Source organism: Bacillus coreaensis (assembly GCF_050586445.1).
GTDB lineage: Bacteria > Bacillota > Bacilli > Bacillales > Cytobacillaceae > Robertmurraya_A > Robertmurraya_A coreaensis.
The window spans coordinates 1-54,115 of sequence record NZ_JBOCCY010000025.1 but is presented as its reverse complement, the minus strand read 5'-3'; the positions used below and the strand labels follow the sequence as shown (position 1 = coordinate 54,115).

The window sequence follows — 54,115 nt, the reverse complement described above, 5'->3', positions numbered from 1 at the left end:
CATGTATTAGGCACGCCGCCAGCGTTCGTCCTGAGCCAGGATCAAACTCTCCAATAAAGAGTAAGATTAGCTCTTAAAGTTAAAACGTTGGCTAGTGTATTTTCAACACTAATCATTTTTTTTGTTGACGTATGATTTGTTTAGTTTTCAAAGAACAATTTATTAGCTCGTCGCTCTTGGGCGACTTTTTAATATTACCAGAAGCAACTGTGAGAGTCAATAACTTTTTTAAATTATTTTCTCAGAAGGTTAACTCCTTTTGCGGCAACAGATAATAATATATCATCATATCGAGCTGAATGCAACATGTTTTTTAATAAAAAAGTAGCGTACAAGAATAATTCATATCCTTGTACGCTACTTAGATCGTTAACGATGTCTCATCGCTGGGAATAACAATACATCTCTAATAGAAGGTGCATTAGCTAGGAGCATAACGAGTCTATCAATTCCGATTCCTAAACCACCTGTAGGAGGCATACCATACTCAAGAGCTTCAATAAAGTCATCGTCCATCATATGAGCTTCATCATTACCTTCTTCACGCTCTTTTAATTGTGCTTCAAAACGTTCACGTTGATCAATCGGATCGTTCAGCTCAGTGAAAGCATTCGCGTGTTCACGAGCCACAATGAATAATTCAAATCGATCCGTAAAGCGAGGGTCTTGATCATTTTTCTTAGCAAGAGGGGATATTTCAACCGGATGACCATATATAAATGTCGGTTGAATTAACTTTTCTTCTACTTTTTGCTCAAAGAACTCGTTAACAATATGGCCATAAAGCATAGTATCTTTAATTTCTACTCCATGTTCCTTCGCTAAAGCTCTTGCTTCTTCTACACTCATTTCTCTCCAGAAATCAGCACCTGTATATTCCTTAATTGCATCTACCATATGAAGTCTCTTCCATTCTGGCTTAAGGTTTACTTCATATTCACCGTATTGAATAGTAGTTGTCCCTAATACTTCTTGAGCAATATGAGCAATTAGATTTTCTGTAAGGCTCATAATATCTTGATAATCAGCATAAGCTTCATACAGTTCAATCATTGTAAATTCAGGATTGTGACGAGTAGATACTCCTTCGTTACGGAACACACGTCCAATTTCATAAACTTTCTCTAAGCCACCGACAATCAGACGCTTTAAATGAAGTTCGATGGCAATACGCATATATAATTCCATATCTAATGCATTATGGTGTGTTATGAATGGACGAGCAGATGCCCCACCTGCGATTGCATGCATCATAGGCGTCTCTACTTCTAGGTACCCCTTAGAATCCAGGTATCTTCTCATAGATTGTATGATCAAACTACGAGTAATGAATGTGTGTCTGCTTTCTTGACTCATAATAAGATCAACATAACGTTGGCGGTAGCGCTGTTCAATATCCTTCAGACCGTGGAATTTATCAGGAAGCGGACGTAATGACTTTGTTAAAAGCTGAAAGTCTTCTACTTTTACAGATAGCTCTCCAACTTGTGTCTTAAACAATGTTCCAGTTACACCAACAATATCTCCTAAATCAGCAAGATTAAAGATTTCATATTGCTCTTCACCTACAGCATCTTGACGAACATATATTTGCAGTTGTCCCTTTAGGTCTTGGATATGTGCAAAGCCAGCTTTACCTTTGCCTCGCTTTGTCATGATACGTCCAGCAATAGTTACCGCAATATTTTTATTTACCAGCTCTTCTTTTTCCATTTCTCCGTACTGATTAATAAGCTCTTGGGAGAAGCCAGAACGTTCAAATCTCTTTCCGAATGGATCGAGACCCTTTTCTTGAAGGGAAGCTAGTTTTTCTCTTCTGACTTGTAATTGGTCATTAAGTTCCTCATGACTCATTTTTTATCAACTCCATTTTCCTTCTTGTATCTATCAAACATCAATTGCTTGAATTTATGTAATAACACCATCTTATAAGCATACTATATTATTTTACACAAAGTGAGAAAAACAGACATTAAAAAAGTAAAATAAAATAAAAACTGCCAGCATTAACTGGCAGTTTACATAATCAAACGTATTATATTGAATGTTCGCTTAGAAGTCAAATCTTAACCTACTTGAGATTCCATCGCTTCTTTTTCTTCTTCTATAACTAAAGCTGTTAATAAAGTAACAAGGTCAGCACGAGTATTGCATTCATTAATACCATTACGCACCTTCGCATTTCCTCTAATTCCTTTTAAATACCAAGCTGCATGCTTACGCATTTCACGAACAGCTACATATTCTCCTTTAAGAGCAATAAGACGATCTAAGTGAAGTATGCACACATCAATTTTTTCACGAACGGTTGGCTCACCCATGAGCTCCCCTGATTCAAGGTATTTAACCGTACGGTAGATCATCCAAGGATTCCCTAGAGCTGCACGACCGATCATAACTCCATCACAGCCAGTTTCTTCTAGCATACGCTTTGCATCTTGAGGAGTCGTTACATCTCCATTACCGATTAATGGAATACCGATTGATTGCTTAACCTCACGAATAATATCCCAGTTTGCTTTTCCTTCGTACATTTGGACCCGAGTCCGACCGTGTAAAGAAACTGCCTTACCACCAGCTCGTTCAACGGCCTGGGCATTCTTAACAGCGTAAATATGATCTTCATCCCAGCCCATACGCATTTTTACAGTAACCGGCTTTTTCACAACATCCGTAACCGCAGAAACCATCTCGTAAATTTTATTAGGATCTAAAAGCCACTTTGCACCTGCATCGCATTTTGTGATTTTCGGAACCGGACATCCCATATTAATATCAATAATATCCGCATTAGTATTTTCATCAACGAACTTGGCAGCTTGGACTAATGTCTCTTTTTCTCCACCAAAGATTTGCAAGCTCAATGGCTTCTCTCTTTCATCGATGTAAAGCATATTCATTGTTTTTTCGTTTTTTAAGATAATTCCTTTATCACTAACCATCTCAGCACAAACTAGACCTGCACCAAACTCTTTAACAGTTAGACGAAAAGCAGAGTTACATACTCCGGCCATTGGAGCTAACACTACTTGATTTTTCATTTCCATATTACCAATTTTAAGCATGTTACCCCTCCGTCTTAATAATATATTTATTCATCCACCTCTTGTGGCATTAAATCCTTTACAGAAACTTTTAGTGCTTGAGCCGCTGTTTCCACTAAATGATCTGAAGGCATTCGATTTCCTCGTTCTATTTCGCCCAATACAGAAACAGAAACACCGATTTCCTTAGCAAACCCTTCTTGTGTAAAACCTTTTAGTTTTCGAAAAGCGCGAATACGTCTTCCCCATTTTTCTGCTTCCATATTCGTACCCCTTCTTTTTCAGCGTTCATATTGAAATAGTCCTCTATCGACTTATCCTGATTTGGTATCATGATGGAAGAATCTATCTCAAGTAATGGCGCAAGAACAAACGCGCGTTCCTGCATTCTTGGATGTGGAACAATTAGGTTCTCTGCTTCAATATTTTCTTGATTGTAGAGCAAAATGTCAAGGTCTATTATTCTTGGGCCCCACTTGAATTCCCTTTTTCTCCCTAAATCTTTTTCAATACGAAGGCAGATTTCTAATAATTCATCCGGCGTAAGTGTGGTTCTAACCGAGATTACCATATTTAAAAAGTCATCTTGTTCCGTATATCCAACCGGAACCGTATCATAAATAGAGGAGCATTTTACCAAATGAATTTCTTTTTCCACTTTTAAATAATGAATGGCATTTACTAGGTTTTTATATCGATCTCCCATATTTGTACCTAAGGAAATATAGGCCAAGTTATTCATTTGATCTACTCCTCATTATTTCAACTGCGACTGATTCATAATGTCCTTGAATCGGTGGATCAGGCTTGATTACCTTTACCGTTACAGCATGGGCTTTAGGAAATTCCCTTAAAACGCGTGAAGCAATTTCCTCAGCAACTGATTCTACTAGCTTAAATGGTTTACCTTCCACAATATCTTTACACAGTTGGAAGAGCTCACCATAGTTAATGGATTCATTCAAGTTGTCACTTTGGCCCGCCTTCTTTAAATCTACTTCAACAACAAGATCAACCATAAATCTCTGACCCAATCGATTCTCTTCTGGGAATACACCATGAAAACCATAAAATTGCATACGGTTAACGTAAATTTTATCCATCATATTCTCCTTTTCCCATCATCGCATCCATCATTTTTGCCATTCGACTAATTTCCTTCACATCGTGAACTCTGACGATTTGGCATCCCTGTTGAATACCGTAACATACGGTTGCTCCTGTTCCTTCCATTCGTTCATGTACAGGTAAGTCTAATACTGCACCTATCATTGATTTTCGAGACGTTCCGAGAAGAACAGGGTAACCGATAGCTACAAGCCTATGTAGATGTCTCATCATTTCCAAGTTTAACTTTACATTCTTCGCAAAACCAATGCCGGGATCTAATATAATTTGTTCGTCACTCACACCAGCATCCTTCACTAGAGTTATGCTTTCATATAAATCATTCATAACATCCCTGAAAAAAGACTGATAGTTCCGATCCTCCCGGTTATGCATGAGAATGATAGGTGCCTTTGTTTCAGCTGCTACTTGTTTCATATTCGCGTCAGCCTTAGCACCCCATACATCATTAATAATATGAGCTCCAGCAGCCAGTGCCTCTCTAGCAACATCTGCTTTGTATGTATCGATGGATATAGGAACATCAACTGCTTTTGATATTGCTTTAATAATAGGAACCACACGTTCAATCTCTTCCTCTGAAGGTATAAATCTCGCCCCAGGCCTTGTGGACTCCCCACCGATATCAATGATATCAACTCCTTCTTCCACCATCTCAATCGCTCGTTTGACCGCTTCATCAATTCTATTAAAGCTTCCACCATCAGAAAATGAATCAGGGGTAGCATTTAAAATTCCCATGATGATTGTTTTCTTCTCGAAATCTAATGTATATGGTCCAGCAGTAATCAATTGGTCCGCCTCCTAATTCCTTTGTTGAATTATTTCTCTTCTACTCCAAAGTCTATTTGAACACAAACGATACTCTTTGTGCAGCTCCTGAAAAAACTCACCCTTTACACCAGGAAATACAAGTGAATCTAATTTAGAAATAGCGACAATCTCTTGAATCGAGTTTGTAACAAATATCTCAGTTGCTTTATTCAGTACGTCTGGTTTATAAAAACCTTCCTTAACCTGTACAACCTTTTTTCTAGCAAGCTCTATAATAAATGATCGGGTGATTCCATTTAATATTCCTGTACCAAGGTCAGGGGTAAACAATTGGTTATCTATTACCCAGAAAATATTTGAGACGATTCCTTCTGCTATAAAACCATCCTCCGTTAGAAAAATCCCTTCCACATCTGTCCGATTTCCTATTTCTTTTTTTGCCAATAGATTATTCATATAGTGGTGAGACTTCAAACGTAAGGGGCCTTCTGGAGTATTTCGACTGAGCTTTAGAAACTGAACTTCCTTCTCTATCGGTCCACCGGCTTTGGAAAGAGGCTTTACAAACATCATTACATTGGCATGTTCATACGGCTCTACTGGTAAACCGACCGCTCCGACCCCTGCTGATACATTTAGTCGAATATAAGCATTGGATAACTGGTTCTTTTCCAATAGAAGCTTGAGCGCTTGAATCACTTCGTCTTTATTTAGGATTTTTTGAATTCCAATCATCGCTAGACTGCTATTTAGTCGTTCAAGATGATCCTCTATTAAAAAGGGATGATCTTCATATACACGAAATGTTTCAAATAATCCCATGCCATAAAGGAACCCATGATCAAAAGGAGAGATTCTTGCCTCCTCCTCCTTAATCATTTCTCCATTCATATACAAATACATCAATATCCCTCATTCTTTGGAGACAATTCCATTTTGTAATACGAAACAAAATTCTGAAGCAATTGTTTCCCTGCCATTGTCATAATAGACTCTGGGTGGAATTGAACCCCCTCTACCGGAAGATCCTTATGCCTGATTGCCATGATTTCTCCTTCTTTCGTCCAAGCAGATATTTCAAAGCATTCTGGCAGCGTCTCTCTCTTTACAATTAAAGAGTGGTATCTTGTTGCGGGAAAAGGGTTTGGTAATCCTTCAAAGATTGTTTTTCCATCATGATACATTAGAGAGGTCTTACCATGCATTAACCGCTCTGCTTGCACGACATCTCCCCCGAATACTTGAGCGATCGACTGATGACCTAGGCATACTCCAAAAACGGGAATCTTTCCTGCAAATTCCTCTATTGCTCGTAATGATATCCCTGCTTCATTCGGACTACATGGGCCAGGTGAAACCATAAGAAAGTTTGGACCTAACTCTTGAATGTCTTGAATACTTATGGCGTCATTTCGCTTAACTTCCAAAGTCTCACCAAGTTCACCTAAGTACTGAACAAGATTAAAAGTAAATGAGTCATAATTATCTATCATTAAAATCACTGGAATTCACCTTTTTCTGCCAATTCTTTTGCTCTCCATAGAGCCATTGCCTTTTTCAAAGATTCTTTGTATTCATGTTTAGGATTGGAATCTATGACGATTCCTGCTCCCGCTTGTACAAAAGCTTGTCCTTCCTTTACTAGCATGGTTCGAATGACAATATTAATTTCCATGTCATCATTAAAACCAATCCAACCCATGGAACCTGTATAAATTCCGCGTTGAACCGGCTCGAGCTCTTCAATAATTTCCATTGTTCGGACCTTAGGGGCTCCTGTAATCGTACCACCAGGAAAGGCTGCATCAATTAAATCAAAAGATGTTTGATCCGGTCGTATGACACCTCTAACATTCGAGACAATATGCATCACATGCGAATATCTTTCAATAACCATAAATTCGTTTACTTCAACCGTTCCGTACTCACAAACTCTTCCTAAATCATTTCGTTCTAAATCAACGAGCATCACATGCTCTGCTCTCTCTTTTTCATTTTCAATGAGTTCCTTTGCAAGTCTGAGATCTTCTTCTTCATTCTCTCCTCGAGAACGAGTCCCAGCAATCGGCCTTGTACTAACCTCTTTTCCATGCTTTTTAACAAGGAGCTCGGGAGACCCACCTACAATCTGAAACTCAGGGGTATGTAAATAACTCATATAAGGTGAAGGATTCAATTGTCTAAGCTGGTCGTATACATTCACCGCTGGAATAGATATTGCTTTTGCTTGACGGACAGATAAATTCACTTGAAAGATGTCGCCTTGAGCAATGTACTCCTGAATTCTTTCTACCGCTTTCATAAACTGCTCGTCGCTCATGGAAACATGAAGATCATCATTATGAGGAGTAATTCTTTCTTGTTCAAACTTCAAGAGTGCGCTTGTCCACTTTGACTCCCACTCATCGAGATCATCTGGACTTTCATATCCCTTCTCTTGAATCTGCAAGAGCCAGAGTGTTTCCTTTTCATGGTCAAACACAAACCATTCATTAAAGAGGAAAAAATAAACCTCAGGCATGTCCAAATCATCCGATGAAAATCTAGGCAGTTTCTCTATATAGCGCACATAATCATAGCTGATATAACCTATAAGGCCTCCTTGAAAATCCGGAAGCCCTTCCTGATGCTCAAGCGTATATTGAGCAAGATACTCTTTCATTAAATGAAGAGGATTCCCTTGTAGTTCCTGTTTATTATCCTTTTCAACAATCGTTAGTTTGTTGTTTTTCCCAATAAAGATTGTTTCTGGTCCAAAAGCGGCAATATTGTATCGTCCACCTCGGCCACTTTCTAACAACACATGGTGTTGATATGACCCAGAAAGCTCTCTGTACTTCTGGTAAAACCTTTCTTTATCAAAAGGTATCTGTTTGCTAGTTAATGTTAGTATTTTCAAAAAAGGTTCTCCCCTTTAAAAAAGTGAAAATAAAAGTGCCTTGTCTTATTTTACTATTTGCATAAATAAAAACAACAGCCCTAGGGACTGTTGCTTAGATTTGATTAATCTTCGAATTGATATAATGGAGTACTTAGGTAACGCTCACCGTTACTTGGAATAATTGCCAGCACTTTCTTACCTGCTCCAAGCTCTTTTGCTACCTTCAATGCAGCACAGATAGCTGCACCCGAAGAGATTCCTCCAAGAATTCCTTCTTCCTTTGCTGCACGACGTGCATATTCGAAAGCTTGGTCATTAGAGATTTGAATCACTTCGTCGTATACCTTTGTATCAAGAATATCAGGGACAAAACCTGCACCGATCCCTTGAATTTTGTGTGGACCTGGCTTACCACCTGATAATACAGGTGAATCAACTGGTTCAACCGCAAAAATTTTAACATTGTCAAAAGTTTGCTTAAGAACTTGACCAGCTCCTGTAATCGTTCCACCCGTTCCGATCCCTGAAACGAATGCATCAAGACCTTCACTCATTTGCTCAACAATTTCCTTACCTGTCGTTCTTCTGTGAACTTCAGGGTTAGATAGGTTTTTAAATTGTTGTGGCATAAAGTAGCCATTTTCTTTTGCAAGTTCTTCCGCTTTACGAATAGCTCCGCCCATTCCTTCTGGACCAGGTGTTAAAACAAGCTCTGCTCCGTATGCACGAAGGAGGTTACGTCTTTCCATACTCATCGTTTCAGGCATAACTAAAATAGCTCTGTATCCTTTTGCTGCAGCAACCATGGCAAGACCAATTCCCGTGTTACCACTCGTTGGCTCAACAATCGTATCTCCAGCCTTAAGTTCTCCACTCTCCTCAGCTGACTCAATCATCGCAAGAGCAATACGGTCTTTTACTGAGCTTCCTGGATTCATATATTCAAGCTTTAAGTATACATCTGCGCTACCTTCTTCAACAAGGCGATTAAGCTTCACAATCGGCGTTTGCCCGACTAGTTCTGAAATAGAGTTTGCTACACGTGCCATCAACAACCACTCCTTATTCCGACTATTTTTATTGGTTTAATTTAATTTATATCATAAATTTGCCATGTGTCAATCTTTTTACACAAAACTTCACTGATTTTTCAAGTAAAAAATCGTTCTAATGAACTATCCTAGTTCTGTTCGTAAAACCAATCAACCTTAGCTTCTTCCCAAAAGTCACGCGCCGTTGCAGTTACATCCATTTGCTCTAAGGCTATTTGTCTCCGAATACTGTCTTTGACATCCTTATACTCGAACGTTCTCCCTTTTATCTGATCGTGAAGCATAACAATGGAAAAACCATTATCTGTTTTAATCGGACCTGTCCACTCATTTTCCTTCAACTTCTTGACAGCTGCTAAGTAGTCGCGGGCATACTGGTCCATTTCTTCACTAACATAACCAATATCGCCCCCTTGATTTGCACTGAATTCATCAATGGAACGTTCCCTTGCTAATGCCTCAAAACTTGTACCCTGTTCAAGTTCCTCTAGCGCCTTTTTTGCTTCTTCTTCCGTCTCTACAATAATATGAGAAAGGTGGTAAGCGGTTGGAATTTCGTACAGGCTAGAATTTTCCTCATAAAACTTTTTTAAATCCTCTTCTTCCACTACCACGTCTTTTGTCAGAAGCTCATCAAGCATGATGCTATATTGAATTTGCTGTCTCCATTTTTCTTCATCTAGGTTCTCATTAGATCCTGACCCGTACATGGTTTTCACCAAAAGAAGCTCTCTATCTACTGCTTTTTTTGAAATGGAGATGTCATATTTTTCAGCTAAATGAGCAATTGCTTTTTGATCAATCATCTCACTTAATATATCACGTCCATAACGCTCTTCCATTTCCCCAAGCCATTCCTGTCTAGTTATTGTCTCATTCCCTATCGTTGCCACTACCTCTTTACTACCACCGTTATCCCGTGATAAGAAAAAAATAATGGTTGCACAATTTAGCAAGAGAAGGCCGACAACTAAAGACTTTAAATACCTTTTATCCACCATTTCTCCCCCAGGTTTTAATTAAAATTTCGCCTGTTCCTTTAGGACTTCTAATTCTTCTTTCGTAAACTGATATTTTTCATTACAGAAGTGGCATTGCGCTTCCGCTTGGCCATCTGTCACAATCATATCTTCTATTTCCTCTTTACCTAGAGAGATAATTCCATTCGAGAATTTCTCCTTTGAACATGTGCAAGAAAAAGTAACAGGTAAGGTTTCAAGGATTTTTACGTTTTCTTTACCTAGTAGCTCATTTAGTATTTGCTCAGGAGTGAGGCCCTTTTCAATCATCTTAGAGATCGGTTCAATGGTTTTTAAGCGAGCTTCTATTTCTGCAATCGTTTTATCTTCTGTTCCAGGCATTAACTGGATAATAAATCCACCTGCAGCAAGAATACTATTATCAGGATTGACTAAGACACCCACTCCAACAGATGAAGGAACTTGTTCTGAAGTGACAAAGTAATAAGTAAAGTCCTCACCCAGTTCTCCTGAGATAAGAGGTACTTGGCCTGTAAAGTTCTCACGTAGCCCAATATCTTTAACAACTGATAAAAAACCATCTGTTCCCACTGCTCTTCGAACATCCAGCTTTCCATGTTCATTCAAATCAAAATGAGTTTGAGGATTGGTTACATATCCGCGTACTTCCCCTTTTGCATTTGTATCAATTAAAATCGGACCAAGTGGACCCCCACCATTTATTCTAATAGTGATTTTTTCTTCCCCTTTTAACATAGCACCCATCATTACCCCTGCAGTCATAGCTCTCCCTAAGGCAGCTGATGCCGTAGGCCATGTATAATGGCGTCTTTGTGCCTCTCCTACTGTTTCTGTACTCCTAGCTGCGTAAGCACGAACTTGCCCGTCATAGGCAAGAGCTTTTATTAAATAGTCACCCATTTGTTTACCCCTTTCAGTCATACAAAGCTGTTATCTTACTTTATCGTTTCCAAATTTCTTTTATAAATTATTTGAAGACCTTTTAATGTTAAAAATGGGTCTACAATATCAATAATATTGGATTCCTGTGCAATGAGGTTGGATAATCCCCCTGTAGCAATAACGGTAGGCTTTGCTCTACTTTGATCCTTCATACGTTTGACAATTCCCTCCACCTGACCTACATAGCCATATAGAATCCCCGCTTGCATGGCCGCAACCGTATTTTTCCCTACCACCCCATCTGGACGAGCAATTTCTATCCTTGGAAGCTTGGCAGCCCTAGTATATAGAGCTTCTGTTGAAATATTAATACCAGGAGCAATGGCTCCTCCCATATATTGCTTATGTTCATCTATGTAACAATAGGTTGTTGCCGTACCAAAATCAACGATGATCAATGGACTTCCATACTCATGAATAGCAGCTACTGCATTAACTATCCGGTCTGCTCCAACTTCTCTTGGGTTTTCATACTTTATATTTAACCCCGTTTTGATTCCTGGTCCAACAACTAAGGGCTTTATATGGAAATACTTTTGGCACATACGTTCTAAAGAGAACATGATAGGCGGTACAACGGAAGAGATAATGATTCCGTCTATATCCGAAAAAGAAAGATTGGCATGCGTAAATAGATTCTTAATAATCATTCCAAACTCATCTTCTGTTTTTGAACGGTTTGTTTCTATTCTCCAATGATGTTTTAATTCCTCTCGATCATATACACCTAACACAATATTGGTATTACCCACGTCAAATACAAATATCAAACGTCTCACCACTTTATTAAAATTTCTTATCCTTTAGTTTCATTCTGCCAACATCATACCATAACTATCCAACGCAAGCATAGAAAAGAGGCACTCAGTAGATGAGTACCTCTTAAGATTTATTATTCTTTTTTACTTCTTAAATCAGGTAGTGTACTTTCATTTGAAGATGCCTCATCTATTGACGATTCTTCTTCTTTCTTACCGCCGATGTTCACTTTCACATCATCTACCACTGATGTTGTAGGGTTTGCATCAACACCATCCTCACTAGATGGTCGATCAGGAAGTGATCCTTTTTCAACTAGGTGCTTAATTTGCTCAGCATCTAGAGTTTCTACTTCAAGAAGTGTATTTGCTATCAAATCAAGTTTATCTCGGTTTTCAGTGAGAAGCTTTTTCGCTTTAGCGTAACACTCTTTAATAATGGTTTGGATCTCAAGATCGATATCATATGCAATCTTATCTGAATAGTTTTGTTCATTATGAATGTCTCGCCCTAAGAACACTTGACCACCAGAAGTTTGACCAAATTGTAATGGACCTAACTTCTCACTCATTCCGAACTCTGTAACCATTCGGCGAGCAATTCCTGTTGCACGTTGGAAGTCGTTATGAGCGCCTGTACTTACTTCACCGAAGACAATTTCCTCAGCAACACGTCCTCCTAGTAAGCCAACAATTTTATCAAGTAACTCAGGTTTCGTCATGAAGTAACGATCTTCTTTTGGAAGCATTACCGCATATCCACCTGCTTGCCCACGAGGGACAATCGTTACCTTATGCACCATTTCAGCTTCCTCTAACACCACACCAATAACGGTATGGCCCGCTTCATGGAAAGCAACAATATTGCGTTCTTTCTTAGATATGACACGGCTCTTTTTCGCAGGTCCCGCAATAACACGGTCTGTCGCTTCATCAATATCTGTCATATCAACTTTTTTCTTATTTCGACGAGCTGCAACTAATGCTGCTTCATTCAATAAGTTCTCGAGATCTGCTCCAGAGAACCCTGGAGTACGAGCTGCAATCGCTTTTAAGTTAACTGATTCATCAAGTGGCTTGTTACGCGCATGTACTTTCAACACTGCCTCACGACCAACAACATCTGGACGATCCACAGTTATTTGACGGTCAAAGCGCCCTGGACGTAGTAACGCAGGATCTAAAATATCTGGTCGATTTGTAGCGGCAACGATAATAATTCCTTCGTTTGCTCCGAATCCATCCATTTCAACAAGCAATTGGTTTAACGTTTGTTCACGCTCATCGTGTCCACCACCAAGCCCAGCACCACGCTGACGTCCAACTGCATCAATTTCATCAATAAAGATAATACAAGGTGCATTCTTCTTTGCATTTTCGAATAAGTCACGTACACGCGATGCCCCTACCCCAACAAACATCTCAACAAAGTCTGAACCACTAATGGAGAAGAATGGAACACCTGCTTCACCAGCAGCCGCACGGGCTAATAGTGTTTTACCGGTACCTGGAGGTCCTACCAAAAGTACTCCTTTTGGAATACGCGCACCTAGTTCTGCAAATTTACGAGGATCTTTTAAAAATTCAACGACTTCAACGAGCTCTTGCTTCTCCTCATCAGCGCCAGCTACATCTTTGAAACGAACCTTCTTCTTGTCGTCATTGTAAAGCTTCGCCTTGCTCTTTCCAAAATTCATGACACGGCTTCCACCGCCTTGTGCCTGATTCAAAAGGAAGAAGAACAAAATAAAGATAATGACAAACGGAATAATAGAAGTAAAGAAAGTTACCCAACCACTTGTTTCCTTCGCAGGAAGCACATCTACAGTAGGATCAGCCTGCTCAATCCTTTGTAATAGACTTTCACTGTTCCATACGTAAGTAATAAATGTTTTTCCTTCTTCTGCACCTTCAAGTGTCCCACGAACTTCATAAACTCCTCTTTCAGGCTGAACTGAGATGGACTCCACCTGTTTAGCTTCAAGATGGTCTACGAATTTACTATAAGATATATTTTCGGTCGGTTCATTATTACCATTAAAAAAGCTAACCACACCAATAATCACTAGAAAAATTAATAAATAAAAGATGGTATTACGAAAAATCCGATTCATCCCTTACCTCCTCCCACGGGTAAACAAACTATAGTAAATAGTAACATAGAAAATTGTTCCAGTATATGAATATGCCTATTTAATATGCATACTATACTAATTCTTTTGTCGTACGCTTACTCGTTATTTGTTGTGTAAACTTCCGGCTTCAAAACCCCAATATAAGGTAAATTACGGTATTTCTCCGCATAATCGAGACCATAACCTACAACAAACTCATCAGGAACGATGAATCCAACATAATCTGCCGCTATATCAGCCTTACGTCCAGTAGGTTTATCTAATAATGTGACAATATTAATCGACTTTGCTTTGCGGTAACGGAAAAGCTCAACAAGATAGCTAAGTGTTAACCCACTATCAATAATGTCTTCGATTATTAATATATCTCTACCCTCTACTGAAGTATCTAAATCCTTCAAAATCTTCACTTCACCAGAAGATACCGTTGAATTTCCGTAACTTGACACATCCATAAAATCCATTTCAAGGTATGTATCCATTCGTTTTAAAAGATCTGACATAAAAGGCATCGCACCCTTAAGTACGCCAATTGCTAATGGGAACTTATCACTATAATCATGTGATAGTTTTGCCCCTAACTCCTTGATTTTCTCCTGAATTTCTTCTTCAGAAAATAAAACTTTTTCAATGTCATTTTTCATCATGATTTGTTTGTGCCCCCTAGAAGATCATTGCTTGTTATATTGTAATAGTATGTATTTCTTTTCATCAACTTGAACGAAAGAAGATATATCTGATTTCTTTATGCCAGGAATCCAAATGATATGATCATTTGAGTCTGTAACAATAGGCCACCTATTTCTCTCTTTAATGGGTAGCTTCAGATCAATAAAGATATCTTTAATCTTTTTTGTTCCTTTCATCCCTTTCACTCTCATTCGATCTCCCTCTCTCCTTGTTCTGACCTTCAGCGGAAGATTGCTGTAGGTTAAAGGAAGTAGAAGTTGATTAATGTTAGTATATTCTATTTCTTTATCAAGATATTCCCAAGTCATGAAATCCCCTGTTGGTAATACTGTTTTTCCAACCTTTAATTCAATTTCAAAGGTTACATCCTTTGGTAGGGTATGTTGAAATTGAAATTGTAACTCTCCATATGAACGAGTTACCTTTAATTTTTCAGGTAAATCAATCACACCGGAGGGCTGAGGATTGTTGATAAGAGAAAAGATCTGTTCAATATGAATAGCAGAAAGGGAAGCTGGTTGTTGCTTATAAAGATAGTTTAATATTAGTTTAATCACTCTTCTTTGTAAAGGCATTGGCATTGAGCATAGGGTTTGAATGTCAACAACATTTTTTTCTTCACTTTGAAAACTTATGACCTTTGTTAATTGCTGGTTTGCCAAGTCTTCCAAAAAGCACTCTGTCTCTTCCATTTCCTCACTAAACCTTTGAAAATGCTCATGTACCCTAGGGTTTTCAGCTTTCAAAAAAGGAAGGATGGTGTGGCGAAATCGATTTCTACTATATCTGTCACTTTCATTACTAGGGTCTCTTCTTGGATCTAACAAATGTCTTTGGCAGTATTCTTCTATTTCTTGTTTAGAGGCGCAAAGAAAAGGTCTTAGAAGGGTCCCTCTATCAAATGGTCTTGAAAAAGGGATACCGACTCTAGCTTTTCCTGAACTTCCTCTTGTTAACCTCATAATTACCGTTTCCATTTGGTCATCCCCGTGATGTCCGAGCATCAAATAGCGAAGGTTTTCCCTTCTCATCGTTTCTTGAAAAAAAGAGTATCTGCATTCTCTAGCAGCTACCTGGGAGCTCAACCCTGTTTCTTCCATGTACAATGGTACATTTATAGAACGAACCGTTATAGGAATGTTCCTTTCTTCACAAAAGGACTGTACAAACCTTGCTTCACGCTCGGACTCACCTCCTCTAAACATATGATTGACATGTGCAACAAAAAGTTTTAATTGGTAACGCTCTTGACGCCTCCATAGGAAATGCAGAAGTGCAAGGGAATCTGGGCCTCCCGATACACCAACTAAAATGCTGGCTCCCATTAAGTTTATTTGTTTTCGAGTTAGAAAAGCTTCTACTTTTTGTTCAAGCATGAGATTCTTCCTTACTTCATTGTCTTATCATTAGCTTACCATGTTCTATACATTCCTTCAAAAACTAAGGGATTTATTTATTATTTTTTTATAACTGCCCATAAATATAAAGGAAATAAAGAAAGGACAGCGTCGTTACAATGAGCATTGTTTCAAGGGCATGCCTTTTCTTTTTCTTTTTTACAACAGTTTGACGACTTTGACCCGTTTGATTTTGCGCCTGGCTTCTTTGCTGCTGCACAGATGGTTTAGAGCGTTGCTTTTGTGATTGTATATTGGATGCCTTCGTTGTATTGGGCTGAATAGGAGCATGATTACCTTCAATTATTGCTTTTCTCATGTCCATAGCTGATTGGTATTTCCCTTGCAGTGCATGAATGATCACTTGCTCAAATTTTAGTAATTCAGACTTTTGTCTAATCATCATTTGTAACTGATTAAGACCTCCTGAGGTTTTCTGGAACCGCTTTGGATATGCGGTATTGATCATAATCATCGCAACTGCAAATAAGTCGTAAGCTGGATCTGCTTTTCTTGATCCAAGACCCCAATAGCCTCTATCATAAAACTCTGTGAATTCTTTGATTGCTCTTCCTTGAATGGTTGTACCTCCAACATCAATACATCGTATTTTCGATGGTGGACCTGTAACGATTAAATTTTCTGGCTTTAAGTCCCCAAAAGTCCATCCATTGACATGCAATAGATGGAGATCGGAGAGTAACTGTAGCACAAGAACTTCAATCCATACTGACCCCTTTTGTTGTATAAACGTTAAAAAGTCCGGACCTTTAATATATTCCATTGCATAAAAGGATACCTTTCCTGACGGTCTTATCCAATCATCCACATCAACCAAAGAAGGCCCTAGGGTTGACCCTTGGACCTTGGCAAAGGATTTGAGGACATTGACCTCAGAAGTAATTGACATGCCATTATGACTCAACTTTAATGCTATATACTGATTTAAGTACTGAGCAAGATAAACAATTCCATTTGCTCCATACCCAAGCTCCTTGACAATTACATATCTATTCTTATGCCATTTCCCTTCAACAATTGTTCCAGCTGTTAAATTAGACAGATTCTTCAAAGAATTGTTCATCATCACGAGAAAGTAGGCTCCTTAACGAACGTTTTTTCTTAAAGGATGACAGTGCTTCACGGAGTGCGGGACCAGTAGGTGTAATTCCACCTGTTGTAAGTTTTGAAAAAATACTACTTAATGATTCTAACCTCGGGGTCCAATCTAGCAATTTTTCGACATCATTCTTTTTCCCGGGAAATACAAATACGGAAAAATGATTGTCACCTGACCTAGCATTAAGGCTTAACGATAGGTCTAATAAAGCCTCTTTAACAGTTGGAAGCTTGTGTTTCATACTTGCGCTTGTGTCGACAAGAATCAACACTTCCAGTTCTACCTTTTCTCCAAGCTCATCAACAACCTCCATTACTTCGCCTCGTTTTTCCGGAGGTAAGTCCTCTACTGTCTGTGAACCACCTAAAATTTGCTGTAATTCCTTATTTACCACTCCTTGAAGTGTTTGTGTCATCGCCTTTCTTGTAACCATTTGTACGGTTTGAGAAAGCTGCTGTGCATAGACTACTTGACTTACTCCTCCACCAGATAATGCAATATTCTCAATTTCTCTTAAACCTTGATCATCAATAACATCCTGTTCCATCACTCCAATAACATTTACAGTGATCCCTTGTTCTTTTGCTAAAGCTGAAACAGCAATTGGGTCCTCTCCTTGGTTTGAGCATCCATCAGTTATCAAAAGAATTTGTTTTAATGTGCCAGTTTTCATTCGATTCCCCTCCACGTCTACATATTGATAACATTTTCGACTAGTTGGAGAGGAAATATACATATCTTTTCTCTTTACTGTATAAAATAACTAGTTTGCTTTTTGTCGATATTTATTAACCGGTATAGAGGACCACTTCGGAGTATTATGTTTAATCTTTGAAACAACGACTGTCATATCATCCTCAATATACCCTGAACGAGAGCGAATCACCTCTTCCATAATTAAATCAGCCACCTCTTGTGGATCGTCCGTAACTAACTCTCCGATTTTCCGTTTCATCCAAAGGTCATAGTTCTCTACATGCTTAGGCCCTTCAAATACTCCATCACTCATCATAATCAGGAGATCACCAGCCTTTAATTGTTCACTTACCACATCCACATCAAACTCCTGAATAATCCCCATCGGAAGATTACTCGCTTGGACTTTAATAACTGCGTTCCCCCTCTTAATAAAACTTGGTGTTGAACCAATTTTCAAGAAACGTACAGCGGCATTTTGAAGATCAATCATTGCTAAATCTAAAGTTGAGAATATTTCATCCGTTGTGCGCAGAGATAGGACAGAATTGACTGACTTAATGGCCACCTTCTCCTCTATTCCCGATTGCAGAATTTTCTGTAGAAGTTGAAGAGTTTCCTGGCTCTCGATATGGGCTCTTTCCCCATTTCCCATGCCATCGCTAATGGCAACAGCATACTTTCCACCACCAAGCTCAATCGTTGAATAACTATCACCTGATACAAAGCCCCCATCCTTTGCCGCATGAGCAACCCCTGTATCAATTGTAAAAGCCTTCGCCGAATGGAACGTTACATGACAATAACCATTTGGATAGGAAGCACACTCTTCTGCATTTACAACGATGTTTTCCCCTAATATGTCTGATAACATAGGTGCGATGATCTTTTCACATTCTCCATGTCCATTACAATATGGAATGGTTATATCTATATCAACACTTCCTTGTTCAAGGCTATAGATTTCAACATGTTCTATATGAACACCATACTCTCGTAATGCTTCAAGTATAAGTTCTTCTTGCTTATAATGATTATCTCTTTCCCTTTGAATCTCCTTTGCAAAGTTCCCCATGACCGTTGAAACACCCAGGAGTTGGTCAGCCACAAGTCTTCTACTTTCCTGCACTTGTTTCTTCAGCTTTTGATTCGCTTGATAGAAGGTTAATTCCTGTTGAATCGCATCGACTACCTTTTTGGACTTTGTGCAATGTTTCTCCCAGTCTCGTGAAAGCTTTAATGGCACAACACCAGAGTTTTGATCCATTTCATTCATAATATCTTTCATATATTCATAAGTTGTATTAAAGTTTCTGGACCAGCAATTTTCCTTTTTAAAGCAAGTTTGACAGGTCTTTTCTGTTACGTTTCCTAGGAAAAAGTCAAGTTCTCTATCTTTGTCTATTTCTCCACTATCATCTAATGATGAAAAACTGTCTGACAGAGCTTGAAAGACAGAAGAGAATTGTTCTACTCTTTGTGCAGTTACATCCCTCATTTTTCTCATATACTGCTGTTGCTCAGCAGAATACTCGGGTGTTCCAGGGATATGCTTGGCTAGTTTAGATGTTAGTGCTTGAGGTGTCAGGAAAAATAATAGAATCGCAGCAGATGTTTCTAAGACGGTTTTGTAAAGAGAACCACCACCCTCTCCGTACATGCCAATTAATAAAGTTGCTATTAATAATCCAACGGCTACTCCTACTTTTTTCCCCTCTTTTAAAAGTCCTCCTAACAGCCCCGAAAAGGCTAGTAAACTCATATGATAGAAACTAGTAATGTTCGCCAGACTGAATATTAATCCCGTCACAACTCCGACAGTAGAGCCTACGGTTGCCCCAGCAACAAAGGAGAATACTAATACTAAATACCTCGACATAATATGTTCAATAGATAAATCATACAATGACCAACCAATGGTCCCTGTCATAATAGATGCCAGCATAATAATAAGACATACGATTTCTTCGGTTTTTAAAGTTTGTCTTCTTTTACTTATTGAAAGAAGAGGGATACTCTGAAGGAAAATTAGGGTTAATATGAAGCCAAGACTAGCCTCAACCCCTGCCATCATTCCATCGTAAAGTGATACATTGCCTGTTGTTAGATAGCTTTTTCCAATCTCACCAATACCCAAAGTGAAGAATACATAAAAGGGGATTGCACGAACTTCTGTTTTCAACCATCTTTTCGTTAGTCGAAAGGCAAATAAAAAGAGAAAAGCTGTGCAAAAAGCAAAAGCGGAATTTACAATTGAAAGGGTTGCTGCACCAGCTACTAGTCCGATTAAAGCAAGAGGAGCTTTGTCCTTTTTTACGAAATAGACAGCCGCAAAAAAAGGAAGGGCAAAAGGCGTTAGTTTAGCCAATATAAGGGCTCGTCCAAGCAAAAATCCGATGAGTAGTAGAAGAATTCCTTTCTTTACGAAAAACGTCTCTAACTTTGCTTGTAGCTTGCTCAACATATTTCCAAACTCAATCTTATGTTTATTAAAATTGACATCACCGACAGGATCAATAATATTCCTTTCTACCTTTTCCATAATTTTTACACCCCATTTTTGTTTCGTTGCAAGCATTATAAAAAACATAAGTTCAAAATTTTGTCATAATTACTCAACATATTCCAATTTTCCTTCGACGTAATTCTTGGATTAATACAAGAATTATTCAATAACGTGACAAGATTCTATATATTTCTTCGCTTTCGGAACTATATTCATAACTTCGGAAGTCAAAACCCCTTCCAAAAAGAAAGGGGTTTTTGTAGAAATTATGGGAATAAAAATAGTCATTTTTTATAGAAATTTATGAACCCATACAAAAAGGCAAGCCGTTTTTCGGCTTGCCTTCATATTTATTAATGTATAAGCAGCAAGTTACCCTCTTCTAGCTCCTCTTCCACCGCGCTTAGACTCAGTATTACGCTTAAGAGAAGACAGTCGATCTTCACTATCTTTTAAGAAACGAGCCATTTTAGACTCAAAGTTCTCTTTAGCAGGCATTCTATCATTTGCTTTCCCTTGACGCGGACGCCCTGCTCCTCTTGAATCATTTCCGCCACCACGATATGGTGGTCTTTCCGATCTTTCTGGACGAGAGCTACGTTCAGGTCTCTCAGGTCTTTCAGGTCGATCCACAGCTTTTTTAATTGATAAACCGATCTTCCCATCTTTCTCAACATTGATAACTTTTACTTCAACTTGGTCACCAACTTTTAGATGGTCATTAATGTCCTTAACATAATTATCTGCAACTTCACTAATGTGAACAAGACCTGTTGATCCTTCCGGTAGCTCTACAAAAGCTCCAAAATTAGTAATGCCTGTTACCTTTCCTTGTAACTTGCTGCCTACTTCGATTGACATAAAAAGAATGTTCCTCCTTAAGAATATAAAAAATCATACTTTATATATATTATACAGAAAGGAAAAAAAGCGTGTCAATAAGCCGAGTTACCGGTTCATTTTTCCTTGTCATTTTTTTCCTCTGGGAGGTTGAAAATTATCTCGTTACTATTGGAAAGAAAGAAATCCTTTCTTGCTAATTTAGCGATATATTCTTCATCATTTAACTTAATGATTTCCTCTTTAAGGATGGTTTCATCCTTTTTTAAGGCGACTAGTTCCTGGTCCGCCTTTTGCTTTTCTTCCTTCATTGCCTCTAGAGTCGCGGATTGCCTTAGGAGTGTAGATACAATAAAGTATGCTGCTAATCCTACAATTACAATAAAAACAATAAGCCTTCTCATAAGCAGAGTTCTTTTTCTTGCATTTTGAATCACTGCCATTTCCTGATGCTCCACATATTGTGACGGTATTTTTGTTATATTGCGTTTTCTAACAACACTCACCTCGGCGTTCCCTCCTTACTCTTTGTCCTTTCTCCACCTAGAAAGAACGTTATTAATGGTATTCTTTATTCTCTGATAATATCCTGCTAACTTATTATATAACTTCTCGACGGTTTTTTTAATATGTTTCGGCAATAAATTCCAAAATAATATCAAGAGCCATTTGATAGGGGTAAGTACCAGTTTAATTATCGTCCAAATGACCCTGATTGTCCACATCACAAGTGCGAATAGTCCCTTTCCTATAATCGTAACTAGACTAACACAACCTAGCAAGAGAGAGACAATGGGCCTATAAATAAGCATAAGGAATATTTTAACAGCATACCGATAAATAGAGATTATCATGTTTATGATAATCTCTAAAACTCTTGCGTACCCACGCTTTAAGAGACTTTGGTAAGCAGCAAACCCACAGAGAATGGCCAGGAAGATATAAAACCTTAATTCTCCTTGGTTAATAACAAATAAAACATAGAAAAAAATCAAACCTTGTAGAATCCAAAAGAATATGTCGTTTAAAAATACAAGCCAAGACTTTCTTTTCGATCGAAATAAGAAACGATTATACGTATCAATTGCAGCACCTAGATAGCTTCCCATGGCCGCCATGGAAATCATTGTTAAAAATTGTGTAGTAAGCGTCATCGGAATAGCTTGCCAAAGAAACCTTTAGCCTTCTCCCCATGCTGATCATCTAAATACACAAGATCAAAAACTTTCCCTTTAATTGATACAATCCCTTTATCAACATCTAGGTTTTTCATCTGCAGATTCTGACCCTTAATAGCAAGAAAGCCCATTACGGTTTCAAGAAGAAACTCTTCATTATCAAAACTCTCAACTTGTTTCACACCTGTGATGTCTAAAAGTCTACGTCCCCTCATGATGACATCATGATCTGGTAACGTAGATCCCTTTGAAGTATTTGTGTCATAGTATTGGCTCATTCTCTCATCCCTCACAATCACTTTGTACAACCTTTTGTACATATGTATGAAGGGAATGATTCAATTAGAACAGAAACATAAGGATACGATTCCTCTTCTAGCTAGCTATTCAACGGCTTCTTCAACCTTCTCTTCCTTAACAAGACTATACATATCTGCCGCTTCCTCTTTTCGAGAAGTTTCTTGAAGCTTTTCAATTTTTACCGTTACGATCTTTTGCCCAAATCGGACAGCCAGTTCATCTCCAACTTTTACGGTTGAGCTCGCTTTTGCCTGGAGGCCATTTATCGTAATTCTCCCTTGGTCACTAACTTCTTTTGCAAGTGTTCTTCTTTTAATAAGACGTGAGACTTTTAAAAATTTATCTAATCTCATATTAAACTCCTCCTTATCGCTCTTCTTTTTTTGCCTCATTCCAGAACTGATCAAGCTCTTCTAACGTAAATTCATCAAAGCTTTTCCCACTTGAAAGCACCTTAGCCTCTATAAAGGCAAAGCGTCGCATGAATTTTTGATTTGTTTGAAACAAAGCCTCTTCAGGCTGAATTTGTAAAAACCGAGCAATATTGACCAGAGCGAACAAGATATCTCCTAATTCCTTCTGCAAATCATCTGTATGCGTATCCTTTGCGAGTTCTTCCTCAAACTCTAGAAGTTCCTCTTTTACCTTTTCCCATGCTTGTAATACATTTTCCCAATCAAAACCAACCTTTGCCGCCTTTTTTTGTAATTCATAAGCACGTATTAAGTTAGGTAAATGTGTACCTACACCATCAAGAATAGAAACTTTTTGTTCCCCTTTTTCTTCCACTTTAATCTCTTGCCAATTTTTCAAAACTTCGTCAGCCGTTTCGGCGGTCACATCACCAAATACATGCGGATGCCTTCTAACCATCTTCGCTGATATTCCCTCAATTACTTCATCAATAGAGAAATATCCTTCATCCTCTCCGATTTGTGCATGTAGCATTACTTGAAGTAGTACGTCTCCTAGCTCTTCAATCATGTGGTCAATATCTTCTTCCTCTATTGCTTCAATTAACTCATATGACTCTTCAATAAGATACTTTTTTAAAGATTGATGTGTTTGCTTTTTATCCCAAGGACAGCCATTTGACCCACGAAGTTCAGCAATTATATTTCGAAGCTTAGAAAACTCTTTATAAGATAACTCTTCATTTTGAACAGGTGGTACATATACGGAGGTTAAGTTATTTAATGTCACTTCTCGGTCAAGCTCATGCAACGGAACCTTTTTGACCAGTTCTTTGGAAGTACCTGCTGCTGTTACAATCGTCACATCATGGTCATAAGGGTATTTTTCCATTAATGTTAGTTTTACTTCTGAGGCAATAAAAGTGTCATATACCTGCCCGATAATCAGATGCTGACTCATATAAATATCGTCACGCTTCAGATTTGTCCCATCTAAAAGTTGGAATCCTTCTATTGGATCGATTTTTACTGCCTGAAACAAGGGATCTAAAAAACTTTGACCTCCAATAACCTCAATCTCTACCTGTAGCTCATTTGCTCTTTCTAACAGAATTTGAACCGTACGTTCGGCAACCATTGGATGTCCAGGAACAGCATACACTAGTGACCCCTTATTTGCTTTTGAGATAAGATCATCGCATATAGACTCATATACCTCATTAAATGTTTCTTTTGCTTCGTATATATGATCATATGAAGTAAACTGAAAATCTTCTTTTCTCACTAACTCATCCACTACAGGATGTTCTTTCGTTCGAAGATGCACTCTCTCACTTTGTTTTAAAATTTTATATATACCAAGTGGCAGCTGATCCATATCACCTGCACCAAGACCAACGATTTGGATTTTATTCAAATTCATCAACTCCTATTTTTTTTCGGGAGTAATTGTATTAGTTTGCTTCCAAGAGGCAATAAACTCAATTCACTCTCTTTAAATGTATATAATCTTAATATAACAATTAAGTAGCTTAGTCCACCTAATATGACACCAACCATTGCTTCTAAACCAGACTCTAATCGACTCGGTTCATTCAGGAAATGATCAATAAGCCACTGGTACCCTTTTAATACCAAAAACATGATGAAAGCAGCCACCGCAACCTTTATTAACTCTTTCCCTTTTATAATCTCTCCCTTTACCCTTGTTAGTAGAACCATAAACAAAAGGATGCAAATAATAACAAGTGATAAAACGGAAGCAAAGACCGCACCATAAGCTCCAAATAGGGGCACGAAATACATATTAAATAAGTATTTTAATAAACATCCAAGAACAATGGTGATCGCAGGAAAGACGATTTGCCCCATTCCTTGAAGTACCGCACATAAGGTGATAATAAGGGAACTTAAAAGAATGATGGTGCTTTGCATAGCAAGAATGGATGACCCTTCGCTATTTCGAAATAAAAATATATTGGTCGGCTCAATAATGGAAAGAAGCCCAATACTTGCTCCGCATCCAATCATTATGCTAATAAGCAAAGACAAGCGAATTCGATCATGTAACACCCTCATATTCTTTTTCACTTTTTCACTAGAGATAATTGGTACAAGCGCTAACGACATCGATGTAGCTACTACCGTTCCGAGTTGAATAAGAGGAACTCCTCGATCATATATTCCCTTTATTTCTTTTGCAGCATGTTCATTTGTCACAATTTTTAATAATAATGAATACAGGTTTAGAGAATCTGCCAGTTGAATAAATAAGAGAAGCATACTACTTACACTAATAGCAAATCCTTGAATACAAACTAATTTTATAATTCCCTTTGCTTCAGACCATGATGGAATGGATGCCTTTTGAAAAAACAACGGGAGATCCTTTTGCCTCTTTTTAAAATAGAAAAGCAAGACGGATACTGCTACTAGCCCTCCGATAACGGAACCAAACATCGCTCCTGCTCCCACTGTATATAGATCTTCGTTCCTCAAAAAGAAGGCAACCATTAAAATGGTGCTGACTCGTATAAATTGTTCACTTACTTGTGATATTGCCGTCGGCTTCATATCACCACTTCCCTGGAAAACCCCTCTCAAAATAGATAGAACCGGGAATAAAAGAAAGATAAAAGAAATGGCCTTTAAAAGAAGGGCAATATGTGGGTCCTGCATAAAAGAGGCTATATAAGGAGCACCGTAAAATAAAGCTATAAATAAGATGACTCCAATCAAAGATAAAAGAAAAGAGGAGGTTACAATTAGCTTCTTTGCTCCTTGAACGTCTTTTACGCTCATTTTTTCAATATAAAGTTTAGATATAATAACAGGAAAGCCGTATGTACATAACACCAAGGCCATTCCGTAAAAGGGATAGGCTTGTTGATAGATATAAAATCCAACGTCCCCAACTAGGTTTTGGAAGGGAATTCGATAAAACGCACTTAGCACTTTAACAATAAGTGCAGAAACAGTAAGAAGTAAGGTTCCCTTTAGTATGGTATGTGACTCTATATGGGGTTTAATCACCCTCACCCCCAATTTATGTAATTCGGAGTTATTATAGCACATCAGAGACATGCATACATGATAAGACGGAAAAAGAGGCAGCTGATTGCTACCTCTTTTTCACCCTGAATTTTATGATTCCATCTGTCTTGCCAGGAATCCAGCAGCTGTTTCTACAGCTTTACGCTCTACTTCACCGATAGTGGATTCTTTCGAGAAGATGATGACAGCACCGATAGGATCACCATTTGCAATAATTGGACCCACGGTGTATGAAGAAATGGTTTCTTCAATTCCATCGATTAATGCGACTTCACCCTGTTGTGTAATAATGACCGACGTTCTGTCTTCCATTGTTTTTTCAACCAGATCACTAATATTCTTATTTAAATAGTCCTTCTTTGAGCTACCTGCAACAGCTATGTAAGCATCTCTGTCACAAATTAAGATGGGATTTCCTAGGCTATCGTATAGAGCCTCTGCATATTCCTTTGCAAAGTCACTTAACTCGCTGATTGGAGAATACTTCTTTAAGATCACCTCTCCATCGCGGTCTACGAAAATTTCTAACGGGTCTCCCTCACGAATTCGAAGAGTTCTGCGGATTTCTTTAGGAATGACGACACGACCCAAATCATCGATTCGACGAACAATACCAGTTGCTTTCATCCAACGTTGCCTCACTTTCATCTGATGATTTAAACGATTGGCATCCATCTCCCTACGTTGTGAAATGATTGCCATTGTTTGAACTTAGTATCTTTCATATGGAAAGTTCTATACACTTACATAGTTTTTTCTCTAAAATGTTAAAATTAACAACGATGGATAAATAAACCAATTAATCTTTACTTACCCCTTACCTTTGCAATTAAACATTTTACTATGCTACTTATCTCTTATGAGACAATACTTCCTAGATCCTTCCTTGCATTATGAAGACCTTTCATCATCTTGAATGCAGCGTCTAGCCACTGATCTAGCCCAACTCCCTTAATATGAAGAACCATCTTTAATTTACTACCGTCCATTCCAAGTCCAACCATCCGGCCAAATTGACTGCTTACCTCAAATATTTTCTGCCCATCTATTTGAGAGCTATCCTCTTCAGAGACAATGATGTTAATTTCATTTTTGCTTTGCTTAATTGTCTCTACACCCGCCATTCTCGCATAGACCTTTAACTCGGATAATTGGAACAAGTAGGCCACTTCATCAGGGAATTCACCGAATCGATCAATCATCTCCTCCTGAAGCTCTTGTACATCTTCTAGAGTTAATAGTCCACGGAACCGCTTATACATTTCAATTTTTTGATTTCCATCACGAATGTATGTGTCTGGTATATATGCATCTACCTCCACATCAATCTCAACAGGCTTTATAACAACCTCTTTATCGATACCAACTTTTCTTTCCTCTATTGCTTCCTTAAGCATTTGAGAATATAGGTCAAATCCGACAGAATCAATAAATCCATGCTGTTCTGCACCTAATAGATTTCCAGCTCCACGAATAGATAAGTCACGCATGGCTATTTTGAAACCAGATCCAAGCTCAGTAAATTCTTTAATAGCTTGAAGTCTTTTTTCTGCAACTTCTGTTAATACCTTATCCTTTCTATAGGTAAAGTACGCGTATGCCACCCGGTTAGATCGTCCTACACGTCCTCTTAGCTGATACAACTGAGAAAGACCCATACGGTCAGCATCAAATACAATCAAGGTATTTACATTAGGAATATCTACACCCGTTTCAATAATGGTCGTACTAACAAGTACATCCGATTCTCCTTCTAAAAACCCAAGCATAGCAGACTCAAGCTCATTCTCCGTCATTTTACCATGTGCGTAAGTCACACGAGCATCTGGAACAAGCGCACTGATTTCTTCTGCTTTTCTTTCAATATCCTCCACACGATTGTAAAGGAAATAAACTTGCCCACCACGTGCTAATTCCCTTTCAATCGCTTCTTTTACGAGTCCACCGTTATACTCCATCACATAGGTCTGAACCGGGAAACGGTTCTCTGGAGGAGTCTCAATTACCGATAGATCCCTTACTCCTAGCATCGACATATGAAGAGTTCTCGGTATCGGAGTAGCCGTTAACGTGAGTACATCTACATTTGTTTTTAACTGCTTAATCTTTTCCTTATGTGTGACTCCAAAACGCTGTTCTTCATCAATAATCAACAGCCCTAAATCGCGATACGTAATGTCTTTAGAAAGAATTCGATGAGTTCCTACTACCACATCTACCGTACCTGTCTTTAGGCCATTAATGGTCTCATTCTGCTGCTTTCTGCTTCTAAAACGACTTAATAGACCGATATTAATTGGATAATCTTGAAAACGTTCCCTCATAGTCTCATAGTGCTGCTGAGCTAAGATCGTTGTTGGGACGAGCAAAGCAACCTGCTTACCATCTGCAATTGCTTTAAATGCAGCACGAATGGCAACCTCAGTTTTTCCGTAACCCACATCCCCACACAGCAGTCGATCCATCGGACGCTCTCTTTCCATATCCTTTTTAATTTCCTGGATAGAACGCAGTTGATCCTCTGTCTCTTGATATGGAAATGCTGATTCAAACTCTCTCTGCATATCTCCATCTGGACTGTAGGCATAACCGACAGAAGCTTCCCTTTCTGCATAAAGCTTAATAAGATCATCAGCAATATCTTGAACAGATGACTGAACCTTCGTTTTCACACGTTTCCAGTCATTCCCACCAAGTTTATATATTTTCGGCTCCTTGCCTTCAGATCCCACATATTTTTGAACCAAATCAATTTGCTCTACAGGAACATATAACTTATCGGTTCCTTGATAGCGAATGTGTAAATAATCCTTATGCACTCCGTTTATGACGAGCGTTTCAATCCCAAGATACTTCCCTATCCCATGATTCACGTGAACAACATAGTCGCCCACTTTTAATTCTGAGTAACTCTTTATCCTCTCAGCATTTGATAACTTTTGTCTTCTTGTTGTTTTCTTCGAACGTTTATTAAAAAGTTCTTCCTCTGTTATAACAACAATTTTCTGTATAGGTAACTCGAAGCCTGTTTGTAACCCACCTTGCATAATTTGGACTTTTCCTTTTAAAATATCCTGCTTTTGGTCCGCAACAACTGCTTCGATTTCATAGTCTTCTAATACTCTTTCTAGTTTCTTACTTTTCTCATTATCTTCTCCTAAAAAAATGACGGAGTACTTCCCTTTTTTCCAACGCTCAATTTCCCCTTTTAACACATTCATCTGTCCATGGAAATTTTGCATTTGCTTACAAGTGACATTAATAATATTTTGAGGGTTCGTATTGGGCACATGTCTTAGGAAAAGTGACATATATACAATTGATTTTTTAGATTTTTGTAGCATTCCATTCAGTTGGTGAGACACAGGAATATCATGAACAATCTTTCCCTCACCTAGAAGGCTTGTATACCATTCAGCTTCCTCTTTATCCAAAGAATCGCTCATTTCCTGAACTCTACTAATTTCATCTACAAAAATAAGACCATTTTTCGGCAAATAGTCTAATAGACTGTTAGACTTTTCATAGGCGAATGATAAATACTTAAATAACTGCTCTGGCCTCTGACCATTCTTAAGCTGTTCGATTTCATAGCCTATATTTTGAGACAGTACGGTTTTTACTTTCTCATCCTTCAACTTTTTCAAACTCTTTGCTAGATGCTCCTCAAGCCGCTCGGCGATTATTGGAAAATGGGAATCATCTAGTGGCGCTTCCGTTGCTGGTCCAATAAAAACGGTAGACAGTTTATCCTTTGAGCGCTGATCTTCCAATGAGAACGTGCGAATAGAATCTACTTCTGTATCAAAAAACTCTACCCGAATCGGGTCCGCTTCCGTAAGCGGATATATATCTAAAATCCCCCCACGTACACTAAACTCACCAGGTGCTGCAACCATTTCAGACCTTGCATACCCCATTTTCACAAGCTGAAGACTTAGCTCACCTAACTCAATATCTTGCCCTAGGGAAATCGTATATTGTTTGGATTTCCAAAGCTCGAGTGGCGGAAGATATTTTCTAACTCCAGCAATAGGAGCAATAACAATTCCACCTGCATTGCTGCTTAAATAATTTAAAGCCTCTATTCTCTGTGCCTTTAATTCTGGACTAGCAATACTCATCTCAGCTGCGATGAGTTCATTAGCTGGATAGAGGAAGACCTCATCTACCTCAACCAATTGGATTAAATCATCATAGAGCTTTTGAGCTTGTAACAGATTATGAGTAACGATAAGCATTGGCTTTCTCATTCGCTCATACATTGAAGCCAAAAATACTGTCCTTGCAGAACCAGATAGCCCCGCAATCAGCTGTTCAGTAATGCCTTCTTCAATTCCAGAAAGGACGGATTTTGTATCATCTAATTCACTGAAAAGTTGCTTAATTGCTAACATATATGCCCTCCTCCCAATACCTACACATGTATGTAATATAAAAACAGAAAAATGCTTTGGATGTTTCTCCAAAGCGTTTTACTGAATTAGATAGTCTTGTTCATGAAAGCCAGGATTTCTTTCTAGCAACTCCTGACAATCCTCACAAATCGATTTAATATGCATATTTCCCTCTGGATCATAACTTACCATATCAAGTCGCTCTTCACCATTCAGCTTGTGAAGCCCTAATCTTTCAGACTCTAAAGTCGTTTGTTCGATGGTACCCATTGTATGTCCGCAGTGTCGGCAATGGTAATGAATGGCCATGCCTGTCCCTCCTAGTAAACAATTCATTAAGCTTAGTATTGACCTTTTAGGACAGACTTTATTCATTCATTACTTATATACGATATGTAATCCACGTAGCAATGATAACCGAAGATTTATTTTTTTCTATGATTATTGATTATACTGGTTCATTACCTGCAAGAAAGGGTCCTTTAGCCAATCTATGCATGCTTCCCCGCATTTTTTCACGATGAGGTTAATGGTTTCCTGCTCTTCCTTTGTAAATCTACTAAGAACATAGTCACTAATACTCATCCCATTTGTTGGTCTTCCAACTCCCACACGTATACGTTTAAACTCTTGTGTTCCTAGATGAGCGATGGAGGACTTTATACCATTATGACCACCAGCACTGCCTTTCTCTCTTAAACGTAGCTTCCCTACTGGTAAGTCAAGATCATCATATATCACAACGATATCTTCAATAGAAATATTAAAGTAATCCATTAACGGACGGATAGACTCTCCAGATAAATTCATGTAAGTTAATGGCTTTAATAGAAAAACTTTTTCCCCATTTACATAACCAACACCATATATTCCTTTAAATTTTGACTGATCAAGCTTAATGTTCCATTCATTGGATAAATGATCAATCACTTCAAACCCTATATTATGCCTTGTTTGATCAAACTGTTTTCCAGGGTTGCCTAAACCGATAAATAGTTTCATGTTTCACCTCTTACAACATCAAAAGGGGCTGGCCAAACAAATATGGTCAGTCCCTGTAGTGATTGCTTTGTTATCTTTAATTATTCGACAGCCTCTGTCTCTCTTCCTTCTAGGTTTTCAGGAATTCCTGGTTCTTGTTCTTCACCAGTACTAATTTCCTCTTCTTGTCTAGGAGGAAGAATCGACACGATCGTCTCTTCACCTTCGTTGTTAATATGGTAAGATGTACGTCCTTGAATATCCGCAATAGACATGGTCTCGCCAACTTGTAGATTGCTAACATCTACCTCAATAACCTGCGGAATATCTGCTGGTGTGGCTGTAATACTTACTTCATGTAAAGGCTGTTGGAGTACTCCACCATCTTTCACACCTGCAGCCTCACCTACAAGTGTAACACGAACATTTACTTGTATTTCTTTTGCCATATCCACAGCTAGAAAATCAGCGTGTAGTATTTCCTTCTTTATTGGATCCATTTGATAATCCGATAAAATGACATCGTATGTTTCTCCATCAAGATCAAGAGAAATCACACCATTTCTTCCCACTTCTCGAATCGTTTTCACGAAATCAATAGCATTGATATATAGCGCTTTGCTATCTACATTAGTGCCATAAACCACTGCTGGCACTTGGCCTTCGTGACGCATAATTGACAAAGTGGATTGACGGAAATCCTCACGTTCCTGTGCATGTAATTGGGTAGTCAAAATCGTTTTCTCCTTCCAATATTAAGGTCTCTTTATAAAAAATGCCCTTAAACAGGAGAGTCTAAACGTAGAATTTTTTAATTTAGCCTAAACAGATGAGGCTTGCACCAGTAGCAAGCCTCAGAATTTTATTAATCAAACAAAATACTTACAGATTGTTCTTCGTGTACACGAATAATAGCCTCTCCTAAAAGCTCAGCAACGGAAAGTTCCTTGATCTTCTTAGACGCTTTTTTCTCTTCAGATAACGCAATCGAGTTTGTTACAACAAGCTCTTTAATTTTTGAGTTTTCAATTCTTTCAATCGCAGGTCCAGATAGCACAGCATGTGTACAGCATGCGTACACTTCAGCAGCACCATTTTCAACAAGTGCATTGGCAGCAAGAGTAATCGTACCAGCTGTATCAATAATATCGTCGATTAATATAGCCGTCTTTCCTTCAATATTACCAACAATATTCATTACCTCAGCAACATTTGGTCTAGGTCGACGCTTATCTATGATCGCAATTGGTGCCTTAAGTCTTTCTGCCATTTTACGAGCTCTCGTTACCCCACCATGATCAGGTGACACAACTACGATATCCCCACTTAGATCCTTCTTGCTAAAGTATTGAGATAGAATTGGAACACCCATCAGGTGATCAATCGGAATATCAAAGAAACCTTGGATTTGTGGTGCATGTAGGTCCAATGTAATTACGCGAGTAGCTCCTGCAGTTTCAAGTAAATTAGCTGCTAGTTTAGCTGTAATTGGTTCACGAGCTCTAGCTTTTCGGTCTTGACGTGCATACCCATAATAAGGCATTACGATACCAATTGATTTGGCAGATGCTCTTTTAAGTGCATCAATCATAATCAATAACTCCATCAAATGCTCATTAACCGGTGAGCTAGTGGATTGGATAATAAACACATCACAACCACGGATACTTTCCTCGATATTAATTTGAATTTCTCCATCGCTAAAACGAGTAACCGAACATTTCCCTAACTCCACACCAATAACCTTTGCAATTTCTGCTGCTAAAGCAGGATTCGAATTAAGAGTAAACACCTTTAAATTTGGATCTAAATACTGATTTGACATGATGGACCTCCGATTGCTTATTTCTTTTTGCTATTTAATTTTGAAACATAATCTTCTTTGTTTACTTGTTTTGCTCTAGCTATAGCAAGCGCTTCTCCTGGAACATCGTGAGTGATGGTTGATCCAGCTGCTACATACGCTCCTTCTCCTACTCTAACTGGAGCTACAAGGTTTGAATTACAACCTATAAATACATTGTCTTCGATTTTTGTTAAGTACTTATTTTTCCCATCATAGTTCACCGTAATCGATCCACAACCAATGTTTACATTGCTACCAACTTCAGCATCTCCAATATAACTTAAATGGGAAGCCTTACTTCCTTTGCCAAATACAGCTTTCTTTATTTCAACAAAGTTTCCAATTTTCACATCATCATGAATATTCGATTGAGGTCTTATGTGCGCAAACGGACCAATGGCAACCTCACTACCAATTTCACTATCGTAAGCTGCTGACTGACGGATAGACGTTCCATTGCCTATTTTACAATTGTGGATTTCAGTTTGTGGACCAATAATACAATCCTCTCCAATAACAGTTCCACCAGCTAATATCGTTCCTGGGTAAAGAATGGTGTCTTGACCAATTTCTACATCCGGACCAATATATGTACTTGAAGGATCAATGATTGTAACACCGTTACGCATATGCCACTCATTCGTACGTTCTTTAAAGATTCGTTCCGCTTCAGCTAATGCTACTCGGTCATTAACACCCAATGTTTCTTCAAAATCTTCTGTTTGATATGCGGTTACTATTTCGCCAGCATTTTTTAGAATTTCAATAACATCTGGTAAATAGTACTCTCCTTGGACATTATCATTTGAAACCTTTGATAGGGCGTCAAAGAGGGCTTTATTATCAAAGCAATACGTTCCCGTATTAATCTCTTTTACTAAGCGTTCTTCATTCGTTGCATCTTTATGCTCAACAATTTTTTCAACCGATCCATCTTCATTTCTAATAATACGTCCATAGCCTGTCGGATCATTTGTCCATGCTGTTAAAATCGTTGCTTTAGCAGAAGTCTCTTCATGATGCTTAAACAATGCTTCCATCGTCGTTGCCTTAATTAATGGCGTGTCGCCACATACGACAATGGTAATACCTTCTTTATCCTTTAGTATATCCGTTGCTTGCATAACAGCATGTGCTGTTCCAAGCTGTTGTTCTTGAAGCACGTAGCTGCTCTCTTCACCCAGCTGTGCTTTTACAAGTTCCGCTCCGTGTCCAATAACCGTTACAATACTGTTTATATTAAGCTTTTTCACATGATCGATTACATGCTGCACCATAGGCTTACCACCAACAGGATGGAGAACTTTGTACAGTTTTGACTTCATTCTAGTTCCTTGACCTGCGGCTAATACTACCGCATACCGATTCGACATTTACAGGCCTCCAATATACCTTTTTATCCATTAAGAATATATCTTAAATACTCGTATTTTTCAAGAACAGATAAAAAACTGCATGATTTTAACATAAAAGAAGGTTTAACCATTTATTTTTATGGGTAGTAGTAGGTTGGAGAGAAAAAATGGATACAGATACATAAAAAAGAGCCTTACCCTTAGGAAGTAGGCCCTTGTTGTTTATTTTTTTTAGGAAGCACCAGCTTCTTCAAATTCAACTTCTAATTCACCTAAGCGGTGGTACTCAGCTAAAACTGCTTCTTGAATCTTCCCACGTGTACCTGAATTGATCGGATGAGCGATATCGCGGAACTCTCCATCTGGTGTGCGTTTACTAGGCATAGCAACGAATAATCCGTTATTTCCGTCTATCACGCGGATATCGTGAACAACAAACTCATTATCAAGCGTAATGGATGCGATTGCTCTCATACGTCCGTCTGTATTAACGCGGCGTAATCTTACGTCTGTTACTTCCATCCTGTTCACCACCTTTGCACAATTAGATATAATCTACGTTTAAATATTCAACAAATTTTTCATATCTCCTTCTTCTAATTCAATTTTTTTGAAAAATTAGTCAAAATTATGGACGAATTTGTAGTTTCTTAGAAAATATCTCCATAAAAAAACACTCGTCTTATTTGACGAGTGCAATTACTTCGATTTCTACTAATACATCCTTCGGCAATCTTGCTACTTCCACACAAGAACGAGCTGGTTTATGTACCGAAAAATATTCCCCATACACTTCATTTACTGCTGCAAATTCATCCATGTTTTTAATAAATACAGTTGCCTTTACTACTGTTTCTAAAGAAGCTCCTGCCTCTTTCAGGACGGCCTTTAAGTTTTTAAATACTTGATGCGTTTGTTCTTTTACATCTCCTTGTAGTAAATCACCCTCGGCTGTTAAAGGAATCTGACCAGAGCTAAAAAACATATTGTTTACCACGATGCCTTGAGAATACGGCCCGATAGCTGCAGGTGCTTGATTTGTTTGAACTACTTTCATACTAATTCCTCCTGTTTATGTAAAAAATAATTTCCTTCATTCACTTGGATTTGCTTTTCTTTTACATCTACATCCGAAAGCTTTACTAAGGATAAATAATCATCCACTAGTCTCTCTTCGATTTTTTCTGCTTCCACCAGTACGGCAATTCCAGCTAAATTAGCATTAAACTCATTCAACATACTAATCATTCCGTTAACCGTTCCGCCTGCTTTCATAAAATCATCAACAATTAAAACGTTAGCTCCTTGATCCATGCTACGTTTTGACAGAACCATCGTTTGAATTCTTCCTGTTGAGCCAGACACGTAGTTAATACTTACGGTTGAACCTTCCGTTACTTTATTATCTCTGCGCACGATAACAACCGGCACATTTAAATGACTTGCTACTGCATAAGCCAAAGGAATCCCCTTCGTTGCAACTGTCATAACAAGATCAATTTTTTCTTCTGTAAAAGCAGAAGCAAGCAAGCGACCAGCCTTTTGAACAATAGCTGGATCTCCTAATATATCTGTCATATAAAGATATCCACCTGGTAATAACCGATCAGGATCGGCTATCAGGCCGCATAATTCGTTAATAATTGGCCTTGCTTCCTCATCTGATACTTTTACGGTAAACTTTACACCACCTGATGCTCCAGGAACCGTTTTCAGCGTTCCAATTCCTCTCTTCTCAAAAGTCTCTTTTATGATAGCTAAATCTTCACTTATGGATGATTTAGCGGAACCATACCTTTCTGAAAAGAAAGAAAGTGAAACTAATTGCTGGGGGTGCTCAAGCAAATAATTCGTCATATCTACTAACCTTTCGCTTCGACGAAACTTCATAATAGACCTCCCATATCCGAATGTTTTAACGATAATATACCATTAATGTACGGATTTAATCAAGGGTATGGCGTTCTCCTAGCATACGTACAGCAAAAACCTGGTCACAAAATCCTCTCAGCCCATTGTACAATCGGTGCATTCTTGAATCATGGTGAACAAGGGCAAAAACAGTTGGACCACTTCCACTCATCAAGACCGCATCTGCACCAAATCGTTGCATTTGATCCTTGATTTGAGCAACCTCTGGATAGAGCTTCAGAGTGACATCCTCTAACACATTTCCAACATTGCCACAAACACCTTCGAAGCTTCCTTCCTTAATCGCCTCGACCATTGCAGGAAGGTTTGGATGACTTATTCCACTTAATTCAAGCCTTCTGTACACATCTGCTGTTGAAACACCGATAAAGGGCTTTGCTAAAACTACCCAACAAGTAGGAGGTGGAGGAAGTTGTGTAATCTTTTCTCCACGTCCTTTTGCTAACGCTGTTCCACCGTAAACACAAAAAGACACATCCGACCCAATCTCAGAACCTAACTCTGCAAGCTCGTCCAATGTTAAGTTCAGTTTCCAAAGCTTGTTTAATCCTCTTAAAGTTGCCGCTGCATCACTGCTTCCACCAGCTAAACCTGCCGCAACAGGGATATTTTTCTCAATAGAAATATGAACCCCAGCTTTCACTTGAAATCTTTCTTTCAATAGCTTTGCTGCTTGAAAGGCTAGATTTCTTTGATCGTCCGGAACAAACCGATTTTGAGAATTAATTCGAATGGTATCCTCTTCTAAAAAGGTTAATTCGACTCGATCAGCAAGGTCTATCGTTGTCATGATCATTTCTACTTCATGAAACCCATCCGATCGTTTATGTAATACGTCTAACGATAAATTGATTTTTGCAGGAGCTTTTATTAGAAGCTTCAACATCTCCACCTACTTTAAACATTCTCTCTAGTCCATTTTTGTCCTATTTTACCACAAAACGATAAAAGTAAGACCTCTCCACACAAAAAAGCCAGAGAATCAGTTTTCTCCGGCTTCTGTCGCAATGAATTCGAATTGTTAGTTAACTCTCGCATGAAGTAAAAAGGTTGCTGCTTTTAGCGCTTTTCCGTTAACTGCATTTGCGCTATTTCAATCGCACGCTTGACCATGTTGCCAGCATCTTTTGCTTTAATGCCGCCCCAACCCTCTTTTTGAACGACATCATAGAACCCTAGCTCCTTCGCTAGTTCCTCTTTAAACCCTTCTGACATCATCCCTCTTCTTCTGCTCACGATTAACATCCCCTTTCTTCATCACGACACTCTTATTATGTTGAAGTGGTTAGAAATTCATTAGCTTTTAGAGAAAATTTGATTAAATTTATGTATAGTTTTTAAAAGAAAATATAAAATAAAAAACAAATTAAAAAGCAGCAAACCAAAGTTCACTGCTTACACGATAAGGACAACCTTAACTTAGTGCCATTTGTCCTGTTGTATCTTCATAGAAGGTAATTTGAACCGTCTGTGTTAAAACGTCTGCATAGCTGTACGATACACGTTCGAAAGCATTTTCTTCTTGATCTAACTCAATTACAAACACAGATGGATACGTTTCTGCAAGAATTCCGTATCTTTCAATAGTCTTTCTTCGACCACCATTGGCCTTGAGCAAAAGTCTTTTTCCTAAATTTGAATCAAGAGCTTTTTTAATATCAACCAAAGTTTTTGCCATTCGGTCCACCTCACTATGTAAAGTATAACACATTTACACTGTATAGTCAAACAAAATAATAAATTATAACAGTGTTTAAAAATAAAAGTCAATATTTTTTGTTCAGCATTTTCTTCTAATTTTCAACATTTTTAGGATTACCTATTTATTTTGAAATATGTACCGAATTTTGAAACAAAAAAACACCGTTCAATTTTGGTACCTTAGATGCGCAAACATAATAAATTAAAACATAAGCGGAGTTTTTTCCGTTAGACTCCATAATAGAGTTTAGTTCGGGGGATATAAGCGGAGTTTTTCCGATTAAACAAAGCAAAATTATTCATTTTCAAGTTTTTCGAGTCAATAGTCGGAATCCTTCCGTCTATTTTAGCTATATTCAGTGCATTTTCCTAATTAAGAGAAATTTCTCCGCTTATTTATCAAACTCTGAGTTTCGGGCGCATTGTCAAAAAGGAGTAGAGATAGTTCCATCTCTAATCCTTTTTGACTGTGGAGTTTATGTGATTTGCCGTTTTGCACTTCACAAGTAAACCTATTATAATTTCAAACCGAATCTCATTCATGATTGCCTTTGTTATAAGGCATACCAGTTCGTAGTACGCCTTTTGTTTCGATTCCTCCGAGTCCTTTTTCTCCCGTTAACGTATTTCTTAATACATCCCATACGTTAATTCTCTCCATAAACGGAGTAAAGGAAATTTTAGCTACAATATAGACAGGGTCAAGGGCGTGTATGTTAACTCTTGAAGGGGAACTTGCAAAGTTAGCACCTGCTTGAATCAATGATTCAAAATGGGACTGACAGGCTCCTGCAAATATGACCAGCTGGTCGAGATGAGGGAACTTCTTTCTGGCCTCTCTTACTGTTTGAACAAAGTGCTTTGAATGCCGATATGCATTGATATCCGTAGGTTTCCCCTTGGACTTTGAATAGGCATCATGCCCTGTTATAACGAGGATATCTGGACGATAGTAATCGATCAATGCCCCTATTTTATTAGGCATTTCTTTTTCGTTTACATGTATGCCTGTTACTGGTACTCCTATTTTTTCATACAAAGTTAAGCACTTTTGCAAATAGGAAGGATCACCATCAAGATGTAACACTTTGCCTGGCACTTGAAAATAATTAAACGGCTTACTATAACCTTCAGTTACCTCAAACTCCTGTTTAAACTGCAAAAGGTCTACATCCTGCCGAAAAAGCTGGTAAGATTGTTCCTCTAGTGTTTGATACTCCGAAGCTACTTTTGATCGGGTGTTTTGATCAATCATGACCAAATCTTCATAGGGTGCATCAGCAATTAGTCGAAAATCCTCCCCATATAATATAGCAAGCTTCTTTCCCTTTTCTTCTCGTATATCTATAACCCGAAAGATAATATCACAATTATACGAAACTCTCCCAACGACATCCAAAAGGTTGATCGTCAATGTAGTCACTCCAATTAGCCCAAAAAAAACAGAGCATTCAAATAGAATAATTCTTAATTATCCTATGCACGTAGCTTAAAAGTCGTGATATATAGAAAAGCGGAAGCGCCTTGTTTAGCCCCGACAAGCATAAGACGAATCGCGCAGGAAGGCCTGCCTTCTGTAGTGATTTGGCTTATGACCTAGGAATAATAGATTTAAATTATTCCATCGAGGGGCTAGGCGCTGGAGCTAGACAGAGTTCAAAATAAATAACGTAATTTCCATTTAAAAAGACCCTCAGTGGGGTCTTTTTAAGCAAAATGGTCGAGCAAAGCATCGCTAAGTTGAGCAAACTCAGCAATCGACAATGTCTCTCCTCTTCTAGAAGGCTCAATTTCAGCTTTTTCAAGCGCCTGCAATATCTTGTCCTTTTTAATCTTTCCGTCGGGTAGTTGGCTTGTTAAGTTGTTTAAAATCGTTTTCCTACGCTGAGCGAAGCTAGCTCTTGTTACTTGAAAGAAAAAGTCTTCATTTCGAACTTTAACTACAGGCTCTTGCCTAACGGTTAATCGAATAACCGCAGAATCCACATTTGGTTGAGGCATGAAGACAGTTTTCGGTACAACCATCACCGTCTCCGCTTCCGTATAATATTGGACAGCAATTGAAAGAGAGCCATATTCCTTCCCACCAGGTTTCGCAGCAATTCGGTCGGCTACTTCTTTCTGAAGCATACAAACAATCCCTCTAATTGGGAGTTTCTCCTCTAATAACTTCATAATAATCGGAGTGGTTACGTAGTATGGTAGATTGGCTACAACCATGATGTCTTCTATGCCTTCGAACTGCTCCCCAATTACTTCCTTTACATTTGCTTTTAACACATCTTCATGAATAATCGTTGTGTTCGGATAGGGAGCTAGTGTCTCTTTTAGAATCGGTAGCAATCGCTGGTCAATTTCAAACGCAACCACCTTTTCACTATTTCTTGCTAACTGTTCTGTCAATGCCCCAATCCCTGGCCCAATTTCAATGGCTCCGGACTGTTCGGTTAAATTAGCGTGATCAACAATTCTTTTTAAAATATTGGTATCAATCAAGAAGTTTTGACCTAAGCTTTTTTTGAAAGAAAAACCAAACTTCTTTAGTATTTCCTGTGTCCTTACAGGGGTAGCGATATCTTTATTCATCTGTTTCCTCCTGAAAAATAACGGCTAGTGCTTTAGAGAACTCTGTTTTACTTATTTGAAACATCAGTAGTCGCTTATAAAGTTGCTTTCCATTTGTATACCCAATCGAAAGGAGTTGACCGAGCTTCTCTCGCCTCTCCTTTGCCTTTGGCCCACCGATTAGACCTGCTGTTAGCAAATCCTCTTGAGTAATCTGTACTTCTACTTCTTCCTTCATAAGGTGAGCATGGCGAAGAGCCTTTCGAATCTCTTCTACTGAAGCGTGTTCAACACCAACACCCTTCCCTCGTTTATGTAGCGCATTCTCCTTTGGGATAAAGGCATGCTTGCAATTTGGTACATGCTCAGCGATTGTTTGTCTTATTTTTTGACCAGGATAGTCTGGATCAGTAAAAACAATAACTCCCCTTGTCTGTTGGGCCCTTCTTATCCTATTGATGGTATCCTCATTTAACGCAGAACCATTTGTTTCGATTGTATCAGCATCTACAGCCCTTTGAATGGCTGTCGTATCGTCTTTACCTTCCACAACGATAATTTCCTGTATCTTCATAAACTCCTCCCAATACACATACCATTAAATAAACAGTCTTTCTGAAAAAAAATTAAAATAATTGAAATAAAAATGAAACATTCTTGCTACTTAATTCGTCTATATAGTATAAACCAATTGTAATGAAAAGCGGACAAAAACACAAAAAAGCAGAGGGCAGCCCCCCTGCATAAATGAATTAGTTAAGAATTTTAATTTTAACCGTTTTACGACCCCAACGATAGGCATCTGCTTTCGACGCAAAAAACACATCGATTTTATTTCCCTTAATTGCTGTCCCTTTATCGGAAGCAACTGCATAGCCGTAGCCTTCTACATACACCTTTGTTCCTAGTGGAATAACACTTGGGTCGACGGCAATAACTTTCGCTCCTGGATTAGCATGAAGGTTTAATCCCGTTGCCGTAATGCCAGAGCAGCCATTACAACTTGCTGTATAAGCAGTGGACGTAACAAAAAACTCCTTGCTAACACTATCACTACCACGTGATACGGTTTGGGTACTAACCTTTGTTCCTACCGCTACAACCTTATCTTGCTTCTCTTTAACCTGTGTTTCGTTTAGAAGTGTTCTAGAGACTTCTTTTCCATTCTCTAATACTACCTCATACTCCTTTGTCTTCAATCCTTCTTGACCCGGAGTTACTACCTTTTCTGTGCCTTTTGATAGATTACTATCATTTTTTGTAACAACTGCAAAATGAATCGGTTCTTCCACTACATCGGTGACTTTTTCAACCCTAATGATGCTAACAACAGCATCTTTCTGAATAACTGAGTCTTTTTCAGGCTCTACACGGTCTAGTTCTCCTAGAGTGATTCCTTGTTGTAGTAAAAAGTCAGCGACCGTAGTCGAAGTAGTAGTCCATGCTTCTTCTTCTGTACCACCGTTATTTAACTTGAATGGAAACGCAATGTTTACTTCAATGTTCATATCCTTCTTGATTGCAGTGTCTAAATCAGGTGTAACCTTATCGTGCTCAGTAAGTGTAATTTCTTGTTCCTTTAGGAACTCTTCTACAGTATCCGCTGTAGACCAAACTGCTTTTTTCTCGGTGTCTTTTACCATTTGGACCTGTTTAGCAGGTTTATAAACAACTTCTAAGTTGTCTTTAACCTTTGTGTTTGCCGAGGGAAACACATAGTCTTCTGAACGAAGAGCGATGTCAAGTTCGTCGAAAATATCTTCAATTGTGGCTGCGTGTGTCTTGATGATACGTTCTTGGCCATCCATTGTCATGGTAACAGTTTCCTTGGTGGATTCATAAACCGTAAATCCAGTAGCTGTTGTCAAAACTATGAAACTAGCAGAGATTATGGCCCACTTCTTTGTCCTCAAAGACCTAGAAAACAGGTTTTTCATGTTTTGGATCACGATGAAAAACGCCCCCTTTTCTCTCGGAGTGATTATATAAAGTATCTTAGCGCCTGTCAACCCTCAGGATTTTCCTCTGAACGTATTCCCTATTATGACTAATAGAGTTCAAAAAAGAAAGAGAGAGTTGTCGACATGGTTATCCTATGAGAGAAAGGAGACATGTAGAACTTTTTAGAAAAAGAAAAGATTTGGACAAGCTTTTATTTTATTCGACAGGTTTCCTTATCACTTTATGCCGAATAATATTTTTGCATTTTCTGTTGTAACCTGTGAAACTTCCTCGTAGCTAAGACCCTTTAGTTCAGCAATTTGTTCTGCCACTAACTTCACATAACTTGGTTCATTTCTTTTCCCTCTATATGGATGTGGGGCAAGATACGGGCAATCTGTTTCGATTAAAAGCTTATTTAACGGAATCTCTTGTGCCACTTCTTTCGGCTTTTTCGCATTTTTAAAAGTAACCGGTCCACCTAGGGATATATAGAAGTTCATTTCCACACATTCCTTTGCGACCTCCACACTTCCACTAAAACAATGCATAATGCCCCCTACCTCAGCAGCTTTTTCTTCTTTTAAAATTGTAACAATATCCGCTGTTGCCTCTCGGTTGTGAATGACAATCGGCAGTTTCAGCTTTTTAGCTAACTGTATTTGTTTTCTAAATACATCTTGTTGTACGTCTTTTGGTGACTTATCCCAGTAATAATCAAGTCCCATTTCCCCAATAGCTACAACTTTAGGATGTTTCGCAAGCTCTTCAATCCACACCAAGTCTTCATCACGCATATCAATCGCATCAACAGGATGCCATCCAATACTTGCATAGATAAAATCATATTCTTCAATTAATTCCATTGCTTTTAAAATGGTTGGTCGATCGAATCCTACAACCACCATATTTTGGACACCTTCCATCCTTGCTCGGTCAATTACCTCATTTAAATCTTCTGAAAATTGTTCTGCGTTTAAATGCACATGCGTATCAAATAACATTTATTTCCTCCAATATTATTTTTCTGTTACATATATATTATTTGTTTCTCAACTATTAAATCTCTTAATCCCACTCACCGGTTCCTTATTTTAACAGAAAGATAAGAAAAACATAGGAATGAGCCATGTGTATTGTTACACGTGAAACATTTCTATGTTTTATCTTAGTATGACTTTATTCCTTATTTTACTTTTGCTCCTATCGGAAGAGAGTCACTCACTGTGGCTAATGACATAATTCCATCCTTTTGACCTGCAAGAATCATTCCCTGGGACAATTCACCACGTAATTTCACCGGCTTTAAATTCGTAACACAAATGACTCTTTGTCCAACTAAATCTTCTGGTTTATAAAATTGAGCAATTCCGGAAACTACCTGCCTACGCTCAAAACCAAGATCTAACTGTAGCTTTAACAGCTTATCCGCTTTTTTAATCGGCTCTGCTTCTACTACTTGTGCTACTCGTAAATCAACCTTCATAAAGTCATCAATCGTGATTTCCTCAACCTCTGGAATTTCTTCTGCTTTGGGTTCTTCTACAGCAGGCTTCACAGAAGATTGCATTTTTTCTTTAATAAAAGATACCTCTTCTTGAATATCAAGTCGCGGAAAAATAGGTTCACCTTTCTCCACCTTTGTACCTTCTGGAATCATCCCGAATTTTTCGAGACTTTCCCAGGACTGAAGACTACTTTCTATAATAGAAAGCTGTTTAAATATTGCTTTTGGTGTCATTGTTAGGAATGGCTGAAGCAGTATAGCCACTCGTCTAAGTGTTTCAGCTAAATGAACCATAACACTTGCTAACTCATCTTTTTTCTCCTCGTCTTTTGCTAAAGCCCAAGGTGATGTTTCATCAATAAATTTATTAGTTCGGCTAACTAACTGCCAAAGTGCTGTTAGAGCAACTGAAAACTCCATCTTCTCCATTGCTTCTTCATACTTTTTCACAGTTTCCTCATTTACTTGAAGTAGCTGTCCTTCGAATTCTCCCTTTGAACCTTGGTACATTGGAATCGTTCCATCAAAATACTTATTGATCATAGCAACTGTACGATTCAATAGGTTCCCTAAATCATTCGCTAAATCAAAGTTAATTCTTTCAACAAACCCTTCAGGTGTAAACACCCCATCTGCTCCAAATGGAACTTCTCTTAGTAAATAGTAACGAAGGGAATCAAGTCCATAACGGTCAATTAATGTAACTGGATCTACCACATTGCCTTTAGACTTAGACATTTTCCCATCTTTCATAAGAAGCCAACCGTGAGCGAACACTTTTTTAGGAAGTGGAAGATCTAACGCCATGAGCATAATTGGCCAATAGATGGTATGGAATCGAACAATCTCCTTCCCAACTAAATGTACGTCCGCTGGCCAATAGGTTTCATATTTAGAAGCATTCTCGGTGCCGTAGCCTAAAGCAGTAATATAATTGGACAAAGCGTCAATCCATACATAAATAACATGCTTAGGATTACCTGGTACCTTAACACCCCAGTCAAACGTCGTTCTCGATACGGCAAGATCCTCTAATCCTGGTTTAATAAAGTTATTAATCATCTCATTCTTACGAGACTCAGGTTGGATGAACCCAGGGTTTTCTTCATAATATTGCAACAGGCGATCCGCATACTTACTTACTTTAAAGAAGTAAGATTCTTCTTTCACCTTTTCTACAGGTCTACCACAGTCTGGACAGTTCCCTTCATTAAGTTGTCTTTCAGTAAAGAAAGATTCACATGGAGTACAGTACATACCTTCATATTGATCAAGATAAATATCCCCTTGTTCAAGAAGTTGAGAAAATATCTTCTCAACCACCATTTTATGTCTGTCTTGTGTCGTTCGAATAAAATCATCATACGAAATATCAAGCTTCTTCCAAAGTTCCTGAATTCCAGCGACAATATCATCAACGTATGCTTGAGGAGTAATTCCTTGTTCCTCTGCCTTGCGTTGAATTTTCTGACCATGTTCGTCTGTACCCGTTAAATACATTACATCAAACCCACGTAACCTCTTATAACGAGCCATCGCATCTCCAGCTACCGTTGTATATGCATGTCCAATATGTAAGTTTCCACTAGGATAATAAATTGGTGTTGTTAAATAAAATGACTTTCTTTTCTCACCCAAATCACTCACTCCTCATCCGATTATCATTCTGAATCGAGTCACTTCTTATACTCGTCAGCATAACCTCTTATCTCATCAAAATATACCTAATTATGAAGAAATGTGCAATATAATCAACTATTTAGCCTTTCCCACTTACCCCTACCATTTATACCTACTTTCATGTAACAACGTTTGTTGGTTCTTGTCGAATGATGTATTAAATTACAAGCATTTGTCGACATACGTTTTTTCATTATTTCTTATAAAAAACTTAAAAAACATCCTAACATACCTTAAGAACGTTGATGTACCAACGTTCTTTTACTTCTAATATTTTCTAATTTAATCAGATATAAAGTTATTGACGTTTTTGGGAATGGCTGGTATTATAAAAACATAAAAGAAATTTGTCGAATAATGACGAATAAGAGATAGAAAAAATAAATAAAATGGTGATTTGAGAGGAGCTAAAAAATATGAAATCTACTGGTATTGTTCGTAAAGTTGATGAGCTTGGTCGTGTAGTTATTCCTATTGAATTAAGACGTACACTTGGTATTGCAGAAAAGGATGCATTAGAAATTTACGTTGACGATGAGCGTATCATCCTTAAAAAATACAAGCCAAACATGACTTGCCAAGTAACTGGTGAAGTTTCTGATGATAATATCACACTAGCAGGCGGAAAGTTAATTCTTAGCCGTGAAGGTGCAGAACAACTACTTCAAGAAATCCAAAACAACTTTCAAGTATCTAAATAATTTCAACAAAAAGCTTCTCAGATAAAGAGAAGCTTTTTTTATTCTTGAATATGATAAGCCTGATACACTTCACGCTTCTGTAAATGTCGATCCTTTGCAACTTCCTTTATAGCTTCTTTAGATGATTGTCCTTTAACAGAAATATAATGCTCTACATGATCGAGAATAGATAAACTCTCCCACCAGCTTTCTTCTACTGCTGCTTCTTCCTTGTTTCCTTCTATTATTAAACAAAATTCTCCACGCACTTCTCCATGATTGGCCCATTCCACCAATTCAGAGGTAGTCCCTCTAATGAATTCCTCAAACTTTTTTGTTAATTCTCTACATATGGTCATCTGTCGGTTTCCTAAAATTTCCTCGATTTGCTGAAGTGTTTCTTTCAACCGATGTGGTGACTCATAAAAGATCATTGTCGCTTGTTGATTTTTTAGTAATTCCAACTCTTTTTTTCTATCCTTTTTCTGTCTTGATAAAAATCCATAAAAGTAAAAGGGCTGTGTTTGTATACCTGATGCTATAAGCGAAGTTAATGCCGCATTAGCTCCTGGTAAAGGGACAACTGCAATCTGTTCATGGGTTGCTTCCACTACCAGTTCATAACCAGGATCTGAAATGGTTGGCATTCCTGCATCACTAACAAGAGCAATCTTTGCTCCTCCCTTTAGCTTTTCGATTAATTTTGCTCCACTTACCATCCGGTTATGCTCATGGTAACTAACAATTGGTGTATCTATTTCAAAGTGATTACATAGCCTTTTTGTATTTCTAGTGTCTTCTGCTGCTATGAAATCTGCCTCTTTCATCATTCTAACGGCCCTAAAACTCATATCCTCTAAATTCCCAATGGGAGTAGGAACCAAATATAGAATCCCTTTATTCTCCTCATTTTCAAAGCTTTTTTGTCCCCACATGTAGACCACCCACTTCCGCTTTTCCTTCATTTTCTCCATACAATATTTCTTTCATTTCATCAGTATATTCGTTGTTGTCACGGTAGACAAACATGGGAGGAAGTACTTTTAAATCTGGGCTTCCGTCCTTGATTGCCTCCACTAATAATATATTGGCTTCTTTTCCAACCTTTGGATAAACAAACTGTACTCGCTTAGGTTCTAAACGGTATTGTCTCATTAAAGTCACGATATCTAACAGTCGTCCTGGGCGATGAACAAATGCGACCTTTCCACCTTGGCGAACAAGCTGACTAGATACAGAAATGGCATCTTCTAGAGAACATAGGATTTCGTGTCTGGCAATCGCTAAATGCTCATTCTCATTTCTCTCTTCTTTTCCATCAGTTAAAAAGTAAGGAGGATTGCATGTAACTGCATCAAATTTCCCATGACCAAGACGCTTTGGCATTTCCTTAATATCTCCATGGATCATCTCAATTTGCTGATCAAGGTGATTATAATGAACACTTCTTACCGCCATATCGTATAGACGTTCCTGTATTTCTACTCCCGTTATTTTCCCCTTTGTTCTTGTACTTAAAAATAGGGGAATCACTCCATTTCCACTACATAAATCAATGACATTTCCTTTTTGGATAGGCATATAAGCGAATCTTGCTAATAATACAGCATCTAGAGAGAATGAAAAAACTGTTGGACTTTGGATAATCCGAAGGTCCTCAGCTAATAAATAATCTAATCGTTCGTCGCCTTTTAACATATCGTTTTGTCCTCCTACCTCAATTCCTTTATTCTCCGAAAAAAAGGCCCCCTTGTCAAAGGAGACCCTCTTATTTTTTATTTAAAAAGGATAAGCAGAACAAACAGTCATCCTTTCTAGGACTTCCAAAGTGAAGATTACAGATATGAAATCCTTCTTGATAAAGGCGAGCAAGGTTATCATATCCTTCACCTATATCAACAATTTTTTCGTTCTGAGTCTCCTCTGCTTTTTTACCTTTTTTGCTTTTACTTACTTTTGGTTGCTGTTGCCTCTCGATGGATGTTCGATCAAGGTGTTTCCTTAAGTGCTCATTCTCTAGCTTTAAGGAGTTATTTTCTTCAAGCGTTTCAGCTAAATGTTTCTTTAACTCACCTAATTGCTTATATAGATGCCCAATTTGTGCTTCCATATTGCTTACTGAATCAAAAATTTCTTTTTTATTCACGCCTTCCACCTCATTAATCTGTGGATTGAATCTATACAGCGCCTTCCTTTAATATTTCATCGAGAGTATATTCGAGGACACGCTCATGATCAGCCAGTTCAACCTGGAGTACTCTTTCCAGTATATTTAACCCTACTACACGACCAGGACCTTGTGGTGTAGTGATGACTTGACCTAAATCAGGTAGTAGCTCTTTTGCAGACTCATATTCATCATTTTCGTATTTTAAACAACACATAAGACGTCCGCATAACCCTGAGATTTTTGTTGGGTTTAATGAGAGATTTTGATCTTTTGCCATTTTTATAGATACCGGATCAAAATCACCTAGAAAGCTTGAACAGCATAGCATTCTACCACACGGACCAATACCGCCAAGCATTTTTGCTTCATCTCTAACACCAATTTGACGAAGTTCAATTCTTGTACGGAATATAGCCGCTAAGTCTTTTACAAGCTCACGGAAGTCAACCCGACCATCAGCTGTAAAATAAAAAATCACTTTATTTCGGTCAAATGTATATTCAACATCCACTAGTTTCATATCCAGTTGATGTGTAGATACTTTTTCACAGCAAACATCGTATGCTTCCTTTGCCGCAAAACGATTTTCTTCAACAATTAAACGATCCTTTTGATCAGCAATTCTAAGGACTTTCTTAAGAGGAAGCACAACATCATGCTCATCAACCTGTTTCGGAGCAATGACCACCTTGCCATACTCGACTCCTCTTACTGTTTCAACAATAACAAATTCATCCTTTTGAATTGAGAGATCACCGGGATCAAAATAATATATTTTACCCGCTTTTTTAAAGCGTACTCCAACTACATTATACAAATGAAGATCCCTCCTGCAATCGTAACACCAGCTCTTCCATTAGGAGCTGGGGATTCATATTGGCTTGCAGCTTTCTTTTTGCCTCCAATATATTAGACAATCCATCTGCAACTTGCCTTCCTGAAGCATGGAGAGCATATTGCTGCAGACGGGTCATTTCACTGACATAAACGACTTGATTTGATTTCTCAAGCTGTAAATATAGTAAATCTTTATATAATAGAAGAAGTAAGTCTAAACCTTGATCAAACTGTTCTTTTTCTTTAAAGTGTAAAAACCATTCCTCTTGAAGCAACACCAAAGCTTCGAGTGAGTTCTTTTTTAGCACTTCATATAATTTTAACACTATTTTTTGAGCTTGTGCAAACCAATCGTTATGACTTAGCTCCAAAGCCTCATCTAAATTATTGGTAAGTTGGGCAATTATAGGAGCTTTTGTTCTTTCTACCCCATGTTCATCCAATTTTTTTATTAATATAGCAGGAGAGAAGGGCTGGAATTTAATAATCTGACAACGAGACAATATAGTAGGGAGCATTTTCTGAGATCCCTCGGTTAATAAAATAGCTGTTGTCTCTGAATGCGGCTCTTCTAAAAACTTTAGCAAACTATTGGCTGCATTCCCTGTCATTCTATCCGCATGCACAATAATGTACATTTTTTTCTTTGATTCCACGCCTGTTTTGGAGAATTCCTCTTGTAAATCTTGAATTTGCTTTTTCTTTATCGAAAGCCCATCTGGCTCTAACAAATGGAGATCTGGGTGATTACCGCTAGTAATCCTTTTACAATTACTACATGAATCACATGGGATATAGTTGTCGATAGGACTTGAGCAGAAAAGGCTTTTAGCTAATAAATAACTAGCTTCTTTTTTTCCGATTCCTCTCATACCTTCGAACAGATAGGCATGAGCTAACCTGTCCTTTTGTATACTGTTTTTTAATAGCTTCCCAACCATTGGCTGCACTTGATCCATCTCATCCCAAGTTTTAAGCATCGTCTCACTCACTTACGTATATAAATTAATTAAAAGACCTTTTATTTCACCTATTTTACCTAACAAATCAATAGAGTTTTCTTCCTTTTCAAGTACTCCCTCGGTTAACTCCACTAACTTTTCATCGATCGTCTCAACAATTTTCAACGATCTTCCTTGTCCGTACTGATTCCAGCTATGTGACTGCTTTAAGTCCATGCCAAAATCAACTGCTTCCTTCACAAACCTTTTGACTAATGTCTTATACTTTGAAAGGTCTTTGAATGTTCTTGACCTCGATAATCTTTCACCCGCACTTTCAATATCCTTTAGGAGGTTTTGAAGTTGGCCGATTTGCATTTTTTGATCCTGTTTTTGGACGAGCTCATTAAATTTTAAACTAGTGTTTGTCGCTGCCTTTTGTTCGGATCGAATCTTATCTGTATTTAAACGAATATCCTGATTAATCTTCATAGATGACCTCGCTATTAAAAGTGATGGAACTGCTCAACAGGTAAAACAAAAACTGTGGCTCCTCCTACTTCTACCTCCACTGGAAATGGAACATAGGAATCTGCATTCCCTCCCATTGGAGAAACAGGAGCCACCATCTGGTCTCTTGATTTACAATTATCCTTTATAATCTGCAAGGCTTTCTCTACACGTATATCTTCCGTTCCAATCATAAAGGTAGTATTCCCCGATTTCAAGAATCCTCCTGTAGTAGCAAGTTTTGTTGCCCGAAAATTATTATCAACTAAAGCATTGGATAACCGGTTACTATCTTGATCCTGCACGACTGCTAAAATTAATTTCATATCATCCACCCCTTAGCGGTATAATATATTCTGAATTATTACCTTTATTATAACAGGTAATTAGCGTTGTACCATGCTCTAACCTATAATCTAAAATAGGAAATTCAAGGATTACTTTACTAAAAAAATAAAGTGCCTTAACTTGTAAGACACTTTCCCTCTTATTTTTTATCTAACACTTCTAATAAGTTATTTAAAGCCTGCTGAAAAACATGTTCTACAGACTGTGATGCATCAATCATTATGATTCTATCCTTATACCGCTCTAGCAGGAGATAATATCCTTCTCTCACTTTTTCATGAAAATGAAGTTCTTCCAAATCAAGTCTATTTACTTCTCTTCCTTTATGTTGGCCAATTCGGTTCAAACCAATTTCAGGATCAATATCAAAATAAAAAGTAGTATCTGGCATCCTTCCTTCAATGGCAAAGTGATTAATGCTATATACTTCATCTATCCCTAGTCCCCTTGCATACCCTTGATATGCTAATGAACTATCAATAAATCGATCACATAAAACGATAGATCCTTCTTGTAAATGCGGCAATACCTTTTCAACTAAATGCTGACGTCTTGCTGCTGCATATAGTAATGCTTCTGTTCGCGCATCCATGGCTGTATTTTCTTTATTCAAAATTACTTCCCGAATTTGCTCAGCAATCGGAATGCCGCCTGGTTCCCTCGTTACTATAACCTTCATACCTCGTTCGATTAGTGCGGTTGCTAGCATTCCAATAATGGTTGTTTTCCCAGCACCTTCTGGACCCTCTATTGTAATAAATAAACCCTTACTCATAATACCCTCCAACTAATTCACTTGTTTCTAATGATAAAATACCTTTAAGTTGTGATTCTTTATATTTTCTCCACCTTGAAATCTCGATCCAGCCTCTAATAAGTTGTGTATCTGCAAAATATCTTCACTTTTTATTAATTCCCCTGGTAATATTAACGGTATACCAGGAGGATAAGGAATAATACTCTCTGCACATACTCGTCCACTTGCCTCTGATAAAGGAATAATTTCTACTTTCTTTTTTTGCTGTTCCTTATATGACATTTGTAAAGTTGAAATAGAAGTTCCTTTAGTTAACTTCCGTAAGTTCCTTTCAGAGGTTTCTTCATCCCCAATTCCTTTTTTTATTGTACACCATACTTCCTCTATAGGATAGAAATCTCCTCTTTTTAAGAGTGGGAAAATAAAAAGTACATTATGCTCATCTGCTAACTCTGTAAAAATTCCAAACTCCTCTAATTTTGACTGCAGGTCAAAACCAGTTAAAGATGTTCTTGATTGTATCGTTACTTTTAAAGGATCTCCTTCACCTTTATAAGTGAGAAGCTTAATGGATGGAATCCCATTCAATTTTTCTCTAAACTGAGAGATCATTTGAAGAGTATATTGTAAGTCTTCTTCCTCATATGTTGCAATATACTTTCTAGCAAGGTCAAGAGAAGCCATAATTGGATAAGATGGACTACTAGATTGTAACATACGGAGAAACAGCTTTAACTTACCCAAGTCAACCCTTTCACTATTGTAATGCAAGTAGGATCCCATGGTCATTGCTGGCAATGTCTTATGTGCAGATTGTACGACCACATCTGCACCTAGTTCTGTAGCACTCATTGGAAACCCCTTGTTTCTTTTAAAATGGGCGCCATGTGCTTCATCCACTAAAACCATAATGTTGTGTTCATGGCAAAAAGTAATAATCTCCTTTAGGTTAGTTACCATTCCATAATAGTTGGGATATGTAACAATTAGTGCTTTAACCTGAGGATAGTCCTTTACTGCTTCTTTAATGCTATTTAATGTTATTCCTCCGGCTACTTGCCAGTCTGTGTCAAACTCCGGTGTTATAAATATGGGGTTTGCATTGGCCAAGCTCAGTCCGTTCATGATTGATTTATGACAATTCCTTTGAACAAGAACGTCATCTCCTTCACCTACAGCTGAAAGGATCATAGCCAAATTTCCACCCGTTGAACCATTTATAAGAAAAAAACTTTTTTTCACCTCATAATAATCAGCCAACAAAGTTTCTGCTTCAAGAATGGCCTCACTAGGAGAATGTAAATCATCCAAACCTGATAGTTCGGTTACATCGACAGTCAAAATATTTTGGTATACCGGATGAGCTTCTTTTAAAAACACCTCTCCATTTTTATGCCCTGGGACATGATAGGAAATTGCTTTTTTATTTTTATGTTGGATTAATGCATCATATAGTGGGGTGTGTTTTTGATTCACATGACATCCCTCTTATCTTTTTCGAGTATCATACTTGTCTATTTTAACAAACTAGTCCTTTTTATTCTTATTTATTTTTTAAAAGTACTCATGTAGACATACAACGATTTACTTATCATACATAAAATAGTATTCAACCAATCTATCGAAAAGATTATTCGAAAAATTGTATACAAATAGTGGATCTTGGTAACAATAGGTGTATGGAGGTGGAGTTATTTTGGAACCGATTATGGCTATAAAACAGCTGGGGGAAATTTGTGTTGTTTGTGAGCAGTCCAAACCGAAAGGAATACATCTATACACTTCATTTATTTGCGTGGAATGTGAACGAAGTTTAGTGGCTACGCCAACAACAGACCCAAAATATAAATATTATATATCAAAACTTAGAAAAATTAATATGCCCGAGATTTTCTCCTAATATATGAACTAGTGAAAAGTACCTTGATAGGTGCTTTTTTATCTAATTATGAATAAACAAAAAAAGCACCCATTCAGGTGCTTTTTTCTTTGCCTAGCGACGTCCTACTCTCACAGAGGGAAACCCTCAACTACCATCGGCGCTGAAAAGCTTAACTT

At 38.0% G+C, this 54,115-nt stretch carries 56 protein-coding genes; 2 read left to right on the top strand and 54 right to left on the bottom strand.

Going from position 1 to position 54,115, the window contains the following annotated elements:
* Window positions 1-369: 369 nt before the first annotated feature.
* The 45 genes from lysS to metG all read right to left on the bottom strand — a co-directional run bounded on the left by lysS (window position 370) and on the right by metG (window position 45,772).
* On the bottom strand, window positions 370-1,854 hold the full coding sequence (lysS, locus tag ACQ5H4_RS22465) for a lysine--tRNA ligase (protein WP_430777110.1): 1,485 nt from the start codon (window positions 1,852-1,854) through the stop codon (window positions 370-372).
* Between the two features lie 212 nt (window positions 1,855-2,066).
* Complete coding sequence (gene dusB / locus ACQ5H4_RS22460; protein ID WP_430777109.1) at window positions 2,067-3,065, bottom strand: tRNA dihydrouridine synthase DusB; 999 nt, start codon at window positions 3,063-3,065, stop codon at window positions 2,067-2,069.
* A gap of 26 nt (window positions 3,066-3,091) precedes the next feature.
* On the bottom strand, window positions 3,092-3,307 hold the full coding sequence (locus tag ACQ5H4_RS22455) for a helix-turn-helix domain-containing protein (RefSeq protein ID WP_160548447.1): 216 nt from the start codon (window positions 3,305-3,307) through the stop codon (window positions 3,092-3,094).
* Complete coding sequence (gene folK, locus ACQ5H4_RS22450) at window positions 3,259-3,786, bottom strand: 2-amino-4-hydroxy-6-hydroxymethyldihydropteridine diphosphokinase (RefSeq protein WP_430777108.1); 528 nt, start codon at window positions 3,784-3,786, stop codon at window positions 3,259-3,261. Before folK ends, ACQ5H4_RS22455 begins: the two co-directional genes overlap by 49 nt.
* The gene (gene folB, locus ACQ5H4_RS22445) at window positions 3,779-4,147 is read right to left on the bottom strand and encodes a dihydroneopterin aldolase (RefSeq protein WP_430777107.1); all 369 of its coding nucleotides are present in this window, start codon (window positions 4,145-4,147) and stop codon (window positions 3,779-3,781) included. The genes folK and folB overlap by 8 nt, the downstream gene beginning before the upstream one ends.
* Window positions 4,140-4,913 (bottom strand): dihydropteroate synthase, encoded by a 774-nt coding sequence (gene folP, locus ACQ5H4_RS22440; RefSeq protein WP_430777114.1) that lies wholly within the window; start codon window positions 4,911-4,913, stop codon window positions 4,140-4,142. The genes folB and folP overlap by 8 nt, the downstream gene beginning before the upstream one ends.
* A gap of 63 nt (window positions 4,914-4,976) precedes the next feature.
* Window positions 4,977-5,849: an aminodeoxychorismate lyase gene (gene pabC, locus ACQ5H4_RS22435; RefSeq protein WP_430777106.1), complete on the bottom strand. Its 873-nt coding sequence runs from the start codon at window positions 5,847-5,849 to the stop codon at window positions 4,977-4,979.
* Window positions 5,849-6,448, bottom strand: a complete 600-nt coding sequence (gene pabA / locus ACQ5H4_RS22430) for an aminodeoxychorismate/anthranilate synthase component II (protein WP_430777105.1) — start codon at window positions 6,446-6,448, stop codon at window positions 5,849-5,851. Before pabA ends, pabC begins: the two co-directional genes overlap by 1 nt.
* Window positions 6,445-7,845 carry an anthranilate synthase component I family protein gene (locus ACQ5H4_RS22425; protein WP_430777104.1) on the bottom strand — a complete coding sequence of 467 codons (1,401 nt, stop codon included), beginning with the start codon at window positions 7,843-7,845 and terminating at the stop codon, window positions 6,445-6,447. The genes pabA and ACQ5H4_RS22425 overlap by 4 nt, the downstream gene beginning before the upstream one ends.
* 104 nt (window positions 7,846-7,949) lie before the next feature.
* On the bottom strand, window positions 7,950-8,876 hold the full coding sequence (gene cysK, locus ACQ5H4_RS22420; RefSeq protein ID WP_430777102.1) for a cysteine synthase A: 927 nt from the start codon (window positions 8,874-8,876) through the stop codon (window positions 7,950-7,952).
* A gap of 131 nt (window positions 8,877-9,007) precedes the next feature.
* Window positions 9,008-9,880 carry a peptidyl-prolyl cis-trans isomerase gene (locus ACQ5H4_RS22415; RefSeq protein ID WP_430777101.1) on the bottom strand — a complete coding sequence of 291 codons (873 nt, stop codon included), beginning with the start codon at window positions 9,878-9,880 and terminating at the stop codon, window positions 9,008-9,010.
* 18 nt (window positions 9,881-9,898) lie between these two features.
* Window positions 9,899-10,780: an Hsp33 family molecular chaperone HslO gene (hslO, locus tag ACQ5H4_RS22410; protein WP_430777100.1), complete on the bottom strand. Its 882-nt coding sequence runs from the start codon at window positions 10,778-10,780 to the stop codon at window positions 9,899-9,901.
* A 35-nt stretch (window positions 10,781-10,815) separates the two neighbouring features.
* Window positions 10,816-11,592: a type III pantothenate kinase gene (locus ACQ5H4_RS22405; RefSeq protein WP_430777099.1), complete on the bottom strand. Its 777-nt coding sequence runs from the start codon at window positions 11,590-11,592 to the stop codon at window positions 10,816-10,818.
* A 122-nt stretch (window positions 11,593-11,714) separates the two neighbouring features.
* Window positions 11,715-13,694 (bottom strand): ATP-dependent zinc metalloprotease FtsH, encoded by a 1,980-nt coding sequence (ftsH, locus tag ACQ5H4_RS22400; protein ID WP_430777098.1) that lies wholly within the window; start codon window positions 13,692-13,694, stop codon window positions 11,715-11,717.
* Between the two features lie 116 nt (window positions 13,695-13,810).
* Window positions 13,811-14,362, bottom strand: coding sequence for a hypoxanthine phosphoribosyltransferase (gene hpt, locus ACQ5H4_RS22395; RefSeq protein ID WP_430777097.1), 552 nt, complete (start codon window positions 14,360-14,362; stop codon window positions 13,811-13,813).
* A 24-nt stretch (window positions 14,363-14,386) separates the two neighbouring features.
* Complete coding sequence (gene tilS, locus ACQ5H4_RS22390) at window positions 14,387-15,781, bottom strand: tRNA lysidine(34) synthetase TilS (RefSeq protein WP_430777096.1); 1,395 nt, start codon at window positions 15,779-15,781, stop codon at window positions 14,387-14,389.
* A gap of 88 nt (window positions 15,782-15,869) precedes the next feature.
* The gene (locus tag ACQ5H4_RS22385) at window positions 15,870-16,889 is read right to left on the bottom strand and encodes a protein kinase domain-containing protein (RefSeq protein WP_430777095.1); all 1,020 of its coding nucleotides are present in this window, start codon (window positions 16,887-16,889) and stop codon (window positions 15,870-15,872) included.
* Window positions 16,858-17,658, bottom strand: a complete 801-nt coding sequence (locus ACQ5H4_RS22380) for a vWA domain-containing protein (RefSeq protein ID WP_430777094.1) — start codon at window positions 17,656-17,658, stop codon at window positions 16,858-16,860. Before ACQ5H4_RS22380 ends, ACQ5H4_RS22385 begins: the two co-directional genes overlap by 32 nt.
* Window positions 17,659-17,685: 27 nt before the next feature.
* The gene (gene spoIIE, locus ACQ5H4_RS22375) at window positions 17,686-20,160 is read right to left on the bottom strand and encodes a stage II sporulation protein E (RefSeq protein ID WP_430777093.1); all 2,475 of its coding nucleotides are present in this window, start codon (window positions 20,158-20,160) and stop codon (window positions 17,686-17,688) included.
* A gap of 336 nt (window positions 20,161-20,496) precedes the next feature.
* Window positions 20,497-20,985 (bottom strand): S1 domain-containing RNA-binding protein, encoded by a 489-nt coding sequence (locus tag ACQ5H4_RS22370; RefSeq protein WP_119706222.1) that lies wholly within the window; start codon window positions 20,983-20,985, stop codon window positions 20,497-20,499.
* A gap of 95 nt (window positions 20,986-21,080) precedes the next feature.
* Window positions 21,081-21,470, bottom strand: coding sequence for an FtsB family cell division protein (locus ACQ5H4_RS22365; protein ID WP_430777092.1), 390 nt, complete (start codon window positions 21,468-21,470; stop codon window positions 21,081-21,083).
* Window positions 21,471-21,485: 15 nt separating this feature from the next.
* Window positions 21,486-22,118: a spore cortex biosynthesis protein YabQ gene (yabQ, locus tag ACQ5H4_RS22360; RefSeq protein ID WP_430777090.1), complete on the bottom strand. Its 633-nt coding sequence runs from the start codon at window positions 22,116-22,118 to the stop codon at window positions 21,486-21,488.
* The gene (yabP, locus tag ACQ5H4_RS22355) at window positions 22,115-22,420 is read right to left on the bottom strand and encodes a sporulation protein YabP (protein WP_430777089.1); all 306 of its coding nucleotides are present in this window, start codon (window positions 22,418-22,420) and stop codon (window positions 22,115-22,117) included. Before yabP ends, yabQ begins: the two co-directional genes overlap by 4 nt.
* 105 nt (window positions 22,421-22,525) lie before the next feature.
* Entirely contained in the window at window positions 22,526-22,795 is a 270-nt protein-coding gene (locus tag ACQ5H4_RS22350) for an RNA-binding S4 domain-containing protein (RefSeq protein ID WP_251524188.1), read from the bottom strand.
* Window positions 22,796-22,808: 13 nt separating this feature from the next.
* Window positions 22,809-24,278 carry a bifunctional methyltransferase/pyrophosphohydrolase YabN gene (gene yabN / locus ACQ5H4_RS22345; RefSeq protein WP_430777088.1) on the bottom strand — a complete coding sequence of 490 codons (1,470 nt, stop codon included), beginning with the start codon at window positions 24,276-24,278 and terminating at the stop codon, window positions 22,809-22,811.
* On the bottom strand, window positions 24,278-25,888 hold the full coding sequence (locus tag ACQ5H4_RS22340; protein ID WP_430777087.1) for a putative polysaccharide biosynthesis protein: 1,611 nt from the start codon (window positions 25,886-25,888) through the stop codon (window positions 24,278-24,280). Before ACQ5H4_RS22340 ends, yabN begins: the two co-directional genes overlap by 1 nt.
* Before the next feature lie 111 nt (window positions 25,889-25,999).
* Window positions 26,000-26,536, bottom strand: a complete 537-nt coding sequence (gene spoVT, locus ACQ5H4_RS22335; RefSeq protein WP_160548451.1) for a stage V sporulation protein T — start codon at window positions 26,534-26,536, stop codon at window positions 26,000-26,002.
* A gap of 230 nt (window positions 26,537-26,766) precedes the next feature.
* The gene (gene mfd / locus ACQ5H4_RS22330) at window positions 26,767-30,306 is read right to left on the bottom strand and encodes a transcription-repair coupling factor (RefSeq protein ID WP_430777086.1); all 3,540 of its coding nucleotides are present in this window, start codon (window positions 30,304-30,306) and stop codon (window positions 26,767-26,769) included.
* A 78-nt stretch (window positions 30,307-30,384) separates the two neighbouring features.
* Window positions 30,385-30,615, bottom strand: a complete 231-nt coding sequence (gene fin / locus ACQ5H4_RS22325; protein WP_430777085.1) for an anti-sigma-F factor Fin — start codon at window positions 30,613-30,615, stop codon at window positions 30,385-30,387.
* Between the two features lie 132 nt (window positions 30,616-30,747).
* Window positions 30,748-31,308 (bottom strand): aminoacyl-tRNA hydrolase, encoded by a 561-nt coding sequence (pth, locus tag ACQ5H4_RS22320; RefSeq protein ID WP_430777084.1) that lies wholly within the window; start codon window positions 31,306-31,308, stop codon window positions 30,748-30,750.
* Window positions 31,309-31,388: 80 nt separating this feature from the next.
* Window positions 31,389-32,021, bottom strand: a complete 633-nt coding sequence (locus ACQ5H4_RS22315; protein WP_430777083.1) for a 50S ribosomal protein L25/general stress protein Ctc — start codon at window positions 32,019-32,021, stop codon at window positions 31,389-31,391.
* A 131-nt stretch (window positions 32,022-32,152) separates the two neighbouring features.
* The gene (locus ACQ5H4_RS22310; RefSeq protein WP_160548422.1) at window positions 32,153-33,112 is read right to left on the bottom strand and encodes a ribose-phosphate diphosphokinase; all 960 of its coding nucleotides are present in this window, start codon (window positions 33,110-33,112) and stop codon (window positions 32,153-32,155) included.
* Window positions 33,113-33,129: 17 nt separating this feature from the next.
* The gene (glmU, locus tag ACQ5H4_RS22305) at window positions 33,130-34,506 is read right to left on the bottom strand and encodes a bifunctional UDP-N-acetylglucosamine diphosphorylase/glucosamine-1-phosphate N-acetyltransferase GlmU (protein WP_430777082.1); all 1,377 of its coding nucleotides are present in this window, start codon (window positions 34,504-34,506) and stop codon (window positions 33,130-33,132) included.
* A 213-nt stretch (window positions 34,507-34,719) separates the two neighbouring features.
* Window positions 34,720-35,010 carry a septation regulator SpoVG gene (gene spoVG, locus ACQ5H4_RS22300; protein ID WP_003347151.1) on the bottom strand — a complete coding sequence of 97 codons (291 nt, stop codon included), beginning with the start codon at window positions 35,008-35,010 and terminating at the stop codon, window positions 34,720-34,722.
* Window positions 35,011-35,170: 160 nt separating this feature from the next.
* Entirely contained in the window at window positions 35,171-35,545 is a 375-nt protein-coding gene (locus ACQ5H4_RS22295; RefSeq protein WP_430777081.1) for a RidA family protein, read from the bottom strand.
* Window positions 35,542-36,378, bottom strand: coding sequence for a pur operon repressor (purR, locus tag ACQ5H4_RS22290; RefSeq protein WP_430777080.1), 837 nt, complete (start codon window positions 36,376-36,378; stop codon window positions 35,542-35,544). Before purR ends, ACQ5H4_RS22295 begins: the two co-directional genes overlap by 4 nt.
* Window positions 36,379-36,433: 55 nt before the next feature.
* Window positions 36,434-37,303 (bottom strand): 4-(cytidine 5'-diphospho)-2-C-methyl-D-erythritol kinase, encoded by an 870-nt coding sequence (gene ispE / locus ACQ5H4_RS22285; protein WP_430777079.1) that lies wholly within the window; start codon window positions 37,301-37,303, stop codon window positions 36,434-36,436.
* A 176-nt stretch (window positions 37,304-37,479) separates the two neighbouring features.
* On the bottom strand, window positions 37,480-37,656 hold the full coding sequence (locus ACQ5H4_RS22280; protein WP_430777078.1) for a small, acid-soluble spore protein, alpha/beta type: 177 nt from the start codon (window positions 37,654-37,656) through the stop codon (window positions 37,480-37,482).
* A gap of 178 nt (window positions 37,657-37,834) precedes the next feature.
* Window positions 37,835-38,098, bottom strand: coding sequence for a biofilm formation stimulator Veg (gene veg / locus ACQ5H4_RS22275; RefSeq protein WP_430777077.1), 264 nt, complete (start codon window positions 38,096-38,098; stop codon window positions 37,835-37,837).
* Window positions 38,099-38,656: 558 nt separating this feature from the next.
* A complete protein-coding gene (gene yabG / locus ACQ5H4_RS22270) occupies window positions 38,657-39,535 on the bottom strand; it encodes a sporulation peptidase YabG (RefSeq protein WP_430777076.1) in 879 nt (292 codons plus the stop codon).
* Window positions 39,536-39,828: 293 nt separating this feature from the next.
* A complete protein-coding gene (gene rsmA / locus ACQ5H4_RS22265; protein ID WP_430777075.1) occupies window positions 39,829-40,707 on the bottom strand; it encodes a 16S rRNA (adenine(1518)-N(6)/adenine(1519)-N(6))-dimethyltransferase RsmA in 879 nt (292 codons plus the stop codon).
* Window positions 40,700-41,260 carry a ribonuclease M5 gene (gene rnmV / locus ACQ5H4_RS22260; protein WP_430777074.1) on the bottom strand — a complete coding sequence of 187 codons (561 nt, stop codon included), beginning with the start codon at window positions 41,258-41,260 and terminating at the stop codon, window positions 40,700-40,702. Before rnmV ends, rsmA begins: the two co-directional genes overlap by 8 nt.
* 178 nt (window positions 41,261-41,438) lie before the next feature.
* A complete protein-coding gene (locus tag ACQ5H4_RS22255; RefSeq protein ID WP_430777113.1) occupies window positions 41,439-42,623 on the bottom strand; it encodes a resuscitation-promoting factor in 1,185 nt (394 codons plus the stop codon).
* Between the two features lie 240 nt (window positions 42,624-42,863).
* Window positions 42,864-43,631 (bottom strand): TatD family hydrolase, encoded by a 768-nt coding sequence (locus ACQ5H4_RS22250; protein ID WP_430777073.1) that lies wholly within the window; start codon window positions 43,629-43,631, stop codon window positions 42,864-42,866.
* 182 nt (window positions 43,632-43,813) lie between these two features.
* On the bottom strand, window positions 43,814-45,772 hold the full coding sequence (metG, locus tag ACQ5H4_RS22245; protein ID WP_430777072.1) for a methionine--tRNA ligase: 1,959 nt from the start codon (window positions 45,770-45,772) through the stop codon (window positions 43,814-43,816).
* A gap of 458 nt (window positions 45,773-46,230) precedes the next feature.
* Between metG and abrB the strand changes: the two genes are divergently transcribed.
* Window positions 46,231-46,515 carry a transition state genes transcriptional regulator AbrB gene (gene abrB / locus ACQ5H4_RS22240; protein WP_066059282.1) on the top strand — a complete coding sequence of 95 codons (285 nt, stop codon included), beginning with the start codon at window positions 46,231-46,233 and terminating at the stop codon, window positions 46,513-46,515.
* A gap of 38 nt (window positions 46,516-46,553) precedes the next feature.
* On the opposite strand, the gene rsmI is transcribed toward abrB, so the two are convergent.
* From rsmI to ACQ5H4_RS22195, 9 genes are all read right to left on the bottom strand, one after another.
* Window positions 46,554-47,429 (bottom strand): 16S rRNA (cytidine(1402)-2'-O)-methyltransferase, encoded by an 876-nt coding sequence (gene rsmI / locus ACQ5H4_RS22235; RefSeq protein WP_430777071.1) that lies wholly within the window; start codon window positions 47,427-47,429, stop codon window positions 46,554-46,556.
* On the bottom strand, window positions 47,407-48,192 hold the full coding sequence (locus tag ACQ5H4_RS22230) for a tRNA1(Val) (adenine(37)-N6)-methyltransferase (RefSeq protein WP_430777070.1): 786 nt from the start codon (window positions 48,190-48,192) through the stop codon (window positions 47,407-47,409). Before ACQ5H4_RS22230 ends, rsmI begins: the two co-directional genes overlap by 23 nt.
* Before the next feature lie 70 nt (window positions 48,193-48,262).
* Window positions 48,263-48,640: a DNA replication initiation control protein YabA gene (gene yabA / locus ACQ5H4_RS22225; protein WP_119706197.1), complete on the bottom strand. Its 378-nt coding sequence runs from the start codon at window positions 48,638-48,640 to the stop codon at window positions 48,263-48,265.
* 31 nt (window positions 48,641-48,671) lie between these two features.
* A complete protein-coding gene (ricT, locus tag ACQ5H4_RS22220) occupies window positions 48,672-49,481 on the bottom strand; it encodes a competence/sporulation regulator complex protein RicT (RefSeq protein WP_160549850.1) in 810 nt (269 codons plus the stop codon).
* Window positions 49,474-50,481 (bottom strand): DNA polymerase III subunit delta', encoded by a 1,008-nt coding sequence (holB, locus tag ACQ5H4_RS22215; protein WP_430777068.1) that lies wholly within the window; start codon window positions 50,479-50,481, stop codon window positions 49,474-49,476. Before holB ends, ricT begins: the two co-directional genes overlap by 8 nt.
* 12 nt (window positions 50,482-50,493) lie before the next feature.
* The gene (locus ACQ5H4_RS22210) at window positions 50,494-50,934 is read right to left on the bottom strand and encodes a YaaR family protein (protein WP_430777067.1); all 441 of its coding nucleotides are present in this window, start codon (window positions 50,932-50,934) and stop codon (window positions 50,494-50,496) included.
* Window positions 50,935-50,948: 14 nt separating this feature from the next.
* Window positions 50,949-51,278, bottom strand: coding sequence for a cyclic-di-AMP receptor (locus tag ACQ5H4_RS22205; RefSeq protein WP_119706193.1), 330 nt, complete (start codon window positions 51,276-51,278; stop codon window positions 50,949-50,951).
* Between the two features lie 161 nt (window positions 51,279-51,439).
* Window positions 51,440-52,075 (bottom strand): dTMP kinase, encoded by a 636-nt coding sequence (gene tmk, locus ACQ5H4_RS22200; RefSeq protein ID WP_430777066.1) that lies wholly within the window; start codon window positions 52,073-52,075, stop codon window positions 51,440-51,442.
* A 27-nt stretch (window positions 52,076-52,102) separates the two neighbouring features.
* On the bottom strand, window positions 52,103-53,533 hold the full coding sequence (locus ACQ5H4_RS22195) for an aminotransferase class I/II-fold pyridoxal phosphate-dependent enzyme (RefSeq protein WP_430777065.1): 1,431 nt from the start codon (window positions 53,531-53,533) through the stop codon (window positions 52,103-52,105).
* A gap of 232 nt (window positions 53,534-53,765) precedes the next feature.
* Here ACQ5H4_RS22195 and ACQ5H4_RS22190 point away from each other — a divergent pair, with 232 nt between their 5' ends.
* Entirely contained in the window at window positions 53,766-53,957 is a 192-nt protein-coding gene (locus ACQ5H4_RS22190) for a sigma factor G inhibitor Gin (RefSeq protein ID WP_430777111.1), read from the top strand.
* Window positions 53,958-54,115: the final 158 nt, after the last annotated feature.

What these genes read in the sequence shown, in the direction of transcription:
- veg (WP_430777077.1), bottom strand. Translation starts at nt 38,098, where the DNA reads ATGGCAAAAACTTTGGTTGATATTAAAAAAGCTCTTGATTCAAATTTA.
- lysS (WP_430777110.1), bottom strand. Translation starts at nt 1,854, where the DNA reads ATGAGTCATGAGGAACTTAATGACCAATTACAAGTCAGAAGAGAAAAA.
- hslO (WP_430777100.1), bottom strand. Translation starts at nt 10,780, where the DNA reads ATGGGTGACTATTTAATAAAAGCTCTTGCCTATGACGGGCAAGTTCGT.
- ACQ5H4_RS22380 (WP_430777094.1), bottom strand. Translation starts at nt 17,658, where the DNA reads ATGTATATTTCCTCTCCAACTAGTCGAAAATGTTATCAATATGTAGAC.
- fin (WP_430777085.1), bottom strand. Translation starts at nt 30,615, where the DNA reads ATGGCCATTCATTACCATTGCCGACACTGCGGACATACAATGGGTACC.
- spoIIE (WP_430777093.1), bottom strand. Translation starts at nt 20,160, where the DNA reads ATGGAAAAGGTAGAAAGGAATATTATTGATCCTGTCGGTGATGTCAAT.
- spoVT (WP_160548451.1), bottom strand. Translation starts at nt 26,536, where the DNA reads ATGAAAGCAACTGGTATTGTTCGTCGAATCGATGATTTGGGTCGTGTC.
- rsmI (WP_430777071.1), bottom strand. Translation starts at nt 47,429, where the DNA reads ATGTGGGGACAAAAAAGCTTTGAAAATGAGGAGAATAAAGGGATTCTA.
- pabC (WP_430777106.1), bottom strand. Translation starts at nt 5,849, where the DNA reads ATGTATTTGTATATGAATGGAGAAATGATTAAGGAGGAGGAGGCAAGA.
- ACQ5H4_RS22370 (WP_119706222.1), bottom strand. Translation starts at nt 20,985, where the DNA reads ATGTCAATCGAAGTAGGCAGCAAGTTACAAGGAAAGGTAACAGGCATT.
- ftsH (WP_430777098.1), bottom strand. Translation starts at nt 13,694, where the DNA reads ATGAATCGGATTTTTCGTAATACCATCTTTTATTTATTAATTTTTCTA.
- glmU (WP_430777082.1), bottom strand. Translation starts at nt 34,506, where the DNA reads ATGTCGAATCGGTATGCGGTAGTATTAGCCGCAGGTCAAGGAACTAGA.
- ACQ5H4_RS22190 (WP_430777111.1), top strand. Translation starts at nt 53,766, where the DNA reads ATGGCTATAAAACAGCTGGGGGAAATTTGTGTTGTTTGTGAGCAGTCC.
- mfd (WP_430777086.1), bottom strand. Translation starts at nt 30,306, where the DNA reads ATGTTAGCAATTAAGCAACTTTTCAGTGAATTAGATGATACAAAATCC.
- pth (WP_430777084.1), bottom strand. Translation starts at nt 31,308, where the DNA reads ATGAAACTATTTATCGGTTTAGGCAACCCTGGAAAACAGTTTGATCAA.
- ACQ5H4_RS22250 (WP_430777073.1), bottom strand. Translation starts at nt 43,631, where the DNA reads ATGTTATTTGATACGCATGTGCATTTAAACGCAGAACAATTTTCAGAA.
- purR (WP_430777080.1), bottom strand. Translation starts at nt 36,378, where the DNA reads ATGAAGTTTCGTCGAAGCGAAAGGTTAGTAGATATGACGAATTATTTG.
- yabQ (WP_430777090.1), bottom strand. Translation starts at nt 22,118, where the DNA reads ATGACGCTTACTACACAATTTTTAACAATGATTTCCATGGCGGCCATG.
- yabP (WP_430777089.1), bottom strand. Translation starts at nt 22,420, where the DNA reads ATGAGCCAATACTATGACACAAATACTTCAAAGGGATCTACGTTACCA.
- ACQ5H4_RS22310 (WP_160548422.1), bottom strand. Translation starts at nt 33,112, where the DNA reads ATGTCAAATCAGTATTTAGATCCAAATTTAAAGGTGTTTACTCTTAAT.
- ACQ5H4_RS22415 (WP_430777101.1), bottom strand. Translation starts at nt 9,880, where the DNA reads ATGGTGGATAAAAGGTATTTAAAGTCTTTAGTTGTCGGCCTTCTCTTG.
- cysK (WP_430777102.1), bottom strand. Translation starts at nt 8,876, where the DNA reads ATGGCACGTGTAGCAAACTCTATTTCAGAACTAGTCGGGCAAACGCCG.
- rnmV (WP_430777074.1), bottom strand. Translation starts at nt 41,260, where the DNA reads ATGAAGATACAGGAAATTATCGTTGTGGAAGGTAAAGACGATACGACA.
- tilS (WP_430777096.1), bottom strand. Translation starts at nt 15,781, where the DNA reads ATGCTTGAACAAAAAGTAGAAGCTTTTCTAACTCGAAAACAAATAAAC.
- holB (WP_430777068.1), bottom strand. Translation starts at nt 50,481, where the DNA reads ATGCTTAAAACTTGGGATGAGATGGATCAAGTGCAGCCAATGGTTGGG.
- ACQ5H4_RS22205 (WP_119706193.1), bottom strand. Translation starts at nt 51,278, where the DNA reads ATGAAATTAATTTTAGCAGTCGTGCAGGATCAAGATAGTAACCGGTTA.
- ACQ5H4_RS22255 (WP_430777113.1), bottom strand. Translation starts at nt 42,623, where the DNA reads ATGAAAAACCTGTTTTCTAGGTCTTTGAGGACAAAGAAGTGGGCCATA.
- ACQ5H4_RS22295 (WP_430777081.1), bottom strand. Translation starts at nt 35,545, where the DNA reads ATGAAAGTAGTTCAAACAAATCAAGCACCTGCAGCTATCGGGCCGTAT.
- ACQ5H4_RS22230 (WP_430777070.1), bottom strand. Translation starts at nt 48,192, where the DNA reads ATGTTAAAAGGCGACGAACGATTAGATTATTTATTAGCTGAGGACCTT.
- yabN (WP_430777088.1), bottom strand. Translation starts at nt 24,278, where the DNA reads ATGAATTTGAATAAAATCCAAATCGTTGGTCTTGGTGCAGGTGATATG.
- abrB (WP_066059282.1), top strand. Translation starts at nt 46,231, where the DNA reads ATGAAATCTACTGGTATTGTTCGTAAAGTTGATGAGCTTGGTCGTGTA.
- ACQ5H4_RS22350 (WP_251524188.1), bottom strand. Translation starts at nt 22,795, where the DNA reads ATGAGATTAGATAAATTTTTAAAAGTCTCACGTCTTATTAAAAGAAGA.
- rsmA (WP_430777075.1), bottom strand. Translation starts at nt 40,707, where the DNA reads ATGAATAAAGATATCGCTACCCCTGTAAGGACACAGGAAATACTAAAG.
- ACQ5H4_RS22455 (WP_160548447.1), bottom strand. Translation starts at nt 3,307, where the DNA reads ATGGAAGCAGAAAAATGGGGAAGACGTATTCGCGCTTTTCGAAAACTA.
- hpt (WP_430777097.1), bottom strand. Translation starts at nt 14,362, where the DNA reads ATGATGAAAAATGACATTGAAAAAGTTTTATTTTCTGAAGAAGAAATT.
- tmk (WP_430777066.1), bottom strand. Translation starts at nt 52,075, where the DNA reads ATGAGTAAGGGTTTATTTATTACAATAGAGGGTCCAGAAGGTGCTGGG.
- folK (WP_430777108.1), bottom strand. Translation starts at nt 3,786, where the DNA reads ATGAATAACTTGGCCTATATTTCCTTAGGTACAAATATGGGAGATCGA.
- spoVG (WP_003347151.1), bottom strand. Translation starts at nt 35,010, where the DNA reads ATGGAAGTAACAGACGTAAGATTACGCCGCGTTAATACAGACGGACGT.
- folB (WP_430777107.1), bottom strand. Translation starts at nt 4,147, where the DNA reads ATGGATAAAATTTACGTTAACCGTATGCAATTTTATGGTTTTCATGGT.
- ACQ5H4_RS22210 (WP_430777067.1), bottom strand. Translation starts at nt 50,934, where the DNA reads ATGAAGATTAATCAGGATATTCGTTTAAATACAGATAAGATTCGATCC.
- dusB (WP_430777109.1), bottom strand. Translation starts at nt 3,065, where the DNA reads ATGCTTAAAATTGGTAATATGGAAATGAAAAATCAAGTAGTGTTAGCT.
- ACQ5H4_RS22385 (WP_430777095.1), bottom strand. Translation starts at nt 16,889, where the DNA reads ATGATGAACAATTCTTTGAAGAATCTGTCTAATTTAACAGCTGGAACA.
- folP (WP_430777114.1), bottom strand. Translation starts at nt 4,913, where the DNA reads ATGGGAATTTTAAATGCTACCCCTGATTCATTTTCTGATGGTGGAAGC.